The organism is Paenibacillus sp. WC2504, from assembly GCF_052682475.1.
The window spans coordinates 2230245-2287915 of the sequence record NZ_JBQZFH010000001.1; the positions used below are offsets into that span (position 1 = coordinate 2230245).

General features: G+C 45.5%; 51 protein-coding genes (1 of these 51 only partly in view). 38 read left to right on the forward strand and 13 right to left on the reverse strand.

The features are described 5' to 3' along the window. The 10 genes from ACUN27_RS09850 to ACUN27_RS09895 all read left to right on the forward strand — a co-directional run. A protein-coding gene (locus ACUN27_RS09850; protein ID WP_326061801.1) for an amidohydrolase crosses the window boundary here: on the forward strand, positions 1-646 show its 3' portion. It extends 524 nt beyond the left edge of the window; only the last 646 of its 1170 coding nucleotides appear in the window; its start codon lies off the left edge, out of view; its stop codon occupies positions 644-646. Positions 647-665: 19 nt separating this feature from the next. Then, complete coding sequence (gene solA / locus ACUN27_RS09855; RefSeq protein ID WP_315951684.1) at positions 666-1808, forward strand: N-methyl-L-tryptophan oxidase; 1143 nt, start codon at positions 666-668, stop codon at positions 1806-1808. 11 nt (positions 1809-1819) lie between these two features. Next, positions 1820-3160: an LLM class flavin-dependent oxidoreductase gene (locus ACUN27_RS09860; RefSeq protein WP_315951682.1), complete on the forward strand. Its 1341-nt coding sequence runs from the start codon at positions 1820-1822 to the stop codon at positions 3158-3160. Between the two features lie 160 nt (positions 3161-3320). Further along, positions 3321-4286: an oxidoreductase gene (locus ACUN27_RS09865; protein ID WP_445558806.1), complete on the forward strand. Its 966-nt coding sequence runs from the start codon at positions 3321-3323 to the stop codon at positions 4284-4286. Between the two features lie 21 nt (positions 4287-4307). After that, a complete protein-coding gene (locus ACUN27_RS09870) occupies positions 4308-4706 on the forward strand; it encodes a MerR family transcriptional regulator (protein ID WP_445558807.1) in 399 nt (132 codons plus the stop codon). 434 nt (positions 4707-5140) lie between these two features. Further along, positions 5141-7270, forward strand: coding sequence for a pectate lyase family protein (locus ACUN27_RS09875; RefSeq protein WP_445558808.1), 2130 nt, complete (start codon positions 5141-5143; stop codon positions 7268-7270). An 89-nt stretch (positions 7271-7359) separates the two neighbouring features. Beyond that, positions 7360-8559 carry a macrolide family glycosyltransferase gene (locus tag ACUN27_RS09880; RefSeq protein WP_445558809.1) on the forward strand — a complete coding sequence of 400 codons (1200 nt, stop codon included), beginning with the start codon at positions 7360-7362 and terminating at the stop codon, positions 8557-8559. Positions 8560-8690: 131 nt separating this feature from the next. Then, the gene (locus ACUN27_RS09885; protein WP_445558810.1) at positions 8691-9470 is read left to right on the forward strand and encodes an SDR family oxidoreductase; all 780 of its coding nucleotides are present in this window, start codon (positions 8691-8693) and stop codon (positions 9468-9470) included. Between the two features lie 175 nt (positions 9471-9645). Further along, positions 9646-10500: an SDR family oxidoreductase gene (locus ACUN27_RS09890; protein WP_326061806.1), complete on the forward strand. Its 855-nt coding sequence runs from the start codon at positions 9646-9648 to the stop codon at positions 10498-10500. Between the two features lie 111 nt (positions 10501-10611). Then, positions 10612-11214 (forward strand): DUF1003 domain-containing protein, encoded by a 603-nt coding sequence (locus ACUN27_RS09895; RefSeq protein WP_315951675.1) that lies wholly within the window; start codon positions 10612-10614, stop codon positions 11212-11214. Between the two features lie 83 nt (positions 11215-11297). On the opposite strand, the gene ACUN27_RS09900 is transcribed toward ACUN27_RS09895, so the two are convergent. Next, on the reverse strand, positions 11298-11945 hold the full coding sequence (locus ACUN27_RS09900) for a GntR family transcriptional regulator (RefSeq protein WP_326061807.1): 648 nt from the start codon (positions 11943-11945) through the stop codon (positions 11298-11300). Between the two features lie 179 nt (positions 11946-12124). Here ACUN27_RS09900 and ACUN27_RS09905 point away from each other — a divergent pair, with 179 nt between their 5' ends. Both ACUN27_RS09905 and ACUN27_RS09910 read left to right on the forward strand, forming a co-directional pair. Further along, on the forward strand, positions 12125-12466 hold the full coding sequence (locus ACUN27_RS09905; RefSeq protein ID WP_326061808.1) for a cupin domain-containing protein: 342 nt from the start codon (positions 12125-12127) through the stop codon (positions 12464-12466). A gap of 110 nt (positions 12467-12576) precedes the next feature. After that, positions 12577-13380, forward strand: coding sequence for a class I SAM-dependent methyltransferase (locus tag ACUN27_RS09910; RefSeq protein ID WP_326061809.1), 804 nt, complete (start codon positions 12577-12579; stop codon positions 13378-13380). Between the two features lie 77 nt (positions 13381-13457). Here the strand turns inward: ACUN27_RS09910 and ACUN27_RS09915 are convergent, their stop codons facing one another. Both ACUN27_RS09915 and ACUN27_RS09920 read right to left on the reverse strand, forming a co-directional pair. Then, positions 13458-13973 carry a dihydrofolate reductase family protein gene (locus ACUN27_RS09915; RefSeq protein WP_326061810.1) on the reverse strand — a complete coding sequence of 172 codons (516 nt, stop codon included), beginning with the start codon at positions 13971-13973 and terminating at the stop codon, positions 13458-13460. Then, positions 13970-14869, reverse strand: a complete 900-nt coding sequence (locus ACUN27_RS09920; protein WP_315951670.1) for an alpha/beta fold hydrolase — start codon at positions 14867-14869, stop codon at positions 13970-13972. The genes ACUN27_RS09915 and ACUN27_RS09920 overlap by 4 nt, the downstream gene beginning before the upstream one ends. A gap of 262 nt (positions 14870-15131) precedes the next feature. Here ACUN27_RS09920 and ACUN27_RS09925 point away from each other — a divergent pair, with 262 nt between their 5' ends. Continuing rightward, a complete protein-coding gene (locus ACUN27_RS09925; protein ID WP_315951669.1) occupies positions 15132-15467 on the forward strand; it encodes a winged helix-turn-helix transcriptional regulator in 336 nt (111 codons plus the stop codon). On the opposite strand, the gene ACUN27_RS09930 is transcribed toward ACUN27_RS09925, so the two are convergent. Next, positions 15464-15796, reverse strand: a complete 333-nt coding sequence (locus ACUN27_RS09930; protein WP_315951668.1) for a winged helix-turn-helix transcriptional regulator — start codon at positions 15794-15796, stop codon at positions 15464-15466. The genes ACUN27_RS09925 and ACUN27_RS09930 overlap by 4 nt on opposite strands. 119 nt (positions 15797-15915) lie before the next feature. On the opposite strand from ACUN27_RS09930, the gene ACUN27_RS09935 reads away from it, so the two are divergent. Both ACUN27_RS09935 and ACUN27_RS09940 read left to right on the forward strand, forming a co-directional pair. After that, positions 15916-16386, forward strand: coding sequence for a DUF4267 domain-containing protein (locus ACUN27_RS09935; protein ID WP_315951667.1), 471 nt, complete (start codon positions 15916-15918; stop codon positions 16384-16386). Between the two features lie 21 nt (positions 16387-16407). After that, positions 16408-16851: a DUF2269 family protein gene (locus ACUN27_RS09940; RefSeq protein ID WP_315951666.1), complete on the forward strand. Its 444-nt coding sequence runs from the start codon at positions 16408-16410 to the stop codon at positions 16849-16851. Between the two features lie 471 nt (positions 16852-17322). On the opposite strand, the gene ACUN27_RS09945 is transcribed toward ACUN27_RS09940, so the two are convergent. Together ACUN27_RS09945 and ACUN27_RS09950 are read right to left on the reverse strand one after the other, a co-directional pair. Then, complete coding sequence (locus ACUN27_RS09945; protein ID WP_326061811.1) at positions 17323-18123, reverse strand: class I SAM-dependent methyltransferase; 801 nt, start codon at positions 18121-18123, stop codon at positions 17323-17325. Positions 18124-18259: 136 nt separating this feature from the next. Next, a complete protein-coding gene (locus tag ACUN27_RS09950) occupies positions 18260-19105 on the reverse strand; it encodes an alpha/beta fold hydrolase (protein WP_315951664.1) in 846 nt (281 codons plus the stop codon). Between the two features lie 441 nt (positions 19106-19546). Between ACUN27_RS09950 and ACUN27_RS09955 the strand changes: the two genes are divergently transcribed. The 5 genes from ACUN27_RS09955 (at position 19547) to ACUN27_RS09975 (ending at position 24763) form a co-directional block, all read left to right on the forward strand. Next, positions 19547-20071: an alpha-amylase family glycosyl hydrolase gene (locus ACUN27_RS09955; protein ID WP_445558811.1), complete on the forward strand. Its 525-nt coding sequence runs from the start codon at positions 19547-19549 to the stop codon at positions 20069-20071. 165 nt (positions 20072-20236) lie between these two features. Further along, positions 20237-21754, forward strand: coding sequence for an extracellular solute-binding protein (locus ACUN27_RS09960; protein WP_326061813.1), 1518 nt, complete (start codon positions 20237-20239; stop codon positions 21752-21754). Between the two features lie 76 nt (positions 21755-21830). After that, the gene (locus tag ACUN27_RS09965; RefSeq protein WP_315951660.1) at positions 21831-22787 is read left to right on the forward strand and encodes an ABC transporter permease; all 957 of its coding nucleotides are present in this window, start codon (positions 21831-21833) and stop codon (positions 22785-22787) included. A 27-nt stretch (positions 22788-22814) separates the two neighbouring features. Next, positions 22815-23693: a carbohydrate ABC transporter permease gene (locus ACUN27_RS09970; protein WP_315951659.1), complete on the forward strand. Its 879-nt coding sequence runs from the start codon at positions 22815-22817 to the stop codon at positions 23691-23693. A 47-nt stretch (positions 23694-23740) separates the two neighbouring features. Beyond that, positions 23741-24763: a Gfo/Idh/MocA family protein gene (locus ACUN27_RS09975; protein WP_326061815.1), complete on the forward strand. Its 1023-nt coding sequence runs from the start codon at positions 23741-23743 to the stop codon at positions 24761-24763. A gap of 49 nt (positions 24764-24812) precedes the next feature. Here the strand turns inward: ACUN27_RS09975 and ACUN27_RS09980 are convergent, their stop codons facing one another. Genes ACUN27_RS09980 through ACUN27_RS09990 form a run of 3 tightly spaced genes read right to left on the reverse strand, consistent with a single transcriptional unit; the run spans position 24813 to position 27907 of the window. Then, positions 24813-25694: an AraC family transcriptional regulator gene (locus ACUN27_RS09980; RefSeq protein ID WP_315951656.1), complete on the reverse strand. Its 882-nt coding sequence runs from the start codon at positions 25692-25694 to the stop codon at positions 24813-24815. 15 nt (positions 25695-25709) lie between these two features. Next, positions 25710-26396, reverse strand: coding sequence for a response regulator transcription factor (locus ACUN27_RS09985; protein WP_326061816.1), 687 nt, complete (start codon positions 26394-26396; stop codon positions 25710-25712). Positions 26397-26431: 35 nt separating this feature from the next. Beyond that, a complete protein-coding gene (locus ACUN27_RS09990; RefSeq protein ID WP_315951652.1) occupies positions 26432-27907 on the reverse strand; it encodes a sensor histidine kinase in 1476 nt (491 codons plus the stop codon). 130 nt (positions 27908-28037) lie between these two features. Between ACUN27_RS09990 and ACUN27_RS09995 the strand changes: the two genes are divergently transcribed. From ACUN27_RS09995 to ACUN27_RS10025, 7 genes are all read left to right on the forward strand, one after another. Continuing rightward, positions 28038-29357: an ABC transporter substrate-binding protein gene (locus tag ACUN27_RS09995; RefSeq protein WP_326061817.1), complete on the forward strand. Its 1320-nt coding sequence runs from the start codon at positions 28038-28040 to the stop codon at positions 29355-29357. Between the two features lie 188 nt (positions 29358-29545). Then, positions 29546-30319 (forward strand): carbohydrate ABC transporter permease, encoded by a 774-nt coding sequence (locus tag ACUN27_RS10000; protein WP_315951649.1) that lies wholly within the window; start codon positions 29546-29548, stop codon positions 30317-30319. Positions 30320-30353: 34 nt separating this feature from the next. Further along, complete coding sequence (locus ACUN27_RS10005; RefSeq protein WP_326061819.1) at positions 30354-31232, forward strand: carbohydrate ABC transporter permease; 879 nt, start codon at positions 30354-30356, stop codon at positions 31230-31232. A 7-nt stretch (positions 31233-31239) separates the two neighbouring features. Then, positions 31240-32658, forward strand: a complete 1419-nt coding sequence (locus ACUN27_RS10010) for a sulfatase family protein (RefSeq protein WP_445558812.1) — start codon at positions 31240-31242, stop codon at positions 32656-32658. 223 nt (positions 32659-32881) lie between these two features. Next, positions 32882-33919, forward strand: coding sequence for a glycoside hydrolase family 88/105 protein (locus tag ACUN27_RS10015; RefSeq protein WP_315951643.1), 1038 nt, complete (start codon positions 32882-32884; stop codon positions 33917-33919). Between the two features lie 413 nt (positions 33920-34332). Further along, the gene (locus ACUN27_RS10020; protein WP_445558813.1) at positions 34333-35265 is read left to right on the forward strand and encodes a D-2-hydroxyacid dehydrogenase; all 933 of its coding nucleotides are present in this window, start codon (positions 34333-34335) and stop codon (positions 35263-35265) included. 110 nt (positions 35266-35375) lie between these two features. After that, on the forward strand, positions 35376-36332 hold the full coding sequence (locus tag ACUN27_RS10025; protein ID WP_315951640.1) for a bile acid:sodium symporter family protein: 957 nt from the start codon (positions 35376-35378) through the stop codon (positions 36330-36332). Positions 36333-36408: 76 nt separating this feature from the next. Here the strand turns inward: ACUN27_RS10025 and ACUN27_RS10030 are convergent, their stop codons facing one another. Together ACUN27_RS10030 and ACUN27_RS10035 are read right to left on the reverse strand one after the other, a co-directional pair. Further along, positions 36409-36624 carry a hypothetical protein gene (locus tag ACUN27_RS10030; RefSeq protein WP_445558814.1) on the reverse strand — a complete coding sequence of 72 codons (216 nt, stop codon included), beginning with the start codon at positions 36622-36624 and terminating at the stop codon, positions 36409-36411. Then, positions 36596-37312, reverse strand: a complete 717-nt coding sequence (locus ACUN27_RS10035) for a hypothetical protein (RefSeq protein WP_445558815.1) — start codon at positions 37310-37312, stop codon at positions 36596-36598. The genes ACUN27_RS10030 and ACUN27_RS10035 overlap by 29 nt, the downstream gene beginning before the upstream one ends. A gap of 24 nt (positions 37313-37336) precedes the next feature. Between ACUN27_RS10035 and ACUN27_RS10040 the strand changes: the two genes are divergently transcribed. Together ACUN27_RS10040 and ACUN27_RS10045 are read left to right on the forward strand one after the other, a co-directional pair. Then, positions 37337-37846 (forward strand): GrpB family protein, encoded by a 510-nt coding sequence (locus tag ACUN27_RS10040; protein WP_445558816.1) that lies wholly within the window; start codon positions 37337-37339, stop codon positions 37844-37846. 78 nt (positions 37847-37924) lie between these two features. Beyond that, the gene (locus tag ACUN27_RS10045; RefSeq protein WP_445558817.1) at positions 37925-39160 is read left to right on the forward strand and encodes an ATP-binding protein; all 1236 of its coding nucleotides are present in this window, start codon (positions 37925-37927) and stop codon (positions 39158-39160) included. Positions 39161-39167: 7 nt separating this feature from the next. On the opposite strand, the gene ACUN27_RS10050 is transcribed toward ACUN27_RS10045, so the two are convergent. After that, the gene (locus ACUN27_RS10050) at positions 39168-40007 is read right to left on the reverse strand and encodes a helix-turn-helix transcriptional regulator (RefSeq protein WP_445558818.1); all 840 of its coding nucleotides are present in this window, start codon (positions 40005-40007) and stop codon (positions 39168-39170) included. 142 nt (positions 40008-40149) lie between these two features. On the opposite strand from ACUN27_RS10050, the gene ACUN27_RS10055 reads away from it, so the two are divergent. Continuing rightward, positions 40150-41532: an MFS transporter gene (locus ACUN27_RS10055; RefSeq protein ID WP_445558819.1), complete on the forward strand. Its 1383-nt coding sequence runs from the start codon at positions 40150-40152 to the stop codon at positions 41530-41532. A 66-nt stretch (positions 41533-41598) separates the two neighbouring features. On the opposite strand, the gene ACUN27_RS10060 is transcribed toward ACUN27_RS10055, so the two are convergent. Then, positions 41599-43095, reverse strand: a complete 1497-nt coding sequence (locus ACUN27_RS10060) for a GGDEF domain-containing protein (RefSeq protein WP_445558820.1) — start codon at positions 43093-43095, stop codon at positions 41599-41601. 207 nt (positions 43096-43302) lie between these two features. Between ACUN27_RS10060 and ACUN27_RS10065 the strand changes: the two genes are divergently transcribed. The 8 genes from ACUN27_RS10065 (at position 43303) to ACUN27_RS10100 (ending at position 57640) form a co-directional block, all read left to right on the forward strand. Beyond that, positions 43303-45093, forward strand: coding sequence for a sensor histidine kinase (locus ACUN27_RS10065; RefSeq protein ID WP_326061824.1), 1791 nt, complete (start codon positions 43303-43305; stop codon positions 45091-45093). Continuing rightward, a complete protein-coding gene (locus ACUN27_RS10070) occupies positions 45090-46157 on the forward strand; it encodes a response regulator transcription factor (RefSeq protein WP_326061825.1) in 1068 nt (355 codons plus the stop codon). The genes ACUN27_RS10065 and ACUN27_RS10070 overlap by 4 nt, the downstream gene beginning before the upstream one ends. A gap of 124 nt (positions 46158-46281) precedes the next feature. Then, entirely contained in the window at positions 46282-47583 is a 1302-nt protein-coding gene (locus ACUN27_RS10075) for an ABC transporter substrate-binding protein (RefSeq protein ID WP_326061826.1), read from the forward strand. Positions 47584-47728: 145 nt separating this feature from the next. Beyond that, positions 47729-48550 (forward strand): carbohydrate ABC transporter permease, encoded by an 822-nt coding sequence (locus ACUN27_RS10080; RefSeq protein WP_315952231.1) that lies wholly within the window; start codon positions 47729-47731, stop codon positions 48548-48550. After that, complete coding sequence (locus ACUN27_RS10085) at positions 48547-49371, forward strand: carbohydrate ABC transporter permease (protein WP_315951626.1); 825 nt, start codon at positions 48547-48549, stop codon at positions 49369-49371. The genes ACUN27_RS10080 and ACUN27_RS10085 overlap by 4 nt, the downstream gene beginning before the upstream one ends. A 247-nt stretch (positions 49372-49618) precedes the next feature. Then, positions 49619-51625 (forward strand): efflux RND transporter periplasmic adaptor subunit, encoded by a 2007-nt coding sequence (locus ACUN27_RS10090; RefSeq protein WP_315951625.1) that lies wholly within the window; start codon positions 49619-49621, stop codon positions 51623-51625. Next, on the forward strand, positions 51622-54768 hold the full coding sequence (locus ACUN27_RS10095) for an efflux RND transporter permease subunit (protein WP_315951624.1): 3147 nt from the start codon (positions 51622-51624) through the stop codon (positions 54766-54768). Before ACUN27_RS10090 ends, ACUN27_RS10095 begins: the two co-directional genes overlap by 4 nt. A gap of 55 nt (positions 54769-54823) precedes the next feature. After that, on the forward strand, positions 54824-57640 hold the full coding sequence (locus tag ACUN27_RS10100) for an RCC1 domain-containing protein (RefSeq protein ID WP_445558821.1): 2817 nt from the start codon (positions 54824-54826) through the stop codon (positions 57638-57640). Positions 57641-57671 lie beyond the last annotated feature (31 nt).

Here is a 57671-nt window from a genome sequence, read left to right on the forward strand (position 1 = left end):
TATTCGTCCGGGCGCGCTGATGGCAGCGGCAGACGGTTTTCTCGTCGAACTGGAAGGCGTTGGTTCGCATGCGGCCGTGCCAGAAGCTAGCGTAGATCCAGTTGTAGCAGCCGCTTATCTGGTTACGGCGCTCCAGTCGATTGTCAGCCGCAATGTAAGTCCCCTTGAGAGCGCGGTTGTCAGCGTAACGCGACTGCATACGGGGACCGCCTGGAACATCATACCGGAGAAAGCGATTTTGGACGGAACGGTGCGAACGTTCGACGCCGAGGTCCGTACCCGAGTTAAGCAGCGCTTCAGTGATATTGTGACGGGCATCGCTTCGGCTTATGGGGTCAAAGCATCGTTGCGCTGGCTGCAGGGACCGCCGTCCGTGCACAACGATGCGGCGCTTGCCGAAGCGGCTGGCCAGGTGGCTAAGCGGCTTGGCTTTGAGGTCACAACACCAACACCCTCCCCGGCCGGGGAAGATTTTGCTTTTTACCAGCAGGAAGTACCGGGATTTTTTGCCTTTATGGGAACTTCCGGACCTCAGGAATGGCACCATCCTGCTTTTGATATCGATGAACGGGCTTTGACCGTTTCGGCTTTGTTTTTTACCGAATTGGCGGTCGATGAGCTGAGCCGGTTTGCCGCGGAGAGGTAGGCCCTGGAGGAGGTCAGGCATGAAAAATTCGTTTGAAGTGATCGTTGTCGGAGCCGGATCCATGGGCATGAGCGCAGGTTATTATCTGGCTCGGCGGGGTATCCGCACCTTAATGATCGATTCGTATGATCCCCCGCATGAAAATGGAAGCCATCATGGAGAGCCTAGGTTAATTCGCCATGCCTATAGCGGAGGGAAGTCTTATATAAACTTGGCGTTGGACGCCGACCGCTTATGGAGGGAACTGGAAGCAGCCAGCGGGCATAAGCTGCTTGCTCGCTCTGGCGTGCTCAATATGGCCGATCAATTAAGCGGCAAATTCATAACCAGGTTACCTGGCTGCGCAGAGGCAGGCGTTCAAGTGGAAATGCTGGATGCGGCAGAGGTTCATCGGCGTTGGGCAGGCATCACGCTGCCTGAGTCTTATGAAGCGATGTATGAACCGAATGCCGGATATTTGTTCAGCGAGCAGTGTATTGCCGCTTATCGTAAGCTGGCTTTGGCCGAAGGCGCCATGCTGCTGCCTTATAATCCGGTTCAGCATATCCAGGCGGATGGAGCAGGAGTCCGTGTACGTACACGGGCCGGGGAGTTTTCAGCGGATCAATTGATCATAACCGCTGGAGCTTGGTTTAAGCATTTAGAACCTTTCATTACCTTGCCGATTCGTTCTGTTCGTAAAACGGTGGGTTGGTTTCGGACGAATGCCTCTTTTTATGATGCAGGCACTTTTCCGGGATTTACGCTCGAAACGAAAGAGGGAGGGTATTACGGCTTTCCGAACATTAACGGTGCGGGTATCAAAATCGGCCGCCATGACGGAGGATTGCCTTGGTCTCCAGGGGAGCAGGCTGAGCCATTCGGTCATCTTGAGGAGGACGAAGGGGATTTGCGCCGCACTTTATCCGCTTTCCTGCCACAGTCAGAAGGAGAGCTGCTGCAAGGAGCAGTCTGCAAATACGAGCTAACTCCCGATGAGCATTTCATTATTGATCGGCATCCGCTGTATGCCAATGTTTTGCTGGCTGGAGGGTTCTCAGGGCATGGGTTCAAATTTGCCAGTGCAGTCGGTTCGCTGCTCGCCGATCTTGTTCAACAAGTGTCAACCACAGTGGATCTGAGTACTTTTTCACTGTCGCGTTTTAACCACATTAATTCTTAGGAGGAAGAGACATGAGCAAGAAAAAAATAAAATTAGGTGCCATCCTTCATGGTGTTGGAGGAAATATATCGGGATGGAGACACCCGGATGCCATTACAGATGCCAGTGTGAATTTTGACCTCTATAAAAAATGGACGCTGAAAGCGGAAGAAGGCAAGTTTGACTTCGTATTCATTGCAGACGGTTTGTATATTACCGAGAAATCCATCCCTCATTTTCTAAATCGGTTTGAACCTATCACCATTCTGAGCGCTTTGGCCGGAATTAGCTCCAAAATCGGTCTGGTTGGGACATTATCAACCTCCTATAGTGAACCTTTTACAGTTGCCCGGCAATTCGGCTCTCTGGATGTGATTAGCGGCGGCAGAGCAGGATGGAATGTTGTGACTTCCCCCTTGGAAGGTTCTGCTCTCAACTATGGCAAGCGGGAAGACCAGCATCCGGCTCACGCCGAGCGATATCGGATCGCGAATGAATATTTGGAAGTCACAACAGGACTATGGGATTCCTGGGAAGACGATGCTTTTGTGAGAGACAAAGAGAAAGGCGTATTCTTCGATCCAGCGAAGCTGCACACTTTGAACCATAAGGGCGAGTTTTTCTCCGTCAAAGGTCCGCTTAATGTGGCACGCTCCAAGCAAGGGCAGCCTGTTATTTTCCAGGCAGGTGCGTCGGAGGACGGTAAAAATTTCGCCGCTAAAGTAGCGAATGCCATTTTCACGGGTCAGGAGACTTTGGAGGATGCCAAACAGTATTATGCCGATGTAAAAGGACGTGCGAAAGCATTGGGGCGCAATCCCGATGAAATCGTCATTCTTCCGGGCATAGGGCCGATCGTGGGCCGAACTCAGGAAGAAGCGGAGCGTAAGTATCAGGAAATTGCCAATCTCACGTCGATCGACAAAGCGCTTGATTTTCTAGGTCGCTTCTACGAGCATCACGACTTCTCGCAATATCCGCTGGATGAGCCGTTCCCAGAGTTAGGCGATCTTGGCCGCAATAGCTTCCAGAGCGCAACGGACAAAATGAAAGCATGGGCAAAAGCGGAAGGACTAACGCTTCGCCAGGTAGCTCTCCAAGTGGCCACGCCTAAGCCAACCTTCCTGGGAACGCCGGAGGCTATCGCTGATAAGCTGCAGGCATGGTTTGAAGAAGGCGGAGCCGATGGCTTTATTGTAGGCAGCGCCACACCTCAGGGCCTCGAGGACTTCGTTGAACTTGTCGTGCCGATTCTGCAGGAGCGCGGTTTGTTCCGCGAAGAGTATGAAGCGGATACGCTAAGGGGAAACCTAGGGTTACCGATACCGGAAAACCGTTATACGAAACAGAATCAGACCGTTGCGCATAGCTGATTTGAATAGGCAAGGAAAGACCGGGACTCTTAGGAGTTCCGGTTTGTCGTTGTTAGAATGGGGCTGCGGATAGAAATCCGCTTGCGCTGGAGTTTACTCCATGCTTTACAATGCAAGGGTAGTAAAAGAAGAACGAATGAGTTTAGGGAGGAAGATGACCATGGAAAATAACGATCAAGTAACACCTCAAGAACCGATCCATTCCGGGTTTGGTGCGCAATCAACCGCCCGGGAAGTATTGGAAGGATATAATTTAAGCGGGAAGATCGCCATCGTGACCGGCGGGTACTCAGGCGTCGGACTTGAAACAACCCGCGCGCTAGCCGAAGCAGGTGCGACAGTCATTGTTCCTGCACGTACACCAGAGAAAGCCCGCGTTTCCGTTGCCGGCATTCCTCGGGTTGAACTGGCGGAGTTGGATCTGATTGATCCTGCATCAATAGACGCATTTGCTCAACAGTTTCTGGACTCTGGTCGTCCGCTGGATATCCTGATCAATAACGCAGGCATCATGGCTCCTCCGTATGTTCTTGAGAAACGCGGCTATGAATCCCAATTTGCAACCAACCATTTGGGGCACTTTCAGCTGACGCTGCGTCTTTGGCCGGCCTTGAAACAAGCGGGAAGCGCGCGGGTCGTCTCCGTTTCTTCAACCGGGGTTCGCTTCGGAGGCGTTAATTTTGACGATATTCATTTCAAGCAGCAGGAGTACGATAAATGGAAAGCATACGGTCAGTCCAAGTCGGCGAATGCGCTTTTTGCCGTTGCGTTGGACAAGCGGGGGAAGGCGCACGGAGTTCGCGCTTTCTCTGTGCATCCCGGCAGAATTATGACGGATTTGGTTCGTTTTATGTCAGACGAGGAAAAGGTTGCCGCGAATGGGGTATTCAAAACGGCCGAGCAAGGAGCCGCTACGAGTATATGGTGTGCGACTAGTACACAATTGAACGGGAAAGGCGGTGTCTACTGCCTGGATGTCGATATTGCCGAAGTTGTTCCGGCCAACGCTCCGCAAGGGCTGAGCCAAGTGATAGAAGGTGTATTTCCTTGGGCGATCGATCCGGATTTGGCTGAGCGGCTATGGCAGGTTAGTGAAGAGATGACCAACATAAAGTTCAAGGCCTGAACGTAGGGGGCATCCAATTATTTGGAAAGAAGGAGAAGAATGGGGCCGACTTTTTCAATTGCTGATATCTCCGATAGGACCGGACTCAGTTATGATACGATACGTTATTATGAGAAAATTGGATTAATGCCTACAATTAGGCGCAGTAAAACGGGGCAGAGGGAATACGATCAGGAAGATTTGAGCCGAATTATTTTCGTAACGAAGCTAAAAAGAACCAACATGCCGCTGAAAGAAATTGAAAGATACATGACCCTGGCAGCCAATCATGAATATGAGAGCTGCTACCGCATCCTTAAGGAGCATCAACTCAAAATTGAGGCGCACATAAATGAAATGCAAGAAGCTCTGTCTGTCATGAATTTTAAACTGTCACATTATGAGGATCTTATTGAGCATCATTCCAAGCCTCGTGGATAGATTAAATTACTTAGTAGATAACGCCGATTACTCCAGCTATTTTGCGCGTCTGAGCCACTTTTGCTTTACTAACTGGACTTTCTACCGCTAATTTCAGCAAATCCGTCGATTTTCGACCATCAGCAACGATTTGGATGGAGTTTCTCCAGCTATCTCCTTCCTTGCACCGGATTTGCTACGATTAGCGGTGGTTTTTCCATTTTTAAGGGAGCACCTGTGTATCCAGAGTCAGGAAGTATCATTAACGCTGCCAATAATCATTAGCTCAGAAAAACGGGCGATATGATCAAATGATTGTTTCGGAACCGCATTCGAAACTGATAAGCTGTGGTTGTTCCAAAATAATCCAAATAGATTCGGTGATGTGAGGGGGGGTAAAACAACTTGTAAGCGATTTCAGTCTTTTATGACAATAAAACGCGGGAGGAATTCATTTGAGAAAAAGTGTTGCAAAGGTATCGAATTATGTTTTATTGTTTGCTCTTGTGATCTCTTTAATCGGAACTGGACTAGCAACTAAGGTGGTGCAAGCTTCCAGTATTTCAATTACAAGTAGTGGAGGGTGGAATGAGACGTCCTTCGTTGAGTGGTCACCTGTAAGCAATGCCCAAGGGTATAATGTGTTTGTTAAGCCAGCAGCTGCAGCAGATTCACAATATCAACAAATTGATACGCAACTAATCCGTAAGTACGCTGCTTATTGGAGAGCTGATGCGGTAGGGCTTGCAGCTGGAAATTATATCATGAAAGTTGAAGCCGTCTTGTCAGATGGTTCCAAAGAAAGCATTGTTTCAAATGCGATATCCGTAGCTCCGCACGACAGATCTGGTTTTGCTTTTGCAGATAACTCACCGTTTGGTACGGGTTCAGGTGCTTATAATGAGGATGGTACGCTTAAAAATGGTGCTCAAGTTCTTTATGTCACGTCTACAACTGCGAAAACGGTAACCCTTGGTGTGAAAATCAATAGCGCTGGTGATTTGCAAACAGGTGTTGGATTAGGTTCGATTCTGGCGCTAAGGCAAAAAGGCTACGATAAAACACCGCTTGCCATCCGGTTTATTGGAAAAGTTACAGCGGCTGACATGAGTGGTCAACTAAATAGCAGTGGATTTCTTGAAGTAAAAGGGAAAGCAAATTATTCGGAAATGAATATCACATTAGAAGGTATCGGAAAAGATGCCTACGCGTATGGATGGGGAGTGCTGCTTAGGTACGTCGGCAATGTAGAAGTTAGAAACTTAGGCATCATGTTATTCCCTGACGATGGTCTTTCACTTGATACAGGTAATGCCAATGTGTGGCTGCATAATAATGATATTTTCTATGGAACAGCAGGAGGAGACGCCGACCAAGCAAAAGGCGATGGATCCACGGACATTAAAAAAGCATCAACGTATATTACAGTCGCTTATAATCATTACTGGGATTCTGGCAAAGCTGCTCTTGTCGGTTTGAGTGAGTCGTCCGAATTTTTTGTAACCTTCCACCATAACTGGTTTGATCATTCAGACTCTCGCCATCCGCGGATCAGAACGGGAACGGTTCATATTTATAATAACTTTTTTGACGGCGTCTCCAAATATGGTGTCGGCGCTACAACAGGAAGCTCTGCATTTGTAGAATCAAACTATTACAGGCATACCAAAAATCCAATGCTCATTTCCTTACAAGGAACGGATATGCATGATGGGGAAGGCACATTCTCTGGGGAACCTGGAGGTATGATTAAAGCCTACGACAACCTTATCCTTGATCCTGGAAGTATCATTTATGCGAATTCCGATAGTGGAACAGCCCCGGCAAGTGCTACACAATTCGATGCTTACTTAGCGTCAACAAGAAATCAAACCGTTCCAAACACATTCAAAACAGTATCAGGCGGAACCACTTATAATAATTTTGACACTACGATTGATACGGGTGTGATTGCCTCTAACATTGATGCTGTAGGCACTGTTGAGCAAGTTGTTACGACAGAAGCGGGCCGCCTAGGTAGTGGAGATTTTACATGGGAGTTCAATGATTCCGTTGATGACACGTCTTCTGTCCTGAATACATCACTGATGTCTAAAATACAAAGTTACACGACCCAGCTTGTATCTGTAGGTGGTAATTCAACTGGATCAACACCGACGCCAACACCGACACCACCGACGGCAACACCAACGCCAACACCTCCGACATCAACGCCAACACCGACACCGCCGGTACAAACACCACCGCCTACATCGACAATCGTTCATAACTTCACGACAGATGGAAAAACAAGCAGCTTTTTCAATATCCAAGGGAACCTCTCCACTTCAAAGGGAACCGTGGTATACAATGGTTTAACACTAACACAATGTTTAAAAATGGAGTCTGCTACAAGTATTGGGTTCACTTCAACAACAGCTGCAAAATTAACTTTAGTTTTGAATACAGCCGACGGAACCAAGATCAAAATAGACGGAACAAGCTACGCGAGTGCAAATGGCACTGTCAGCGTATCGCTTGCGCCTGGCGCACACACCATTACAAAGGATGACGTTACTAATCTTTATTACATGAAGTTAGAATAGAAATAGATAGCTGCACTCTCGTTCAGGAACTATGATCCCGTCATAGTTCCTTTTTTTTGTGGTAAAATATAGGCTAAGGAGTGATGGAAATGGCGAGAGTATTATTTATTAACGGAGGCTCAGAGGGACATATCAATCCAACTATTGGAGTGGTGCAAGAACTGATTTCACGTGGAGAAGAGGTTGTGTACTTTTGTATCGAGGCTTATCGGGAGCGCCTAGAGAAAACGGGAGCTGTCGTACGTACATTTGACGATCAGAAATTTATAAAAGCTTATATCTCCGGCGGGCGTGACTATTTGCTCGAGAGAATCAACGGTCTTTTGCTTACGGCAGATATAGTGATTCCGAGTGTTCTTGAACAAATTGAAAATGAGCATTTTGATTACATCATCCATGATTCCATGTTTGGTTGTGGCCATTTGCTTGCTCAAATTCTGAAGCTTCCTGCAATCAACTCTTGTACTTCATTTGCACAGACGAAAGGCTCATTTGATAAATTAGTGGAACAAATTTCTGCGAAAATCCCACCAGAAACAAGTAAATCTATCGATGATAAATTTCAAAGTTTAACGGCAAAATTGAGGGAACAATATGCTGTGGAGATCCCTTCACGTTATGAAGTGTTTTGTAATCCTGCGCCTCTTACAATTGTTTATACAACAAGGGAGTTTCAGCCTTATGGCGCAGCGTTTGACCCTACCTACAAATTCGTAGGTCCTTCCATCGCTTCACGGGTGCCGCAAGAGAACTTTGACCTTGCAGCAATCGTGGGGAAAGAACCCATTTACATTTCACTGGGGACTGTTTTTAACCAAGCCATAGATTTCTATAAGCTTTGTTTTGAGGCATTGGGAAACACGGGTCACACGGTTGTTATGTCTATTGGTAACAGGACGCAAATGGCTGATTTAGGGGAGATCCCTCCAAATTTCATCGTGAAAAATTATGTTCCACAAACACAGTTGCTGCCCCATACCAAATTATTTATTACTCATGGTGGAATGAATAGTACCCATGAAGGTCTCTATTACGGGGTTCCGCTAATTGTCATCCCGCAAAGCGCAGATCAGCCGATGGTTGCCGCGCAAGTCGCCAATATCGGAGCCGGCATGCAATTGCAAATGCAAAGCTTGACCGCGAATCAACTGCGGGAAGCTGTGGATCATGTGTTAAGTGAACCTTCTTACAAGATTGCTGTTGCAAATACAAGGGAATCCTTACGACATTCAGGCGGGTATCGGCAAGCTGTTGATGAGATTTTTAAATATAGAAGTCAGAATGAATGATCGAGGAACGTTAGCAAAATATCAAACCGGAGGCTGCTGCGTGCAGCCTTTTGTGCACGGAGCGATTGAAATAGACTATTTAACTTTTTTTAGAATAGGATATTAAAAAATGAAAGGAAGGTCGAGATCGCATGAAAATGAGCGGGAATACGATACTTATCACAGGAGGGACATCCGGCATCGGCTTCGAATTTGCCGAGCAGCTGATGAAGCTGGGGAATACCGTCATTATAACGGGGCGGGATCAAGCGAGGTTGGATGCAGCGAAGAAAAAGCTTCCAACGGTACATACGATACAAAGTGATGCTGGAGATCCTAAGGCGATTGCAGCTTTGTTTGAAACGGTGGTGAAGCAATTTCCTGAGCTTAATGTTCTAATCAACAACGCAGGATTCATGCGCAGGCTTAATCTACATGATCAAGACGTCGATCTGGAGGATATAAACCGTGAGATCGAAACGAATTTAAGCGGTCCGATCCGGATGGTGAAGCAATTTCTTTCACATTTGAAAATGAAAGAGTCGTCTGCGATCCTGAACGTATCGTCGGGCCTCGCCTTCGTCCCGCTGCCAATCTCGCCGGTGTATTGCGCTGCAAAAGCAGGAATTCACTCTTTTACACAGTCGCTGAGAGTTCAGCTCAAAAACACAAGGGTAAAAGTGTTTGAACTTGCGCCTCCTTTGACAGCTACTCCGCTCGTAGACTCGTTCGATCCGGCGGATCTGGCGGGTTCGAAAGCGATGAATGTGTCCGTCATGGTGGGCGCTGCTATTCGGGGCATGGAGCAGGATAACTTTGAAATCCGGCCTGGGCAGAGCAACGCTTTGAAGCTCATGAATCGGATCGCGCCAAAGTTTATATTCAGCCAGCTCAGCAAATCGGCGGACAAGATGCTAAGTGAGATGAACTAAAAGAGAAGTTCATTATCATACAGGGCAAATTGTGTATATAGCCAAGTTGAGAAAAGGACGCGATTGTGTGGCAGTAAAGTTTAATTATAGGAATTAACTCACTTGTTGTTCCATTACGCAAAAGCTATTTTAAGAGTATAGCGTGCAATAAACAATGAGAGAGGAAGATCGATTGATGAAGATTATCGTCACAGGAGCGACAGGTCAGTTGGGCAATCTCGTTATACAACATCTGCTAAAAAAAATACCTGCAAGTCAGGTTATCGCGGTTGTTCGTAATCTCGAAAAAGCGGCTGCACTTGCAGCTCTTGGCATTGAAGTTCGTCTGGCGGACTATAATGTCCCGGAATCCCTTCACAATGCTTTTAGACTGGGGACGAAGCTGCTGTTCATTTCAAGTTCAGAATCCGATGATACGCTGCGCGTCGTTCAACATGCGAATGTCGTCAAAGCAGCCAGAGATCAAAAAATGCAACATATTGCCTATACAAGCTTCGCTTTTGCTGAAGATAATCCATTTGCTCGTGTTCATTTGGCTACTGAGAACGCGATTCATACGACTCGGATTCCTTACACTTTTTTACGGAACGGCGGTTATACGGAATTTTTTATCAACTCGTCCCTTAAAACAGTTATAGAGAATGGTACGATTCTCACTAATACCAATAATAGGAAAGTGAACTCGGTTAGTCGCAGTGACTTGGCTCTGGCAGCAGCAACCGTTCTGATAGAGGAAGGACATGAAAATAAGACATATAATCTCGTATCGAACACTCCGTGGAGTTTTGATGATTTGGCTGAAATACTCTCGGAAATATCCGGCAAAAGCGTGATTCATCAGTCGGTTTCTTATGAAGAGGAGAAAAGCTTGCTTGTTCAGGCCGGGCTGCCGAAATCTGCTGCGGAAACAACCGCTTTTATTTATCGTACCATTGCAGAAGGACAAATGGAGCGAACGACCGATGATCTTCAACAGTTGATTGGGTTCCAAACGCCTATTAAGGAACTCGTTGAAAAAGCTTTGCAGTAGTAGAACCAAATAAATGCGGAAAAAACAACCTCGAATAACAACCCACGATTAGGTTAAAAATAAATTTGGTGGAATCATGCACTAATCGTGTACAAGGATGGAATTCGAGAAATGAACAAAAAGAATATGGAAAACGATGACTTTTTTGATGAGGCTTCTATCATTCAAGGGTTTGATATTGAGCTTAGTGAATCGAATGCGCTGCGTATAGACAGATTGGTTGACGAGTATGAAAAAAGCATCCTGAATCGAGTCGATGAAGAGTATTCGGAAAATACAACGATTTCCGATCGGCTTGCCGATAGCATTGCCAAGTTCGGTGGAAGCTGGACTTTCATCGGTTGCTTTGGTGCATTACTAATCGTCTGGATGATTTGGAATACGCTTCCTTTCATCAAGCCTCTTCACTTTGACGAGCCTCCATTTATCCTGCTGAACTTGTGCTTATCTTTTCTTGCAGCCTTTCAAGCGCCCATCATTATGATGAGTCAGAATCGACAAAGTGCCAGAGATAAACATGAGTCGGTTATCGATTTCGCCATTAATTATAAAGCAGAGCAAGAAATTGATGATATTCAAAAACATCTGCATCGTATGGAGGAAGATGATTTAAATACGTTAGAACAGTTTAATGGCGAGTTGTTGGAGATTAAAAAGCTTCTTGCTTCAATTGAATCTAGACTTTCTAGACTTGATATAAAGAAAGATGAATGAATCTGCAAAAGTAACTAAATTGCAGTGATAGCGAACAATGAAAAAGCGTAAGGGACGCACCATGTCCTTTACGCTTTTTGACGTTATATGCGGCCTAACCGGACCATTCGTTCACGGCTATGGTCATGGGAGGCTTTGACAATGCAGCGAACTTCTGCCCAATCCTTGGCGGCAGTAGCTTCATAGAGCGCTTGGTTCACACGGTTGCCGGAATAGTGGGGTTCATGCGGCGTGATTTTAAAATTAATGGTGGCATAGAGCACGATTTTATCAATATAAAGCTCCATCATCTTGAGCATGGCATTATTGTTCAGAATGCTGATGAAATAGTACGCAAATTGTAAGGTGTATTTGACATAGAGGTAGTAAGCGTCTCGCTCTGTCGCCTCCAATTGCAGATCGAGGCATTCCTTGAGCTTCTTGAGGTCCGGCACCTCGCCGTGGGTTTCAATATGCTCCAAGGCCAGCTGCTGAAACCCATACAGAATCTCCATGATATCCATCGCTTCTTTGAGGGAGGGCTCCTTGACCAGGACGCCGCGCTTCTTCAGAGAAACGACCAGTCCGTCGTGCTCCAGTTGAGTAATGGCGCTGCGCACCGGCGTTCGGCTCATGTTGAGGGAATCGGCCAGTTCATTTTCAGATAAGAGTGTGCCAGGCATGAACTCTCCCAGCATGATTTGTCTATGAATAAAGTCATAGGCGGTTTGAATCAAGGATACGGAAGCCATATGCTTGCTAGTCCTCTCGCACGCTGTTTTGGGGGTAGACCCGCGTGTCTACCATGTATCATATGCGATCAAAAGAAGATTTCGCAAGTAAAGGTTTCTTTACATTGGAGTTTTGAATTTTTATTCATATTTATGTATAATAATTCTCTGTTGAAACAACGGAGAAGGAGCTTATTGAGATGAAAATAAGTAAATATAATGCGGAACATTATATGTGGGGAGATCAATGTGACGGATGGCATTTAGTTAAAAAGAATGAGTTGAGCGTCATTCATGAAAGGATGCCTGCAGATACAGCAGAAGTCAAACATTATCATCAGCAATCCCGTCAATTTTTCTTCGTTCTCTCGGGTATTGCAACCATGGAAATCGAGGGGGAAGAAGTTGTCCTGCATCCGCAAGAAGGAGTCGAAGTTCCTCCCCTAGTCCCTCATCAAATGTTTAATAAATCCAATGAGGACGTTGAATTTTTAGTCATTTCGCAACCAATTAGCAAGGGCGACCGGATAGTCGTCGATTAAGTTAAGTTTAGTTTAAACAATCTTTCAACTTTCCTTTTATTGGGATTACCTGCATACTTAATTTGAATCTTTGCAGAAATGAAATTCCTGATGAAGAGGGGAGTGGGAACGTGAATACCAGCACAAATGTCATCAAAGAGCAATGGAATCAATGGTCGGATACCTGGTATCGAAAGTACAGATCAGATGAAGTCATCGCAAAAATAATGAATTCTCCCGAATCGGCTTTTCCGAGCATGACGTATGCCATGATTCAGGAAGCTATGCCAGATATGAGTGGCAAGCGGGTTTTGGTTCCTTCAAGTGGCGATAATCATGCTGTTTTTGCTTTTCATTTAATGGGTGCAAAAGTGACGTCATGTGATATTTCGGAGAAACAAGTAGAGAATGCTTATGAAATTGCGAAAAATAATAATTGGGAAATTGAATTCATTTGCGACGATACGATGAAATTAGCTGAGATTAGTCATAATGAATATGACTTTGTATACACATCAAACGGAGTTCATATTTGGATAAACGATTTGAAATCCATGTACAAGAACATTCATAGGGTACTTAAGCAAAATGGGACCTACATCATGTTCGATATACATCCGTTTATGCGTCCTTTTGGAATCACGGCGAGTAAGTCGTTAACGGTTGAAAAACCATACGATGTAATTGGCCCTTTTGGAGAGATACCAACATATAAGTGGCGAATGCAAGATATTATGAATGCTATGATATCTTCAAATCTTAACATTAGTCATATAGAGGAAATGTATGCTGATCATGGTTCGTTTTGGGTAGATGATTCAACCGATGATGGGGAACAATTATCAGAACAAGAGCTTGAAGACTACTGCAATTGGCGTAAAAATCCTCTAGCAGCTATTCCTCAATGGCTATCTATTAAAGCAACGAAAGTGTAGTTGATTAACACACGAAAACCGCGTCCTAAAAGGCGCGGTTTTCGTGTTCGTCCTGCTGGAAGGTTACACGATGCATCCTATATAGTATGATCAATCGCATAGTGCACTTGAACGACGCCGCTGCCTAGCGATTTAAAGTTCAATAATTCCACTTCCTTGTATTGGTATTTCTCCGTATCGATTAATAGATTAAGTCCTTTGCCTTCGAGTACCGGTGCGATATTGAATATGAGTTCATCGACAAGCCCTTGACTCAGGAAAGCATTGTGAAGGTCCGCACCTCCCGAAATGAGGGCAGTTGGATAGCCTTTATCCCGCAGGTAGCTTAAGGCGTCGCTTGGGGAGCCAACAACCGTCACACCGGGAATTTCTTTTACGCTCCCCGATACAACGACGATATCCATTTCGGCAAAATCGCCGCCACTGCCGCTTGCCTGCATCCCTTCAAACGTACGTCTTCCGACAATGAAATTTCCTGCTTTTCTAGCATGTGCTGCAAAATCGCCGAGTGCTTCCTCTTTTGGCGGGTGATTCGAACTCGCTTGCGCGTAGTTGCCGTTACCAGTTAATGTTGCCCATAGAATTGTTTTCATTGTATAACCTCCTGTATTTGTTGCGCTGTCCGTTTAAGGACTCTGCGAATGGATGCGGTCACCCGGTCTGGCCGATCTTCCTGCACATAGTGAGAGGCGTCGACTAACGACTCGGTTTCATTCATTTTCAAATAACTCTGCCATCTGGCCATTTCTACAGGTGGAAAACCCGCGCTATCTTTCGTCCCCCACAGAATCTGAGTTGGCAAATGGGATAGAACCGGAAGTTTTTTCTCGATCTCCTCAAGCCAAGGACGTGCCATTCGGATCTGCCTCGGGAATACCCATGTAGGTTTCCGTGATTTTGGCGTTGGGAATGGATCGGTATAGGCCTTTCTCAAGGTATTCGTAACTTTCTCGGTATGATGGATCCCATGTGGAACAATTTTCTTAGCGAAAAAGTTATGCCTTGTCTGCAGCCAATAGCCGATTGGCCATCCCCCCATCGCTAACGAGAATAGCTTCATCGCGGGGAGTGTTGCCGGCCATGCCCATGTATTCATAAGGACAATTCCGCGCAGATTCTCATGGTGTTTGACGGCGTAATTGAACCCGATCGGACCTCCCCAATCTTGCACGACTAGTACGAAGTCTCTGAGATCTAAGCGCCGGATGAATTCGGTGACCGCCTCCGAATGCTCCTGAGGTGTGTAGCCATAGCCGGAAGGAGCCCGTGACATCCCGAGTCCTGGGTAATCCAGTGCAATTAGCCGACATTCACCGCTCAACTCTTTGATGACATTCCGGTAAAGATACGACCAGGTGGGATTTCCGTGTAGAAGAAGAATGACGGGGCCTTGCCCCTCGTCAACGTAATGAATCATGCCATCGCGATACGGCATCCAGTTGTCCTTGAACGGATACTCCGATGTATCTACAACAAATGGTCTTTGCATATGTGCCTCCAATCAGCCTTTTCAGGCAAAGTTTAAATGGTATGGAGTAAATAGCTGAATATTCTGATTATTAAAATGGTACAAAGCCTTGATCCTATCGCTTAATTGCCCTGGTTGCGCGCACCACGCAGGGGTTGAAATCGATATGAAGTAGAAACTTATATTCCTGCTCTTCAATAAGACTACAGTACTGTGGTACATTTGAAAAGTAGTTACAAAAAGGTGCAATAGTTTCACAAAATGAACTATGGAGGAAACGTGCATGTTGGATCGTTCTTGTATCGAAGCGATTGATCCTTTGCTCGAAATCTTGGATGGTAAATGGACACTTCCTCTTTTGTTGGAGTTGTTCGTCGGCACCAGGCGATTCGGAGAGTTGCGGCGAAGGTTGCACCCGATTAGCCCGAAGACATTAACAGATCGACTGAGGGTATTAGAGGAAAAAGGCATTATTACGCGCACGCTATACCCCGGGGTTCCCCTACATGTAGAATATGAGCTAACGGAGCGCGGGTGGGAACTGCAGCCTATTTTTGCAGCTATGTGGGCTTGGGTTCAGGAAAATGACTTAAACGCAAACAAAAAGAACCAGCTTTAAGACGCTGGTTCTTTTTGTTTGCGTTCATTATGTTTTTCTCCCCAAGCACACATGACTTCTGCTACAGGGACCAATGTTCGGCCATATTCACTAAGCGAATATTCTACTTTTGGAGGGACGGTAGGGTATACCGTTCTTTGGATCACGCCTTCGTGTTCTAAATCACGAAGATGTTGTGTGAGCATTTTTTGGGAGACATCCGGAATTAGCTTTTCCAGATCGTTATACCGCCTGGTTGATTCAACTAAATGCCATAAGATCGTCGGTTTCCACTTTCCACCTAAAACATGAATGACCGTCTCGATGGGACACTCGCGTTGATGAATCATTGATATATCACACCCTTACTTTTAAGTATGTGGCGTACTTTAAAGTGCGTTCTTAACAGAATAATAGTCCCGCAGTACAATAAAGTCAATTAAATAAATTGGAAAAAGGAGACAAAAAAATGAGCGCATCGAATTGGGGATTAAAGTCAGTATCGTTTTGGTTAGTGGGGGTTGTTACGCTGTTGATGTTTTTTTTAGGAGTAAAAGGTTTTATCACACCGGAAGCGGCGATTCGAGATTTTGGCCTCCCTCTGCATGACGTTTCTGATAAATATCTTGTTCATATTAAAGCAGATCGTGACCTGTTTATTGGTATCTTCCTGCTAGCCTTAATGGTACTTCGGATGAGAAAAGCAATGCTCGTTGTCATGCTAACTTCTATAGTAATGCCTATTATCGATGCCCTATTGGTGATAACAATTGCCGCAGATAAAACTCCTTCTTGGATCCATATTGTTACAGCCGTATACGGACTTGTCGTAGGTTGGATGTTATATCGAGAAGAGCAGCGTGCCCGGATCGCGAATACGGAAACAATGATAAGTACGAAAACCACAACTATTAAAACAATATCCTCATTAGAAGTTTAAATATAAAGTAGGGGGCCATACATGTATATTTACCTGTTGTTCGTCCATATTATTTCCGCCATAACAGCTATGGCTGCAGTCATCTGCTACCCTTTAATTATGAGCAGCGCCAGAACAACAGGTCAAGCCAAGTTCGCGCTCGCACTGTTGGAGAAGACGGCGATCCTCCCGAAGCTAGGTGGCACATTGCTGCTGCTTACAGGTTTGGCCCTTGGCTTTCTTGAAACCTCTTTGTTTAAAGAGCTGTGGTATTTGCTCTCGATTGTCATCTTCCTAGTCATTCTCGTCATCTTTGCCGGACTCATTCCGGCGGGCATTAAGCAGCAGCTTACACTGCTGCAGAAGACGCAGGGCGATAATTTGCCTGATGCGTACAGGCAAAGTCGCAGGCGATCTGCCTGGTTGGAAGTGATTGCAAATCTTGCTGCATTCATAGTCATTTTGCTAATGGTGTTTAAACCGTAGTGATAAAAAAGAAGAACAGGCTGCTGTCTTTACAGATAAGCGACTTGTTCTTCTTTTTCATTGTAGTGAGCGAAAAGTCAGTAAGGGGAACTAGAGTCCGCTAGGGGAGTTTACAGCCTCCCCCTGTATTTAGCTTGTTTGACGATGAAAACAGCCGTCCTCTAGGTGCCATAGCACCTTATCAAAATGTGCAGCTTGCCCCAGGTGCACCATTTAGTTTTTATTACAAAAGAAGTCCCGAGGAATGGCTAAAGGTCTGCCAATATACAGTATGGACCGAAGTACGTTATAAACGCGATGAGTGCCACCGGGTAATCAGGAACGTGGTATCAAATTGATACCTGGCTTGGACCAAAATGGATTATCAAACCAGCGCTTATGGAGGATGTCCACGCCGAACCGATAGATTATCAACTTAAGTTAACAGGGTCCGAGACAGTCTACTCAGTACCATTACAGAACTTGCACATCCTACATTTTTCTAAAACGAAATATAACCGCAGGCGGGATATCATACCAATCGAACTTATTGTTTGCCTGTTCATCCTTCTCGAAGCTTGGCTCATGCAAACCATCAAGAACAAAACCCGAGCTGAAAAATAAATTCATATAATAGGATAAAGGCCTATGAAATAGGAGATGAGGAACAGGTTGACCTTTTATGCCTATTGTTTGGCTAGGCTCTGGAGTTAAATAGGTTGAGATTTGGATACTATTTCTTGTAACAATCTCCCCGTTACGGTCTTCGGATTCATGTATTTTTCTTGTAGTTGGCGTTTGGAAACACGGATGCGGTATGGAGAATACGAAGATCCCGCTCTTTTTTAATAGCTGTGAAAGCGCCTTTGTTAAACAGGTTATATCCGCAATATCCATTAGAGCCATATTAGCCACAGCACCATCATACTTTTCTATTCCGAGGGTTAGTAATGACTGATAGTTTGTTGCATCAACCACTTGATAATCTATGCGATTTATATAGGTAGTTGACCTTATTTTTGCTCGCTCGATCATGTTAGGACTATAGTCAAAAGCAACAACCTCAGCGCCTAAATCAGCCAACCTTCGTGAGAAGTTTCCATTACCACATGCAATATCCAGCAGGATCTGACCTTCTTTTACTTCAAGAAGTTCTTCCGTCTTTGGTCTGATAATTTCACGATGGAATCGATTGCTATGTTCACCCATGTAATCATCCCAAAACGCCGCAATCTCGTCCCATCTGGACTGAGAATCGTCCGTCATTTCATTCCATTGGCTCAGAATATCCACGTCCCTTCCACTCATGTTATAGGCTTATCCAACACTCATAATACCATATGCTGGTATAAATTTCTGTTACTTCTATACCCCCAATAACAAACAAAGCCCAAGCATGGTACGCCTGGGCTTACATTTGCGTTTCCGATCAGTCACGTCCCGCCTCGTACAGCTTCCGAGCCAGCATGGCAGGCCTTGTGCGCGTATCCGTAAAATGGTCTCCGTCCCCGACGATCAAACGGAACACACCGAGCCGCGAGGACATATGCGGATTCCAGCCGAAGCCTTCTCCTTGTGGCAATACGTTGTCTTGATAGAAATAGACGTAACTTTTGGGCGTAGGCAGTGTATAGAACACTTTGAGATCTAATTTCTCGAAAAGCGGTTTCGCCGGTTCAGGACGGACACTTGTATAGAAATGTTTGGCTTGCTCCAAAGTTGCTGTATTGACGAACAAATCCCGAAACAGCGGAAATGGAAGCAGAATGGTGTCGTCCTTCGATCCGGCTCTGAGCTGCTCGAAACCCTGCCTCGTTGGAGGCGGCAACTCATCCGCTAGCGACCCGCCGTCTTTCAGAACAAATGCGTCCCAGAAGACGAGGCGTTTGATGCGATCTGGTATTTGTTCAGCAACCTTCTGGATGACAGTGCCACCGAAGCTGTGTCCTACGAGAACGATGTCGCGCAAGTTCAGCCTCATTATATAATCGACGACAGACTTCGTGATCATCGCATGCGTGACATTTTTGTTCGGATCTGTGCCGTGACCCGCGTATTCCGGCGCATGGACGGTATGCCCCTGACTGCGCAGTACGGCAGCAACGCCGTCCCAGAAATGAGCGTCGGCCCAGGATCCATGCACAAGCACGAAGGAAAGCCGCTGCTCAGGCAGACGACTGACTCCGTCAGATTCAACGGCGCTACGCCACGAGAGCCACTCGCCTTCCACATAAGGGGAATAATATGGCCAGTGGGGAACAAATCGGTAATACATGTACAAACATCCTCTCAGAATGACATATATCAGCTTATGCCCAACAAGTTTGGGTGGTGTCTAAGACAGTTTCGTGTGAGTGACAGTTCTGTGACTGTGAGGAAACCCAAACGAAGGATTATACAAGACTTTGTAAGCCCAAAATACTCTAGGTCAAAGTTTTGGGAGCTATGGAATCTTTGGTGGAGTTCCGCAGTGCAGTTAAACCCATAAATCCTAACGCCAACATTCTGGGCGAATATTTGGGGGAACGCGTCATCTTGGACGGCGGCTGGTGATCAGTGGGACGGAGCGACGAATTTCGATGGCTTCACACAGCCGGTATCGGAATGGATTACAGGTAAAGACTATAGCAATAATGCAGCATCGATACCGACATCTTAATTTGACAGTTGGCTGCTAGGCACTCGGGCGAATTATCCGTCGAACGTCCAACAGGTGATGAGCAATCATTTGGGCAATCATGACATTACGCGATTCGGAACGAGGGCGGGAGGAGACATTTGGAAAACATATCTCACTCTATTTTTCCAGATGACCTATGTTGGAACACCAACCATCTATTATGGGGATGAATATGGCATGCAGGGCGGTGCGGATCCCGACAACCGTCGCCCATTTGATTGGGCGCAAGGAACTACCTCTAACAGCGCTGTTTCTCTGACGCAGCAATTAATTAGTATTCGTAATCAATATCCTGCACTAAGGATGGGGTCGTTTATGACACTGCAGGCAGATGATGCCTCTGACATTTATTCATATGGCCGATTTGATAATACAAACCGAATTGCTGTTGTTTTAAACAATGATACGGCCCGGAAATCCGTTACGGTTCCTGTGTCGAAGCTGAGTGTTGTGGACGGAAGCATCAAGACTGATCGAATGACAGGAACGGCATACATGGTTCAAAATGGTTCAGTGACCGTTTCTGTGAATGGGCATTACGGGGCTATTTTAACCCAATAGAGAACTTCCGGTTACATGAAAAATGACAGTTTTGTGTGATTTTACACCAGTTCTGTTCCTAGAATCTATGCTGACTATCACGTACAATTGACTTTGTAGGAGCAAAGATTGAGAGACGTGAAAGCGTTATCTTTAAAAAGATGATGAATCTAGGGGGTTAACCATTTGGTCAAAAACAGATTGCGTAAGGTAAACACGCTTGCAGCGACAGCTGTTCTAACAGCTTCATTAATTGGCTGTTCTTCCGCTTCAACCACGAATTCATCTTCTGGAGATTCGAAAGCTGCTGCACCGATGGATTTAAGTGTGATGTTTTACACATCGGCTAATATCCAGATTACACATGACGATAATGAGGCTATCAAGTTTTTGGAGAAAAAGTTTAACGTTAAGCTGACGATTATGGACACGCCGATTAATGATTACACAACCAAGCAAAACACGATTGTGGCTTCTGGCAGTATACCGGATGTGATGGTCTGGAATGCATTTCCCGATGCGGCTTTAAGCGGCTATTTGAAGCAAGGAGCTTTCATGCAATTAGATAAATATATTGATAAAGCGCCTAATTTGAAAAAATACCCGCAAATGATCTGGGACAATGTGAAAGTAGACGGACATTTCTATATGATTCCGAGGGTGAGGCCGATTGTGCGCACAGGCGTCCTTATTCGGAAGGATTGGCTGGATAAACTTAATTTACCCATTCCCAAAACAACGGAAGATTTTGCTAAAGTCGCAATCGCCTTCACCAAAAATGATCCTGATGGCGATGGCAATGCAGATACGTATGGGATTGCCACAGATCCCAAATTATCGAATTTGAACCCATTGTTTGGTGCATTCGGAACAGGAAACGGCTGGTTGAAACAGGCAGACGGGACCCTTGTCAATTCATTTATTACCCCAGGAATGAATCAGTCGCTTCAATATTTACGGGATTTATATGCACAGGGAGCCTTAAGCAAAGATTTCCCGGTTCAACAAGGAAACACTCGAAAAGAGATTCAAAGCGGAAAAGCAGGGATTATGCTAGAGAGCTATATCATTGACTACGCTCAGGACATTGCTGCGTTGAAAAAAGTGGATCCAAAAGCGGAGCTTATTTATATCGATCCTCCTGTAGGGCCAACTGGAGCCAGTGGATACTTTGCTGGTAGCGGCAACGCTGCTGGATGGGTCATACCTGCAACCGCAAAACCAGAGAAAGTAGAAAAAATACTAGAGATTATGAACTGGGAAGCAAGTGATGAAGGGTATCATTTCAATAAATACGGGATAGATGGTATCCATAACACGAAGAATGCGGACGGTACGTTCACTACGAACGAGAAATACATTAAAGATGATCTTAAAGAATTGATCATGGTTTCACCCTATGACATCTACAGCTATTCCGATACGGGAGCACCGCTCGATGTCCAAAAAGTTCAGCGTGATGCGCTCGATAAAAATAAGGACAAGGGAATTGCCTTAACGCTTCCATCCTACATATCTCCTACTCAAATTCAGAAGAACGAAGAAATAAACAATAAGCTTAGATATGATTACTTTACAAGAATTATTACAGGGCAGCTGCCGGCCAATGCATTCGATGAGTTTGTTACGAAATGGAAATCCGGTGGAGGCGATCAAATCACGAAGGAAACCAACGAGTTCTATAAATCTCAGGGAACGAAATAAAGGAAGCCGCATTCGTTCAGTTCACTTGTCGTACAGGGTGCGGCAAGTGAACTAGTATCATTGGGGGATGACATGTATGAACCAATTTTCAGGGCAGTCCAGCTTAACCCAGCCGATAACGAAGAAGGCAACGAAACGGAAATTTGTTGCTTTTATACAAGATTGGGATCTTTATTTGCTTGCCCTTCCTGGGATCGTTTATTTTCTTTTATTTAAATATCTGCCCATGTGGGGAATTTTGATTTCCTTTCAGGATTTCAGTCCCTTTTTGGGGTTTTGGAAAAGTGAGTGGGTTGGGCTTAAGCATTTCCAGGAGCTTTTTGCTTATGATCATTTTTGGAATTTAATGAGAAACACGTTGTTAATTAGTTTCTATCAGCTGATCTTTTTCTTTCCCGTTCCGATCATTTTTGCCCTAATGCTGCATGAAATAAGCAAAACATTTTTTAAAAAGTTAATCCAGACGATCATTTATCTCCCGCATTTTATTTCTTGGGTCGTCATTGCCTCAATTACGTTTGTCTTGTTGTCAGGCGGGGGAGTCGTTAACCATATCATTGAAGCAATGGGTGGAAAAACGGTCAATTTCTTGTCGGAACCGGCCATTTTTAGAACACTGATTGTATTACAAGATATTTGGAAAGAAGCGGGTTGGGGAACCATCATCTATTTGGCTGCACTCGCAGGTGTCGATCCGCAATTGTATGAAGCTGCGGTCATGGATGGAGCGAACCGATGGAAACAGTTATGGCATGTTACGCTGCCAACGATTCGCAGTACGATTATTATTTTGTTTCTACTGCGACTGGGACATATTATGGATGTCGGATTTGAGCAAATTTTCCTCATGCTAAACAGTTTGGTGCGAAATGTAGGAGATGTTTTCGAAACGTTTGTCTATCAAAAGGGACTGGTTGAGGGGCAATTAAGCTTTTCTACGGCGGTTGGACTCTTTAAATCAATCATCAGTCTCATTGTTGTTGCGGTTGCGAATTGGTTGGTTAAAAAGGCCGGCGAAGATGGCATCTACTGAACAGGGAATGAGAAGGAGGATTACAGCATGATTCGAAATAGAGGGGTAGGCAGTCGGATTTTCGATGGTGCAAACTATCTATCATTGTTCTTAGTAGCGGTAATAACCTTTATTCCCTTCTATTATGTCATTGTCGCATCCCTATCACCGATCAAGCAGGTGCTTACGGAAAGCATTATTTTATGGCCGGAGAAGTTTACTCTTACGTCCTACCACATGATTCTTACCACCCCGTCGTTTGTAAGAGCGCTACTCTTTACCCTATTTATTACTGTAGTTGGAACAGCCATCAATATGTTGTTTACCTCAACGCTGGGTTATTCCTTGTCAAAAAAACGATTTCGTGCGCGTCGGGCTATTTTGATGCTCATTGTGTTTTCGATGATGTTTAGCGGTGGACTTATCCCGACCTATCTCGTTGTTAAACAGTTGGGGATGATCAACAGTCTTTGGGCTTTAATGCTGCCTGGTGCTATTTCAGCTTTTAATCTGATTGTATTGAAAAATTTTTTCGCGAGTATCCCGCAAGCGTTAGAAGACTCAGCAAGGATTGACGGTTGCAGCAACTTTGGCATTTTTATGCGAATCGCGTTACCGCTGTCTTTGCCTGCACTTGCTTCCTTTACGCTATTTTATGCCGTTGGGAATTGGAATCAGTTTTTTGCAGCCATCATGTATATGAATAATTCGCGTTATTGGACGCTGCAGGTCGTATTAAGGCAGCTTGTCATCATTGGAGACTCCACAGGATACGGACAAGTCATCGATGATGCCAATAAAACGGCGTTTCCGGAAACATTGAAATATGCGGCTATTGTGGTCGCCACACTCCCCATTTTGTTGGTATACCCATTCTTGCAAAAATATTTTGTTAAAGGGGTATTAATGGGTTCGGTTAAAGAATAGAAAGAACAGAAAAGATCAGCTTGGTAGGATCTACAGGAGGGAAATTTATGTTTAAGTTAGGTTTGATGGGTTGTGGGGTTGTTGCGAATTACGGACATATTCCCTCAATAATGAATTCGTCTAAATTTGAATTAGCTGCTATCTATGAACCTGTTGCTGCTCGAAAAGAAGAGCTTCAGAAGAAACATCAGGTTGAAGTTTTTAGTGATGTAGAGCTGTTTTTTCAATCCGGAATTGATGCCGTAGTGATTACATCGCCAGCACCTTCTCATTATCAAAATGTTCGCGACGCTGCACGTTATGGCAAGCATGTCTTATGCGAGAAACCATTGGCTATGGATGACGAAGAGGCTGCAGAGATGATCGCTTTGATGGAAAAAGCGGGATTAATGCTGTTTACAGCCTTTGACTACCGGTTTAGCCCCGTTTCTCAGATGATCAAAACCATCGTTGAAAATAAGAGCATCGGTGACGTTCGCTCACTGAGGTTAAGCTATATTTGGAATAATCATGGAAAATATATAAATTATGACGGAATTCCTTCACAGTTAAACCTAAGACGTGCAAACCGAATGATCGAAGGCGGACCTATGGTTGACTGCGGTGTGCATCAGATTGACCTTGCAAGATGGTGGTTGAATTCGGATGTACAGCTTCAGCATTCGGAAGGAGCCTGGGTGGACGAATATGAAGCTCCAGACCATATGTACCTTCATATGAAGCATGCTAACGAGGTACATACGATGTTGGAAATCAGCTATTCTTACTGTTTTACGGCTAAAGAACCGGTGTCTCACTTTATTTATGAACTGATCGGGACGGACGGAGTTATTCGTTATGATCGCGAAGCCAAAATATTTGAAATGCGCAATGCATCTGGCACGACCCGGTTTCCTTATACGTCTGAAAAGAATTTCAAGGGGATGTACGAGGCCTTTGCTTTATCGCTTGAGACCGGTCAAACGGGAGATATGCCGACCGGACTGGACGGGCTAATTGCAACCCGTATCGCTCGCAGAGCAACTAATGAACTGATCCAAAAACGCGCGATGCTGCAAACAAGCGAGTAGTTAAATATAAAAAAGTGCCCTTCCGACTGCGGAAGAGCACTTTTTTACGTTAAACGAACGATACAGGTTTTTGTATTCGCTTTTTTCGGAATTCGGAAGGCGTGTACTCGTTATAGCGTTTGAAAATACGAATGAACATGTTGACGTTCGGGAAACCCGATTGAACCCCAACATCGGCAATATTTAACGATTCGGTAAGCAGCAGATGCTCAGCTGTTTTAATTCGTCTTAAATGAAGATAATCGACAAAGGACATACCGATACACTGTTGGAAATATTTGATGAAATAATGATACTCCAAATGCACAAGATGTAGTACATCCTGAATTCGAATCGGGTTTTGATAATTTAATTCAATATAATCCAATACGGGCTTGAGACGCTGCCAATCTGCAGGTGATATGGGAGGAGAAGAGGGAGCATGACGAATGAGCAGGGAAAGCAGCTGTTTGAAGGCGCCACTTATCGCCAGTTCGTAGCCGGCCTCCATCTGGCTTGCTTCTCGGTATACTTGGACTAACAGGTGAAACATCGTTTCTTTGACAGATGGGTTGTTAGCCAGCACCTCATTAATACGATCCAGCGGTTCCGATAATTCCAGCAAAATAGGTGAGAAGTCCTTGGTATACTGATCTAATTGTGCTAGGATGTCCAATTGCAGTACAATTTGCTTAACTAACTTCTGTCTTCGGGTACGGTGCAACCGAGATGATCCTATAATTAAGAGATCCTGATCTTGTAATTGATAAATCGTGTCGACTGTTTCAACTTGCATGGAGCCTTCAAATAAGAGAATGATTTCTATTTCTTTATGATAATGCCAGATATTCCAAGGTAACGAAGGCAGTGGCTCTAAAGTAATGTCCCATATTTTGTAACGCAGCAAGGGATGATGGTAATTAACGTGTTCATTTTTTGCGTTTTCTTCCACATTTGTCCCTCCAGCTTAGAGCTTCTTCAGAACCTCGAAAATTCGCAAATCATTGATGGTTTGGATAACCATTGCGGAATCAGGCATTTGAAATTTCTTCAGAATTGAATTTATTTGTTTCTTAATGGTTTCATATTCAACAAATCGCTCTTCGGCAATTTGTTTCCTTTTCTTGCCTTCGCATAGTAAGCGGAGGACCTGCAGTTCGCTTGGCGTAAGCTCTGAAATGATCTGAATAATATTCAGCAGGCTGTTCTCTGCTCGCTTCACGCGTGCAAATTCTTCACGAATTTTCTCGGCAATCATCGGGCGGATTGGGGATGCGTTCATGTAGGCGGCGCGTATGGCTTCCATAATTTCGACGTCAGTAGCGGTTTTTAACAAATAGTCCGTAATGCCTGTCTGAAAGGCGGCAAAGATGAAGTTTTCGTCCTTGTGAACGGTGAGCACGATGATTTTCATCTGGGGATATTTGTCGTGAATGATTTTCGCCGCTTGAATACCCGCGAATTGGGATTCCATCTCGATGTCCATGAGAATCACTTCCGGTTGATGCAGCGCTGCTTGAATAACGGCATCGTGCCCCGAGGAAACACGCGCGACACAAGCAAAATCATCATGTCCGGCGAATGTCCTTTCCAGCCTTCGGAGGTGAGCTTCCATGTCATCAGCGATGAGAATACGGATAGGTTGATGTGTCATTGTACAGGATCTCCTTTCGTCAGCTGTCCGTTCTTTTAGATAATCGGCAAGTAGACCGTAAAGGTCGTACCGACGTCTTTCTTGCTCTCTACGACAATCTTACCATCGTGGCCTATGATGATCTTGTGGCAATAGGACAAGCCGATTCCCCAATTATTAACCGATGCTTTGGTAGTGAAAAAAGGATCGAAAATCGCCTCCAAATGCTCCTCGGCGACACCGGGGCCGTTATCGGTAATTCGAATAAGTGCCCAACCGTTCTGCTGGCTCCGTTCGACCACAATGCGGCCGTCATCCCGAAATAGTAGTGATTCACTGGCATTGAGAAGCAGGTTGTAAATGGCTTCAGTCAAGTGATTGAGGTCGATATAACAATTAGCGGGCAGCGAACCCGGCGAATAATCGACTTGGCAGCGGCTGGCCTGTTCGTTTAAGCGGGCAATCGCCTGCTGAACCGGAAGATCGATAGACATCGGTTGGAGATTCAGACTTATATTTTTTAATTTATCAGCGGCATCGTTAATGCTGGCGAGCGCTGATTGCGACGATCGTAAGATGAGGTCAAGGCTATATATGGATTCGCTGTCCGCCTGATGGCGTTCTTTCAGATAGGCAGCCTCGGACTGAATGCCGATCAAATGATTTTTGAGGGCATGTGTAAAAGCGCGCGTACCAAGCGTTGCCGTGTCGATGCTTTTATTAATTTGAATATCGCGGTTTTTGCGGTAATTTTCAATGGAATTAAACTTGTACACCAGGTAAATCATCAAAAACAAGATTAAATAGATGGCAAATGGAAACACAGGCAGAAGGATCGACTGATAGCCAAGAGGAGGCTGCAGATAGTTGAAATAACCTTTCAAATACGTTTCTTTAACCAATACTTTCGGAGCCCAGGAAAAAATAAACAGATGGATCACGACAAGCGGAATAAAGAGCAAGACATGATATAAGGTTAAATTTTTGATAAATTTAATTTTCGGATAATTCAAATAATAGTTGATCAATAGGCCAAAAGCAACAAAAAGTATGAGGAAGCGAAGGCTCTTTATAACCATTTCAATCACACTAAAGAAGGTTAAGCTATCAATCTGATTGCTTAGAGCGATATGAAGAGAAGGATCAAAGTAGGCGGTCTCGATGATGAAAAAGAGCAAGATACCTCCATAACCGATCCTTTGTTTCCATATGCTTAAGCTGCGGGTGAAGGCAATGGCGAAGCCAAGCAGCGAGCAGTAGAATAGCCCAACGCCGATATTCAGCATGCGAATAAGCCAATCGGGATTGAATTTGGTCAAAACCAAATAATTCCAGGTACCGGGACTGAAATCAAAAAAGGTATGAATCACATTGAAATAGTAATTAAATTTACTCAGATACAACGTAAAGGCTACAAAAGAGAGCACCCAGCCGATGATGATGCCGTACATGAAGCGGGTTGACGCATGATTTAGCTTTTTGTACGTGAACAATATGGTGAAAATGAGCAGTACAAGAGTAACGAACAGCATAGAATCACTTCCTTCTCTTCAGGCAAAAGGGGGGGAATAAAACATTCATCTGTCGGCCTGATTGGTGTCTACGTATAATTCAAAATAAGAAAGCGCACACAAATCATATCAAAAAAAGGGTGGGTGTCAAATGAAAAAAAGTTTAAAGCTTGCTGTGACAGGCTCTTTGCTGTTGGGATTGCTGGCTGGATGCGGGTCCGCCGGGCAAACGGCAGGAGATAAAAGCGCGGCATCCCCAGACGCTAAAGCGGCTCAAGTGAGTTTGAAAGCAACGGTACTTCAGGATGATTTGGAAACGTTTAAAACCGCTTACGAAGAATTTAGTAAAGAGAACCCGACGATCCAAGTGCAATTTGAAACGATTCCACAAGCACAGTACTACGAAAAGCTCCGCATGCAGCTGTCTTCTGGGGATAATATCGATTTGTTCGGCGGCAACATGGATGTGTTTCTGGACACAGGCATTTTGGAGCCGTTAGACGATTATGTCAAAAAGGCGAACGTGGATGTTTCTGGATATGGTCCGCTGTATGATGCGTTAAAAGTTAACGATAAAGTTTTCGGACTTCCTTACCGGAAATCCAACTGGATGTTGTTCTACAACAAAACATTGTTCGATCAAGCCGGCGTTGCCTATCCGAAAGCGGATATGACATGGGATGAATTCCGTGAACTGGCGAAGAAGATGACCAAAGGGGAAGGCGCCAATAAAACGTACGGGGCATTCTTGCATCCATGGGCACAAACGTGGTATATGCAAGGCGTTCAAACCGGCGCTTCGATCATCGATAAAGACTTATCGGCGTTCAAGAAAGGCCTTCAATTCCGTTTGGATATGGAAAAAGACGGCTCGATGATGGGGTGGGCCGAACAGATTACGACAAATGCACATTACAACGCCGCTTTCCAGAAGGGCAATGTGGCAATGAATCTGATCGGGGACTGGCATGTGGCACAGCTTAGACAAGCGGAAGCCGAGAAGAAAATCAGCTTTGATTGGGACGTTGTTCCCGTTCCGCATCCGGAAGGCGTAGCAGCCAATACGAGCTTGGCGACTCCGGTGTCCTTGATGGTGAACAAGAATTCCAAGCACAAAGAAGAAGCGTTCAAAGTGCTTCAGTTCATGACCGGCGTGAAAGGTGCGAAGCAGTTTGCGGCGAAAGGCTTTCTCACAGGATATATAAACGATGAAATCCGCAAGACGTATATTGGTGACGGCAGCTTGAAGCCTAAAAACATCCATTATTTCGTGGAACAAAAAGAATATCCGGAATATCCGCTGCTGCCTGGTGTGAAAAACATTTTGGTGAACAGCGTTTACAAGCAAGAAGGCGAAATGGCTTTAACTGGTGCTCAGACCGTCGATCAAGCGATTCAAAAGATCGGCCAGCGCGTTGCCTCCGAATGGGCCGATAAATATGCCAAGGATTACAAAGCAGGCAAAAAGTAAGGGACAGAACAGAAACGGCCGAGCTTCGCTCCATGTAGTGAAGCTCGACTGCTTTGATAGGGGTGAAGCATATGAAGGGTTCGAGCAAAGCATTACGGCGTAATCGATTGACAGGGTATACATTTCTGCTTCCCAATATACTTGGATTTTTGATTTTTATTTGCTTACCAGTGTGTGCTTCCTTCCTCATGAGTTTTACGGAGTGGAACGGGTTTGGTGAAATTGAATTTGCGGGATTATCGAATTATACGCGTTTATGGAGCGATGAAACGTTCCGGATCTCCCTGCTCAATAGTTTACTTATGACAGCCGTTTCCGTACCGGTGACGCTGATTCTTGCGATTTTGGCAGCAGTCGCCCTCAATAAAGGCTTGAGAGGCGTTAAAATATTTCGAACGGCAATTTTTCTACCGCATATTACGGCAACCATTGCCGTAGCTGTCGTGTGGCAGCTGCTTTATAACCCGACCATGGGGCCGATTAACGGCTTTCTCAGAAGCCTTGGGATGGACAATCCGCCAACTTGGCTTGCATCGACACATTGGGCGCTCCTCTCGGTCATTATCGTCAGCATCTGGCATTCGATAGGTTACTATATGGTGCTCTATTTAGCCGGCTTGCAGGGAATTCCTAAGGATCTCTATGAAGCAGCGGAAATTGATGGCGCAGGCAAAGTCTCACAGTTCCGCAATATAACATTGCCGATGCTGTCGCCGGTCATTTTCTTTACCATTATTATGGGCATTATCAATTCGTTCAAAGTATTTGATCTGGTCTTTGTCTTGACCAAAGGAGGCCCTGGCCGTTCAACGCACATGCTGGTTTACGACATTTATTATACGGCCTTCCAGCGCTTTGAATATGGCTATGCCTCTGCCATGGCTTATGTGCTGTTCGCGATTATTCTAGTCATTACATTGATTCAATTTAGAGGGCAAAAACGTTGGGTGAACTACTCCTAACGAGTTTAACGGGTTAGAGAAGGGAGAAGCCAACATGAATACACGAATAGAATCAAGTCGGTCTATGGTGACGTTACCGAGGCGCACCCAACTTGGCGCATGGATTAGAAAAGCGGTTTTATATGTGGTCGTGACCGTTGTCGCCTTGTCCATGGTTGTTCCTTTCCTCTGGATGCTTTCCGCATCGGTGAAGTCGGAGGCGGAAATATTCAGCTTCCCGATTCAGTGGATACCGAGTCATTTTTACTGGTCGAATTACAGCAAGGTGTGGACGCAGCTTCCTTTTTTCACCTATTACTTGAATACGATCAAAATCGCCGTGCTAACTACACTGCTGCAAATTATTACATGCTCTACGGCTGCTTATGCGTTCGCCAAAGTGAAATTTCCGGAGCGGGATAAACTGTTTTTCCTGTATGTGGCAACGATGATGGTACCTTACCAAGTCATGATGATCCCACAGTTTATGTTAATGAAGAAAATCGGGTTAATCGATTCGCATTGGGCATTGATTTTGTTGGGGGCTTTTAGTCCATTTGGCGTATTCTTGTTCAGACAGTTTTTTATGTCTATTCCAGAAGAACTTTCGGAAGCTGCCAGAATTGACGGCTTAAGTGAGTTTGGCATCTATGCAAGGGTCATCCTGCCACTCATTCGGCCGGCGATTGCCAGTTTGACGATCTTTACCTTCATGCACGCATGGAATGATTTCCTCGGTCCTTTGATCTACTTGAATTCGGATAACTTATTTACGCTCCAACTTGGCATGCAGCATTTCCAATCTGAGCATGCTACGGAGTATGGCCCGTTAATGGCAGCAGCGGTTTGCGCCATTATTCCGACTATCATCATTTACTTTATGGCCCAAGACCATTTCGTCGAAGGGATTTCCGCAGGCGCGGTTAAAGGGTGAGTCTAACATGAAGCCAAATATCATTTATATTTTTGCTGATCAATGGCGGAAGCAGGCTGTCGGTTTTGTGGGGGAAGATCCTGTCATCACGCCCAATATCGACCGATTCGCGCAGGAGAGCCTAGTGTTTAACCATGCGCTCTCTTGTACACCGCTTTGTTCTCCGCACCGGGCGGCGCTCATGACAGGCAGATATCCGCAATCGACAGGTGTCTATACGAACTGTAAGATCGGAGCGGAAATTATGCTAAGCGCGGACGAAGTTTGTGTGGGAGATGTGTTGAAGGCAGCTGGGTATCAAACAGGTTATATTGGCAAATGGCATCTGGATTTACCTGAGCAAAACCGGTGTCCAGAGCCTGAATCCGGAGCGCGTGAATGGGATGCGTACACACCGCCGGGGTCGAAACGGCACGGCTTTGATTTCTGGTATTCCTACGGCGCATACGATCATCATCTGAAGCCGCATTATTGGAAAGACACGCCGGAGATGATTCAAGTCGACCAGTGGTCATTGGAGCATGAAACGGATGTTGCGTTAGACTTTATTCGGGCAAAAGGGAAAGAAACCGAAAAGGATGATCGACCGTTTGCTTTATTTGTCTCTTGGAATCCGCCTCATAGCCCCTTTGAACTTGTGCCGGATCGCTACAAGGAAATCTATCGTGGTCGAGAGTTGAGCTTGCGACCGAACGTAAGTTCGGATCATCTTGCAGCGCATACCGGTGAGCCCTTTGAAAGCGGGGATGAGGCGCTGAATCGGTATACCCGCGATTACTTCGCAGCGGTGTCTGGCATGGATGAACAATTCGGCCGAATTTGGCGGGAAGTCGAGCAGCTCGGGATGGCGGAAAACACGTTGATCGTACTTTCGTCGGATCACGGTGAGCTCATGGGCTCGCATGGTTTAATGGCGAAGCATTCTTGGCATGAGGAATCCATCGCGATTCCTTGTCTAATGAGTTGGAGAGGCATGATTGAGCAGGGTAGCACGAATTTGCTTTTTAACAGTGTGGATATTATGCCTACGCTGCTCGGTCTTGCCGGCATTCCCGTACCTGCTGCTGTAGAAGGTATGGATCTGTCCGGCGATATCCTAGGTACGAAACAAACCGACATATCCTCGGCCTTCCTTTCCGCCTTTCCTGGAAGAAAGGATGCGATGGAGCTCTTCGCCGCTTCTGGCTTGGACAACCGCCGATATGGTTGGCGGGGTATCCGTACAAGCTTGTACACCTATGTCGTACATAGAGGATATGTACCTGGAGTAGAAGTGCAACGCTTCTTCTATGATCATGAGAAGGATCCTTATCAGCTGAATCCTGTTGTGCTGTATGAGCGGCCGCAGACGGAACTTTTGATATCGCTGGAAAAAGAGCTGCAAAGTTGGTTAGATCGGACAATGGATAAGTTTGATCTGGGTTGATAGATGTTTGCAGAAAGTTAAAAAGAGTGCACAGAGTATAAAATGTGCGCTCTTTTTTTGTTGTTTCTTTCATTATCTAAATGTAATCGCAAGATATGCGAGATTTGTATATTTTTTAGTTAAAAATGCGGAGAATGCCCTCGAAAATTATGCTATTTTTATAGGTATATGTGCGTTAAGGCTATAAATTTCTTCAGGCAGAATAGATGGAGGTATCGATCCTATGCGGAAATTTGAATGCAATGAAAACGAAGTAAAAGAACTCATAGACCGGGTAGTCCGCAGAACGATGAATATGGATTTCACATGGAACTGGTCTTGTGGAGTAGCTTATTATGGAATCTGCAAAGCATGGGAAGTAACGGGGAATCAGGAGTACATCGATTTTCTGGTGAAATGGGTGGACGAGTACCTGGAGCTCGGGTTGCCGCCGATGATGGTTAATGCTTGTGCGATGGGGCATACCATGCTGACCTTGTATGAAGCTACGGACGACTCCAAGTACCTTGACCTGGCACTCTTGAAAGCCGAATATCTGCGAAAGGATGCCATCCGATTCGGTTCGGGTGTTTTCCAACATACGGTATCCTCCAAAAATGATTTTCCAGAGCAGGCATGGGCGGATACGTTATTCATGGCGGCGTATTTCCTACTGCGGCTTGGATTCAAAATAGACAATAAAGCTTACATTGAAGATGCGCTGAATCAATTTTACTGGCATGAAGAATACCTGCAGGACACGAAGACGAATTTGTTCTACCACGCATGGGATAATGTGAGACAAGATCATTTGTCCGCTATTTACTGGGGTAGAGCCAATGCATGGGCTGCTTATACGATGGCGCAAGCGTACAAAATGCTGAATCCCTTCATGCCCATGTGGATGCAGATCGGAGGGGCCCTTGGCGATCAATTAAGCGCTCTGGTCAGGCTGCAGTCAGAGAATGGGCTGTGGCGCACGGTATTGACTGATGAAACCTCTTACGAGGAAACATCAGCCTCAGCCGGTATTGCTGCTGCACTCACCACGTATGCACACCCGCTGCATCAAAATTATATGGCCAAAGCTTATGAGGGCATTCTGGCAAACATTGATGAAGACGGTTCCGTACGGAATGTATCGGCAGGCACGGCCGTGATGTACTCCGTAGATGATTACAAAGTAATCTCCAAGAAAAGAGTACAAGGATGGGGGCAAGGATTGACCTTGGCCTACCTGGTTGCTCTGCTTCAAAATAGGGAAGTTGTTAGCAAAATTTAAGAGTCAGCGGCAGTCTGGGGCCTGATCTTCTCCCGTGACTGCCGCTTTTATTTATCAGAATTGTTGCAATCGCTTGAGCGGTTCCTCCCTGGCCAGCGATGGGAACTACAGGGCGCTATTTCATCGAAATAAGCTATTTTTCGCACGGAAGGGAACTGTGGGCCGCTATTTGTCCGTTTTTTTAAAGAAAATGGGATTAGCGGTCAAATATGGCCCTGCAGTTCCGCTTGAACGCGGACACGGGCTGAACGTGCTAGAATAGCGGCCTGTAGTTCCTCAAGGATGCAGCGTTAACCAACTTAACGCTAGGACGAGGTTCCCCTCCTCCGTCAAGTATTTTAGTAACGCTGAATTGCCGTGGTATAATAAGTTGCTATTGTATAGTTTTACGGATTCTATAGGAGGCGTGGCAGGTGGATATAAAAAAAATCTTGGTGACCGGGCGGATGTTTAAAGAGCTGGAGAAGTTAGCTTTGCTGGACACTAAGCGGGAGTATTTGTTTCTTCCAGAGGCGGAAGTGCGCCCGAATCACTTCGAATGGGCCGATGGTTATGTGGCTTTTAAACCGACGGAATCGTTTCATTTCGGTAAGCTTCGGTGGGTTCATGCGCTTGGAGCTGGCGTTGATGCCTTTTTACATAATCGTGAGTGGAAAGAGGATGTATTATTAACCAGAACCGTCGGCAGCTTTGGGCTTAAAATAGGGCAGTATTGCTTAAGTTATATGCTTGCCGATGTGCAGCATCATCAAAAATTTCAACAAAATCAAACAGAAAGACATTGGCAGCCTTCACAGCAGTTGCTTCTACAGCAGCTTAGCATCGTTGTTTTCGGTACCGGAACAATTGGTATGGAAATTGCGAAGATGCTTAAAACTTTCGGGGTAACCGTTTATGGTATATCACGCAGCGGAGCATCGAACCCTCATTTTGATAAGGTGGTTCCGATTAACGAAGGGAACTCGTTGTTAGCCGAGGCCGACTGGGTGATTAACACGCTTCCTTTGACTCCAACGACGGATAAATTATTTGGAAAGCATTTGTTCGCTTGCCTGCAAGGTGCTAGCTTTATTAATGTTGGCCGGGGAGCCTCCGTAGATGAAACCGCACTGCTTGAAGCAGTAGACCAAGGCCAGGTGCGCCGAGCTGTTCTTGACGTGTTTCGAGAGGAGCCGCTGCCTGCAGAATCACCATTGTGGTCCCATCCGAACGTGACCATTACCCCGCATATTTCCGCCGTTACAGGGGTGGATGAAGCGATGGATGGTTTGCTTGCCGTACTGGAAGACATGGACAGTGGACAAGAACGAATTTGCCATTCGGTGGACGTAAGCCGAGGATATTAGCGCATTTAATTACGAGGACATAGATAAAAAAGGTGGATTTTTTATTCATTTTCACGTACAATGACCTAACTCTAGCTTGTTACATTACATCATAAGTGAGGTTAGGTTGAATGAGTACAATTGCAAAAGTAAGCCGGTTCGTAGGAGGAACTTTTTCTCTATGGGTTATCCTATTTGCTTGTCTGGGATTTTTTTGGCCTGAGGTATTTACGCCGCTGAAGGGCTACATTTCCATTTTTCTTGGTGTCGTCATGTTCGGGATGGGACTTACGCTGTCCTCTGCTGATTTCCGTGAAGTATTTCGTCGTCCGCTAGAAGTGTTGATTGGTGTTGTCGGTCATTATATTATTATGCCGCTGCTCGCCTATGTGCTGGCTATTGTGTTGAACTTGCCGCCGGAGATAGCTGTTGGTGTCATTCTCGTCGGCTGCTGCCCAAGCGGCACATCCTCCAATGTGATGGCGCTGCTTGCAAAAGGCGACGTTGCACTTGGTGTGTCCATTGCTTCCGTTTCCACACTCATCGCACCGCTGGCTACACCAGCTTTAATCAGCTTGCTTGCGGGACGCTGGATGCCGATCGATGGTGGAGCGCTCATTAAGGACATTTTGACAGTTGTTATTTTGCCTATTATTCTAGGTGTTGTCGTAAAAAGTCTGTTCAGAAAACAAGCTGAAGCGAGTGTACAGGCACTCCCGCTCGTATCCACACTGGCAATTGTCATCATTGTGGCCATCGTAGTTGGTGGCAGCAAAGCAAAAATTATCGAAAGCGGTTTGCTAATTTTTGCGGTTGTCATTTTGCATAACGGCCTCGGGTATTTATTAGGTTACTTGTTCGCTAAGCTGTTCCGGATGAATTCAAGCAAGCGTAAAGCCATTTTATTTGAAACTGGCATGCAGAACTCCGGTCTTGGGGCGGCGCTAGCCTCGGCTCATTTTAGCCCGATCGCAGCCGTTCCTAGTGCAATATTTAGTGTGTGGCATAACATTTCCGGTTCTCTGCTGGCTACATGGTTTGCGCGCCGTGCTGAGAAAGAGGCATTGAAGGCAAACCAAGCCGAATGATAGTTTATTTATACTCGCGAATGAAAAAAGACCAATTTGCAGGCCCTTGATGGGCCTGTATTGGTCTACATACGAATTAACTCCTAAACTCAACTTGTTGTGGTTTATCAATAAATTTGCTGAAGTGATCGAGTCCCCACATCCAAACCGTTCCATCTCTCTTGATAATGGACTCCGTCGGCGAAAAGTAATTATTAATATTAACGGAAGCAGCATCTTCAATGTCATCTAATTTAAATAAATTCTTCCAAATGGTTTGAGGCTCAATACCAAGAGCTTCCCATTTCTCCACAAAATAGCCCTTGCCCCAACTGATATGGTGCTGCAGGAGTGAGAGCTACATTGACGAAGTCTCTACTTTTTGAGAAATCCGTTGTTCTCCCCCAGTTCCACACGGTACCATCTTTCTTTATGGCAAAATGGTTGTTTTTAAGTTGGACAATGTCTTTTAGATTTTCGAGTTGCACAGGCTTAGAATAGCGGATCGTGTCATATAAGGGTGTGCTCGAACCCCATGGGCTATATTCATCGATGTTCCAAACCGTTCCATCCTCTTTTAAAAATGTTATTTCATTGTAGTAAGTAGAAACTAACACGTCTTTAACATGGTCGATACCTTCAACAAGAACCGGCTCTGCTTTCAATGGCATAGTCAGATCATATTTTACGGTTTCAATGATCCATACTTTTCCGTCTCGATCAATAGCTAAAACGAGAGTGCCAACCTCATCAACTTTTACGATATTTTCTAAGTGAGGGATTCTCTCTCCCAATGTTGCAGAGATATGCTCCTTGTAATTGGGTTGCTCAGCTTCTGATGTTCGTTCTATGGCCCATACAGTACCATCATTTTTTAAGACAACTCTCGAAGCAATGCTTTTAACATTTGTAATACTTGTTGCTTTAACCATGGGATTAGGAAAAAAACCATCTTTTACGGAAATGGCATGAAGAGCCAGACATATAAATGAGTTAATCATTCAAAGTGAAAGGTAGGTATTCCCATGGCCGAGGAAGTTATAATTACAGAATATACGCCTGAATGGGCTGCAGAGTTTGAGAGGGAGAAGGCGAAGATACAGCAATCTCTGCAACATAAGGCTGTCTATATCGAACATATAGGCAGCACCTCAGTGGTCGGATTACCCTCAAAGCCAATAGTGGACATTGCGGTTGGCGTGCATCATCTTGAGGAAGCAGACTTATTCATTGGACCTTTGAATACATTGGGTTACAAATATGTTCCCAAAATGGAGTTTCCCACTCGCCGATTTTTTCGTAAAGGAGAATGGCGGAAAGGAACGCATCACCTGCACGTTTATGAAATTACCAGTAATGAATGGGAAAGTAACCTTTTATTCCGCAATTATCTCAGAAGTCACCAAGAGAAAGTAGGCGAATATGCCACACTTAAGAAGCATCTTGCATCCATATATTCTGAAGATCGAGTGACATATACGAAAATGAAAGCACCTTTCATTCAATCGGTTATAGAACTGGCGAGGAAATCATGAAGAAATGTCATTTGGCTATTTGCTAAGTGGCTTTTTTCAGGCATAATCAAAATTGAATAACTATGTATGGGAGGGCTTATGTTAGATTACATACTCTTAAACTTTCTATTTATTCTGGTAGGTGCCCTTTCATACTTTGCTTTTGGATTATACAAGAATAAACACTTCAAATTAATTATCGGAGTGTTTTCTGGTGTATCCGTCGTATTTTGCATGTCTTTTCCTTTCACCGTTTTTCCAGGATATATCTATGATTTGAGAATCATTCCATTTCTGGTAGCGCTGATTTACGGGGGGTATGGCGCAGGAGGGCTCGTAGCCGTTACGTTACTTCTCTATCGCCTTTATCTTGGGGGCAGCGGGTTTATCGTAACCACGTTATCTTACATTCCCATCTTCATTCTTGTTCTTGTCTTTCTAAAGCTTCGAAAAGAAGGAAAACAAAATGTCTTATTTGGCATGTTGTTCTCCTTATTGTCAGCTTTGATTGTATCTGTATGGAGCTCCATTCAACTGCAACATGATATCGATCATCATGAGATCTTCTTTGTATATTATTGTGTCATTCTAACGGTTTGTTCATGGATCACTTTCTTTTTCATTGAAACGATGCGGGACAACATCCATATGCGGGATGAAATCTACCGGTCTGAGAAACTTAGTGTGTTGGGCGAGCTTGCCGCAACCATCGCTCATGAAATTCGAAATCCCATTACCGTATCCAAAGGTTTTCTTCAACTATTAAAATCCCGCTCTCAGAATGAAACAGATCTTAAGTATTCTCTCCTTGCATTAGAAGAAATTGATCGAGCGGAAGCTATCATTTCCGAATATCTCATGTACGCCAAGCCTCAGGCTGAAAAAGTAGAAAAAATTGATGTTAAAGCCCATTTGAGTAACGTAATAAGCATGACGGAACCCTATGTTACGTCAAAAGGGCATATCGTAGATAGCCAGTTGGAGGATTTGCATGTTTATGGAGATTCCAAAAAATTAACGCAAGTCATGATCAATTTAATTAAAAATGCCGCTGAAGCGATTGAGAAAAACGGTAAAATAACGATTCATGCTTTTTCCCAAAATAACTACGCTGTTATTGAAGTTATGGATACGGGAATCGGCATGAATGAAGAACAGCTTCAGCGATTAGGGAATCCCTTCTATTCGACGAAGGCGAAAGGAACGGGGCTCGGACTTATGGTCAGCTACCGAATCATTGAAGCTTTGGGTGGAACGATTCGCGTTCAGAGTAAACAGGGGATGGGCACGAAATTCAGCGTTCTCATTCCTTTGGAGGCAGAGGCAAAACAATAAGATGAACTTATTCCGATAGAAGCTTGTTAAGCTTGAGAGTCGTATCACTATCGAGTGTCGGTACATTGATTGTCACTGTAAGGTGCGGCGAATCCGTTACATGGAAAGAAAGTTGATCAAAGATCAGTAATCCGGCTGCCGGATGATGATTGATTTTCTTTCCTTCGGGCCCATTCAGAACATCATGCTGTGGCCACCATGCCCTGAATTCCGCACTGATCTGATTCAAATCCCCAATAAGCTCCATCCACCAAGGTTCACCAGCAAACTTGCCATAGTTGGCTCGAAAATGAGCCAAACGGTGCCGGGCATGCGTTTCCCAGTTGTCTTGAAGCATTTCACGCACGTATGGCGAAGTGAACGTTCGCCATACCGAATTGCGCTCGCGCATCGACATGGCACGATAATCCCCATAAATCAGATTTGCTGCTCTGTTCCAAGCAACAATATTCAGGCGCTGATCGGTCACATAAGCAGGACTCGTCCCTTGTAGGTCAAGGAAAAGCTGAAGCGTCGGACTAATCGTAGTTTCAACGGGCGTCAAATCGGCAGGCAGTTGCTGTAAAGCCAGCAGAAATAAATGCTTGCGTTCACTCGAATCCAGCTGGAGAGCCCGAGCAATATTGTCTAGCACTTGAGCTGACACTTGAATATTTCGCGCTTGTTCCAGCCATGTGTACCAATCCACGCTAACGCCGGAGAGCTGCGTCACTTCCCCGCGTCTAAGACCGGGTGTGCGCCTTCGCCCTCCATGCGGCAGGCCCACTTGCTCGGGCGAGAGGCGTGCGCGACGAGTTTTAAGAAACTGCGCCAATTCTTCAAGGCGCGTATGGTTTGATTGCTCCATATATCGGCGTCCACTCCTCGTATCTGACTCCTATCGTAGGAGCTCATCTCCTAGGATAAACCATCATCTTATTCTATTATATAATCCATTATACACTTTCTATTGAGATGAATTTCATATCGCAATGGAAGGGGACTTAAATTTGGAAAAAGCAATACAAATACAACACAACCTTACAGGGAAGCTAGCTAAAACGCTGCTGCTTCTTGGACTTTCACTTGGATACTTTATGGTACTCCTGGACATAACGGTGGTGAGCGTCGCGCTGCCTGCGATCCGCACCGAGTTAGGCGGGGGAATATCCGGTCTGCAATGGGTGGTCAACGCATACACAATTGTGTTTGCCGGTTTACTGCTATCCATGGGTTCGTTAGCGGATAAACTTGGTGCTAAACGGGTCTATGCCGGTGGGCTGGCCCTTTTTCTCGGGGCTTCGGTCCTAGCCGCATTTGTTTCGTCGCTGGGAATGCTGATCGGCTTACGCGCGATACTCGGCATTGGAGGAGCAGCGCTGATGCCAGCCTCGCTCAGCCTGTTGGTCCATGCCTACCCAGAGGCGGCCGAACGTGCCAGGGCGATTGGCATATGGGCAGCGGTGACTGGGGCAGCGATGGCGGCTGGACCTGTGATCGGCGGACTCTTGGTAGACTCGTTCGGTTGGCGAAGCATTTTTCTGCTTAATGTGCCGCTTGCAGTCATTAGCCTAATCTTGACGTTTCTGCTCGTCAGGGAAACAGACCGTAGAGCGCAGAGAAGCTTTGACATGGGGGGCCAAATGACGGCCATAGTCGCCATAGCAGCCTTATCGTTCGGATTGATGGAGGGGGACACCTATGGATGGCAGTCTCCGACGATTATCGTGGCATTTGGCGTGGCCCTGTTAAGTGTTATTCTATTTTTAATTTTTGAAGTCAAGGGCGAATCACCATTACTTCCTTTGTCGTTATTTAAACATGCGACAGTATCGGCGGGTATGATAGCGGGGATGGCTATTAACATCGGCCTGTCGGGTATTTTATTTATACTGCCGGTATTTTTTCAACAAGTGCGCGGATTATCGGCTCACATCACGGGACTCTTGCTTCTTCCCATGATGATTCCGCTTGCTTTTAACCCGATTCTGACGGGGCGAATAGTTGGTAAAATCGGAGCACGGATACCGATGACTGTCGGTTTTAGCCTTGGTGCTGTGGGTACACTGCTTCAGGTGTGGACGGAAGTGAACACTAGCTATGTGATTACGATGATTGGATTGCTGTTCATCGGTTTCGGAGTGTCCTTTACGATTCCCTCGCTGATGGCGGCTGTAATCTCTTCGGTCTCGAAGGAACAGACCGGTGCGGTTTCTGGCGCTCTTAACGCAAGCCGTCAGATCGGCGCCACGCTAGGGGTCGCCATTCTCGGTTCGGTCCTGAGTAGCAGCGCTTCGTTTATTGACGGTATGCATCTGTCGTTCATCGTGACAACCGTTATCTTGTTTGGCGGCAGTGCCTTGTCGATCTTATTTATCGATAGAAAAAAATAAACAGCGGCAGCCAAGGACGAGATGTTCAGTCCAAGGCTGCCGCCGTTTGTTGTCTCAGGCCATCGCTTAGGTGGATATCCCACTTTTCCTCGCCCGTTTCATGGTATACATAGCCTCATCCGCATTCTTCATTAGTGTAGTGATATCGGTGGCATCTCGAGGATATTGACTGACTCCGGCGCTAAATGAAATCGGAATTTCAATCCCTTTATACGTAAAAGGGGTCTTCTGCAAGAGAGACAACCGATGGTCGACTATACGGTCTAATTCACTATTTTCATCCATGGAGGAAATAATCCAAACGAATTCGTCTCCCCCAATCCGTCCTATTTTATCATCAGGTTGGGAGCAGTTTTCCAATCTATATGCAATATGCTTTAGATAAAGATCACCAACAAAATGCCCGTATCGATCGTTAATTGGTTTGAAATTATCCAGGTCAATTAAGATAAGAGCAAAACGTTCACGGCGCTCTATCTTTTCTAATAGCAGTTCATGGAGGGCAGCCCGATTATATAAATCCGTAAGTGAATCATGGTGCGCTAAATATTTGTAATTTTGTTCAGATTTCAATAATTTACGTTCCGCAACCTTGAGAGAAGTAACATCCGTCAGGTGCATCACAAATAGCTTCTCGTCGGTTTCTTCGATCATTTCAAGGCCCATAATTAAATCCAAATCGCCTTTCTTCGGATTATGCAGTTGAGCCTCCCACTGGACTTCATTCTCTTGCTGAACCAGAGCCAACATGTCGACTACGGGCATGTTATTTTCAAACTGGAAATAGCTCATGATATGATGAACAGGAATCCCTTCCAACCATTGTTTAGCTCGGGGATTCATTTCTTTAACGGCCCCTTTTTGGTCCAGAAGCAGAATGGCAGTCGGCGCAGACTTGAAAAGAATATGGAAAAGCTTGCGGTAATCAGGCATAATGTCATATTTACCAACCAAATGACGGAGGGTAACAGCCCATAGCAAATAGCCGATAAAAAATAGGATCATGGCATTCCGTGAGGTTAGTACCTTCGATTGTAAAAGGAATATAACAAGGACAAACCAGGCAAACAGCAAAAATAAGCTGAGAAGCAGGGAGCGCAGAACCTGTCGGTGTTTTACTTCTTTGACACGATACCATGAAACGGCGAGGATGATCACCGAAAGAAGGATATATCCTGCAATAAAGAGAACGGTAATAAGTAGAAACTGTGGATCAAGCGGACTTCGTCCATCCGTCACTGCAGCGTTATATAATACGCGATGATCTTTGGTGATTAAAAACCCAAGCCACAATGTATACGGGGCTGCGTAAATGAATGGCAATAATCGCTTGAAAGCCGAAGTTGCAGGGTTTCCGATGAGTACGCTGAGATGGACCAAGCAGCAGATGACCAACAGAAGCATCGGGCTATTCCCATACAGAACTATCTGCATCTGATACTGAGGCAGCAAAGATGTTTTGATGTACTCTCCTAAAAAATAAAACTGAAAAGCCAGCATGAGGAGAGCGGCAATTCGGTTCAACATGCTCTTTATATTTCGATGTATTAAGGTTACTGCCATGTAGAAAAAGAAAAAACTAGGGAGCAAAATCGTTAAGAAGTCCATGAAAAGTTCGTTCATTATAAAATGTACCTTCTCGTGATCGTATAGTGGAGTGTTCACTCTCACAGTAGCATGAATTTTACTTGCTACGCAATAACAAAACAGGAGGAAAATACAAGGTGATTTGACGAGCATTTTTAACTATCAATAAAAAGGGGATCGACTATGGAAATTAGAAATATGACTCGGCGTCTTCAGTTTCCTTTTCAAATGAGTATGAGATACAAGCTTATGATTTTAATGGTCATTATCGCTGTGCTGCCGTTAACCTTAGTGACGATTTTCGCTGCAAAGACCACCAAGCACTCACTAAGTCTGGAAATCATACGTTCTAACGAGTCAAGAATGGACTGGGCTGCCAAATATTTCGATGAAAAATTCGGCCAATTGCATTCAGTGGCGTATTCCCTTCTGATGGATAATAACTTATTTCCGAATACGAATGGTGAAACGATAAGCGCTGGTACCGGTCTGGATACAGGAAAACCGTATATAGATGAGAAACTCAGATCTCTATATGTGGCCAACAACACGAATATTGCCTCGATCTCTCTTTATCTGAATGCCAAACAGCGCCTGTATATCGTGGATAAAGATGCCGTTCGATCAACAGATCAGAAAGTGAATCCCGCTTTGGAAGGGGGAGAATCAGCCAACAACCATCAGACCGTCAATAAGATTGTGAAATCTGCACACAATAATTTCAAATTGATACGCAGCATGAATCGGTTTGAAGACCACGAAATACTCGGCGGCGTGTTCATTGAAGCCAGATGGAATATGATGGATAATGTCATTAACATGATCCATTCTGAGCCCAACAGCGAAGTGCTTGTATTGGATGCGCAGGGAAACATGATGTACAACCCTTACCCCGTACAAACGATGATGGATCAGGAGGTACTGGAAAAGGCGATACACGGTCCAATGGAACCAGGTTTTATTGAATCCAAGCAAGGGATTCTGTTTTATCAGCCTGTTGTGTCGGCCAACTTATGGATTGTGAAATTTATCCCGATTAGCTATGTAAATGAAGGCGCTTCCACAACGCTGAGTTTTAGTTTTTATACAGCTATGGTCTCTACACTGTTGGCGATTATTCTTTCCGTATTGATTGCTTATTTCACGACGAAGCCGATCATTCGATTAACGAGGTCGATGAAGGCTGTAGAGCATTTAAATTTCAACGTGGGTGTTGACAAGGTGCGAAGCGATGAAATCGGTACGCTGGAGAGACGGTTTAATTCCATGCTGCTGAAAATTAAAGAGCTGGTTCAAATTGAGTATAAAAGCAAAATTGAGAAGAGGACCGCACAGCTAAAAGCGATGCAGGCACAGATTAACCCTCATTTCCTGTATAATGCGCTGCAATCCATAGGTGGGGTTGCCCTCTCCCGAAATGCACCGGAAATTTATGAGTATGTCAGAGCGCTTAGCGAGTTATTTCGATATACGATCAAAATGAAATCGGATCTGGTCACCGTGGCTGATGAAATCGAGCATGTTACAAACTATTTGCAAATTCAGAAATTGCGTTTTCAAGACATGATTCTTATTCAAATGGATATCGAAGATGACTGTGGGAATTACGAGCTTCCCAAATTTATTCTTCAGCCAATCGTAGAAAATTGTTTCGTCCATGGTTTGGAAGGAAAGATGGGCCAATGGATCATCACGATTAGAGTCGAGAAGATGATGGATGACATTGAAATTAGTATTGAAGATAACGGACTAGGCATAGATGAGGCGCGTTTGGAGGAAATTCGGCGACATTTAAGTCGCCCTGGGGAGGATTCAGTGATTGGGGAAAGCATGGGAATGAACAATGTGAATTCACGGATTAAGCTTATTTTCGGTCAAGAGTATGGGATGTTTGTTACAAGCTCGAAAGGTGCCGGAACGACGGTCAAAGTCGTTATCCCCGCCATTGTTAAAGGAGAGGAGCCTCTACAATGAAAGCTGTCATTATTGATGATGAGTTCTGGGTCCGCAACAGTATAAGGCATTTGGCTGATTGGGAGAGACTAGGCATCTCTCAGGTTGAGGAAGCCGAAGATGGGCTTAGCGGCCTAGCGATCATTGCGAAGATTCATCCTGAAATCGTCATAACGGATATGAAAATGCGAGGCATGGACGGAGCTCAGCTATTGCAAAAAATAAGTGAAGACTATCCGTTTATACGCAAAATTGTCATTAGCGGATTTGATGATTTTACCTATACGAAACAGGCGATTTTATCCAAGGTGGATGAATATCTGATCAAGCCGATCAATCCGGAAGAGCTGAATAGAGCTTTGGAGAAAGCGGTACGAGAGCTGGGCGTAACACGGGGGATTCATGCGGCTAAGCCGCTGGACAAACAGTTATTAAAGGTCATTACCGAGATGAAGCACACGGTCTCCAGGCATTTTCAAGAGATGAACACAGAGGCGATCAAAAAAAGTTTTAAGCAGTTGAAGCAAGTGTTGAGCGATCAAGAAAGCCTGCAGCCTGGACTGAATAATTCACTCTACAAGCAATTCATGCTGCTATTGGAGGAGCAATGCGCCTTGTCAGGAAGCGAATTAACGCCTGATGCTCAAGCAAGTGCCAGCCATTTTTTCGTCACGGATGATACGAAGGTAGTAGAGTGGATCGAGGTGTTGACCACCACGTATGTCGGGATCTTGGAAGCGCTTATTCACCAAAGAAAAAACAAGAATCGTATTAATATCGAGGAGATTCGGAAGTATCTCGATCTTTCCTATGCCGAGCAAGTGAGTCTTGGAACTATTGCCAGCACATTTTTTGTCAGTAAAGAGCATCTGTCCCGCACGTTCAAACAAGAAGTCGGTGTTACCGTCATGGATTACTTGATTGCCAAGAGGATGGAGAAAGCGCTTGACCTTCTTCAGGACGCCTCCGTATCCATCAAAAGCGCCGCAGAAGCAGTCGGCTATTCCGATCTCACTTATTTTCACCGCATATTCAAAAAAATGACAGGAATGACACCATCTCAGATTAGACAGGATGATGAATGAACTTAAGTCAGTCGAGTGATATCAATATTATCCAATCCGAGATGCTTTTTCTGTCCAATGAATGGTGGCGCTTTCTTAAGTATACTAGGTTCGTAAGCGTTACCATAACAAAGGGGGCGACAAAATGAAGAAAGCATTTGTAATGATAGTTGCTATGGCTCTACTAGGAAGCACGGTAGCTTGTTCTTCGGGTCAAAGCACACCAAGTGCGGGAGAAAGCAGCAATTCCAAAAGCGAGGGTGCGGCTAAAAAGGTTGAATTGAAAGTATTCCTTGGCGGCTTGGACCGTTTTCGCGATCAATTTGAGAAGTACTTCGCTGAATTTGCTAAAAAAGAAAAGAAAGAGAAAAATATCGAGGTTACGATCAACACCGAGTATCCGGGCTCCGATAATTCAACACAAATCTTGAAAACGCGTCTAGCCACTGGCGACGTACCGGATATTTTCAGTCTGCATGCCGTGAATGACATTCCGGACTACTACAAAGCCGGTTATTTGGACGATTTAACGAAACAACCGCTTTCCCCTAAGCTGATTGATGGCATTAAATCACTTGTGACGATTGATAACAAAGTTGTAGCGGTGCCTATGGAAAGCTTGGCATGGGGGTATCTTTACAACAAAAAAATCTTCAAAGATCTAGGGATCAAACCGCCGTCTACTTTGACAGAAATGAAGGCTGTTGTTCAAAAGCTGAATGACAATAAAATCAAGCCGTTTATGCTCAGTTACAAAGAAAGCTGGATCCCTCAGTTGTTCTTGCCTCTGACCATTGGCGGATTAGGCAACTCCAGCCACAAAGATTTTGTTGATAAAATGAACAAAAACCAAGGAAGCTTTGCAGATGTGAAAGAGATGTTCGGGATCATCGATCTTGTTAACAGCAACGGCACCGATCGTGTATTCGAAGTAGGCAACGATGACGGGGCTGCTGATTTCGCTGCCGGCAAAGCCGCTATGTGGGTGCAAGGTCCATGGGATGCAGACAGTCTATTGAAGGCTAATGATAAGTTCGAATTCGGGGTTGCTCCTCTTCCTATTAATGATGATCCTGCTGCAACACTAATCAACGTATCCGTGTCAACTTCCTTAGCGATGGCTTCACAAGGCAAGAATAAAGAAGTTTCGGCGGATCTGCTGAACTTCATTTTGGATGATCAAGCGTCAAACGACTTGTATCAAGGATTGAAGTTCAATCCAGTGTCCAAAAACCACACGTTCAAACCGTATCCTTGGGTCGAGGACGCTTCCGTTTTTGTAAACAAAGGGCAGTCGTATAAAGATCCGCAGATTCCAGCAGCCGTGAAGGATGAGTCGGGCAAAGCGCTTCAAGCTTATTTTAACAAGAAAATGTCCGCAGATGATGTCATTAAGGATCTGGATAAAACCTGGAAAGATGCGAATGCCATAGCCAACAAAAAATAAAGATTGGAAGACATGTTGTGCTCTGCCCTGGTCTTGGAAAGATCAAGGCAGAGCACGAGATTTTCCTAAGGAGTGAGCCCACGTGCTGAAACGCCTTGCCAAAGACCATACATCGTTGATCTTGTTCGTGCTGCCCGCTTTTATCATGTATGTGATATTTCTGGTTATTCCGATGCTCCAAGGCTCGTATTACAGCTTTACAAATTGGGATGGCTTGAACAAACATTACAGCTTCATTGGGATAGAGAACTTTATTGAAGCTATTCGCGATGATGTGAATTTTCGATCGTCGATTGTATTCACGGCCAAATATGTCTTGTTTGCTGTCGTTTTTCAGAACGCCATCGCGCTGCTGCTTGCGCTAATGATAGAGTCTCAAAGCAAAGGAAAAGGGTGGCTTAGAACGATCTTTTTCATGCCAAGCATGTTAAGTATTATCATTAGCACGTTCATGTGGGTATTCGTGTTTACAAAGGTCATGCCCGCATTGTCCAAGTATGCCGTTTTGAAATTTCTCGATATTTCCTGGTTAGGCGACCCCAACGTCTCGTTTTTCACGATCATGCTCGTTTCTGTTTGGGGCGGTATTGGAACTTTAATGATTATTTACATGTCGGCCATTCAAGGCATTCCCATGCATCTCAAAGAAGCGGCTATTATTGACGGCGCCAAGCCTTATCATATGCTGCGCTATATTACTCTGCCGTTGATTGCGCATGCGCTCACGATCTGCATCTTTTTAACCTTGAACAACTCCTTTAAAGTGTATGACCTAATCTATGCTTTGACAGGCGGAGGACCTGCCCGGGCAACGCAAGTTATCTCTATGAATATTCTGGAAGAGGCTTATCAGCGCAATTTCCGATACGGATATGCGAGCGCGAAAGCAATTATTCTCTTCCTGATCATACTTGTCATTACGCTTATTCAAGTGTCGGTGATGAAGAAGCGGGAGGTAGAGGCATGAACAAGCGGCAGTATTCGGGGCTGTCTCTATTGGTACTAGGCATCTTGGCTGTTTTTTTTCTTTTTCCGATCTACATGGCCATATTGAATTCTTTCAAAACGCAGGGAGAGATGTACAGCTCCGTTCTAGGCTTACCCGTCAAGCTCCACATTGAGAACTATGTGCAAGCTTTTAGCAAAGCGAACATGCTTAAGAGCGGCTGGAATACGATTGTTGTCACTGTAACTGGCATCGTGGTCATTGTGTTATGCAGCTCTTTGGCAGGCTACAAGCTTTCCCGAACGCCTGGAAAGTTGAGCAACGTGATTTTCATGCTGTTCGTATCCTCGATGCTGATTCCTTTTCAGACCATTATGGTTACTTTAACGAAGATGGCAAAATCGCTAGGACTTCAGGGTTCGCCATTTGGTTTGGGCATTGTTTGTGCCGGACTTGGCGTCAGTATGGCCGTGTTTCTGTATCACGGTTTTGTGAAAGGCATTCCACGAGAGCTCGATGAGTCTGCGAAAATGGATGGATGCAGCGAAATAAAAACCTTTTTCATGATCATTTTACCGCTGCTGCTGCCGATTACATTCACGATTGGTATTCTCAATCTGTTGTGGTTGTGGAACGATTTCCTCTTGCCGGTGCTCATGCTGACCGATTTCCGCCAATATACGTTAGTTTTGACAATCAATATGTTCTTCGGCAAGTACAGCCGGGAGTGGTCACTGATTCTGGCCTCTCTGATTTTGTCATCGATTCCGATTGTCGTCATATTCGCCTTGTTCCAACGTTGGATTATCCAAGGGATTACGGACGGAGCTGTAAAAGGCTGACGAAACGGCAAGAATTATGCATAGGAGTATTGCGAAAATAGTCGAAACGAGTCGAATGATTTTCGGGGAACTGCCCATATTGGGTGGTTTTTTCGTTTTTTCAGGCCTATTATCCTACGGGAATCGCGTGTTTTTCCTTGTTTTTACATATTCTTCACATTTTAATCACACTTCTATCATCAATGTCAAATATGGTGAAAGAGAGTATTTGCCCAAATGAAAAGAATCAGACGGAGGTTTCCATCCCATGAGGAAGTACAGTTCACTCAAGAGTACCACAATCATCGCAGTCGTTACCGCGATAACCGTCACCATAGCGGGTTGCAGCACGCCAGCAAGCACCGCTAAACCAGGGGCAAACGGACGAACGGGAACACGTCAGATGACCGTAGAAACACAAGTTGTTAAATTGTCAGACATCGGTGGCGGGCAAGTCTTTACAGGCTCGATCACGCCGGCTTTCACTACGAATCTTTCTTCCAAAGTGAATGGCCGCATTACTTCTCTTGATGTGAATATCGGGGATAAAGTGACGGTCGGACAGGCCTTAGCGCACATTGATACCACCACGCTTCAGCAATCTGTCGAGCAGAGCAAAAGCGACTATGCTTTGAGTCAGGTGCAGTACAACAAAGTGGTGAATGATCAGGCCAACAGTCTGGCTTTAGCTCAGAAAACGCTGGCCGTTCAGCAAGCCGCTTACGAGAAAACCATTAATGATCAGAAAAATGCTGTAGCGCTGGCGCAAACGCAATTAAATAATGCGATTACGACTCAGCAAAATTCGATTGAAACCGCAAAACAAGGGGTTTCTACTGCACAGGTAGGATTCAGTAAAGCACAAGCTGATGCCGCTACCGCAGTAACTGTCGCACAGACGAACTTGAATTCACAATTAGACAGCTTATTAACAACACAAAATAATAATATAGATACTTCTCAATTAAGCGTGCAGCAAGCTGTTGCTGCTTACAATGCAGCTCTTCAGTCCGGTAAGGACGTAGACAGTGCATTCGCTAAGCTGCAAACGACACAGCTTGCCCTGCAGCAGGCGCAGCAGGCGCAATATAAAGATACACAGTCGGCGCAGCAATCGTTGACGAGCTTACAAAATGCGCTGTTGACGGCACAAAGCTCGCAAGCGGTGCAAGTTGCGCAGGAGTCCTTAAATTCAGCGCTATTATCACTTGCTAATACACAAGCGACAGCTGCAGCTCAGCTTGATCTCAGCCGTACTCAGCTGGCACAAACACAATCGTCGCAGGATATTTCCAAAAACAGTGCGGAGGCTGCGCTCGAACAATCTAAACAGCAGCTGAAATCTGCCCAGTCTACGGATTCCTTGGAGGTAAGTGCTGCTCAGCTGCAACAAGCTCAAACTAGGTTGAGCATTTTAAGCGAACAGCTTCAAGATGGTGTATTGACGAGCCCCGTTGCAGGGATCGTAAGCGCGATTCTGGTTCCAGTAGGACAGAATGCAGGGCAATCTGCCGTCATGTCGATTTCTACGGTAGATCCATTGTTAGCAACCGTAAACGTATCTGAGGCATCTATTGGCAAAATCAAGTCCGGCTCACCTATGTCGGTTAAAATTCCTACGTTGAATAAAACGTTTGATGGAACCGTGTATACGATTCATCCAACCATGGATGCTACGTCCAAATCTTTCTTGGTCGACATCAAAATTAAAGATGATAACCATGAAGTATTGCCTGGGATGTTTGCGGAATCGTCACTCAAAAGCGAAGGTAAACAATCCATTGTTGTCCCTGCAGACGCCGTGCTCAGCCAACCAAGCGGTAATGCGGTATACATTGTGAAAGACGGGAAAGCGTCGAAGGTGCTTGTAAAAGTAGGCGTAATGACCAGTTCGTCCTTCGAAATTACTAGCGGGCTGAAAGTTGGAGATGAGCTTGTCGTTAAAGGACAAGAGCTGCTTTCCGATAACGTTCCGGTTCAGATTAATCAACCAGGACAAGAAAATGGAGCAGGCAAAGGCCAGGGGCAAGCCGGTCAAGGTCAAGGCAAAAGCGGAGCCCAAGGGCAAGGTGGTCAAGGCCAGGGACAAGGTCAAGGCCAAAATAGAACTGGCGGCCAAGGTGGTCAAGGCGGTCAAGGTCAAGGCCAAGGCCGAAGCGGGGGCCAAGGGCAAAACGGACAAGGTACCCCAGGTAAGGGAGCTGACCCATCAGGGGCTAAGCCAACCGGCAACGGCGCTGATGCAGCAGCTCCGAAAGCGGGGGCTGGACAGTGAAATTAGCTAATTTCTCCGTTCATCGTCCTGTCACCATCTTGATGATCATGATTTCACTCGTGATCGTAGGTTCGATCGCAATTCCGCTTCTCCCCGTGGATCTGTACCCGAACCTGGAAATTCCATCGGCAACGGTATCGGTTTCTTGGAGCGGCGCATCACCAGGACAGATCGAGCAACAAATTACGAAGCCGATTGAGAATGCGATGGCTACCGTCACAGGAGTCACGAGTATATCCTCCAGCTCTCGTACGGGATCAAGTAACGTTACCCTGCAATTTAATTACGGAACGAATATTGATCAGGCAACCCTGACCATGAGGGATAAATTGGATCGTGTCCGAAGGCAGCTTCCTACGGATGCGGATGCCCCCGTCGTTTCACGTGTTGATCCGAACAGTACGCCGATTATGACGTTAGCCTTGTATGGTAAAACAGATCTGGTCACACTGCGCGACATTGCTGACAATATTGTGAGTCCTGATGTTCAGCGATCCGATGGCGTTGCATCGGTTGGGGTTACCGGCGGACGTGTCAGACAAATACAAATTCTTGTCGAACCAAGTAGATTACAGCAATACAATATCTCTTTCAGTACGTTGGTTTCCGCTCTCGGTAATGATAACTCTTCCACTGACGCCGGACTTGTGAATAAAGGCAGTCAGCTGGTGCCTTTGCATATTGATGGAGAATTTAAGTCAACGGCTGATATCGGAAAAGTACAGGTTCAGCTAGGACGTGGACAAACGATCGCGCTAAGCGAACTTGGTACCATTATTGACACTTATCAAGATGTTACGCTTGAAGCGCGCAAAGACGGAGAAGTCAGCGTTTCCCTTTCTGTTCTTAAGCAATCGGATGGCAACACGGTTTCCGTGTCCACCAACATTCAGAACTCGCTTCAAGAGATTCAATCCAAGCTTCCGGAAGGCATGCATATCGCGGTATTGAATGATTCTGCCAAGTTTATTCGCGATTCCTTACGTACCGTTGTTGAGCATACGCTGCTTGGAGGCGTGTTCTCGGTCATCATCTTGTTGTTCTTCTTGCGAAGTGTAAGGGCGACACTCATTATCGGTGTCGTTATCCCGATTTCAATCATAAGCACATTCAGTATGATGTATTTCGGTCATCAGACGATTAACACCATCACGCTCGGAGGCTTGGCGCTTGGTCTTGGTTCACTCGTAGACTTCGCGGTCGTTGTCTTGGAAAGTATTTTCCGTAAACGCCATGAAGGCTTGTCTCCTGAGGAAGCCGCCAAAGTGGGAACAGCTGAGGTAGGCACAGCGGTTATGGCTTCAGCATTGGCCCAAATTGCGGTTTTTGCGCCGACGGCTTTCATTAGTGGCTTGGTTAAACAATTTTTCTGGCCGATGGCGCTGGTTGTTTGTTTCTCTCATATAGCCGCATGGTTTGCAGCTGTAACGCTGGTGCCAATGCTAGCTGCGAAAATTTTGCGTCGCAAAGTCGATGAAGAGCTGCCAACCGGTAGAAGCTTAAATCCTTTCGTTTGGTTCGGCAGAGCCATGGAGATGCTCACGAGGGTGTACGGAAGGCTGCTGCGGTGGTCGATGCTTCATCGTTGGGTGATTATCTCCATTACAGTTCTGTTATTCGCTGCGAGCGTGTACTCGGTTCGTTTTGTGGGTAGTGAATTAACGCCAAAAACAGATCAAGGGCAAGTGAATCTAAATATTAATCTGCCGCAAGGGACAGATTTCGCTGTGACGAATCAAGTAGCTACTACGCTGGAGACGAGATTGAAGGACGTGCCGGAAATTGATACCGTCTTTACCTCTGTCGGATCTGCCGGTGGCGGAGCCTTTCAATCAGCGTCAACGAATACGGGAAGCATTCAGATCCGATTAAAACCGCTCAGTGAAAGAAAGAAAACGACCGATCAAGTCGCTGAACAAATCCGGACGCTCACTACTGGCTTTGCAGGTGCACAAATTGGTGTAAGTGTTCCATCAGGGGTACGTCTGCCAGGGCTTGGCGGTGGGGGTAACTTTGGCGGCGGTGACATTCAAGTTGATTTATCCGGACCGGATTTAGCCGTCTTGCAAAAGCTGGGTGACCTCGTCGCACAGGAAATCACTTCCGTAGATGGTACGCGCAATGTGCAAAATACGTTAGATCGTTCAATCCCACAGTTTAATTTAACTATCGATCGTGATGCAGCGGCGCATTACGGCGTTTCGTTAAGAGACGTGATGACCGCATTGCGTACAGCTTATCAAGGAAGTGTGGCTACACAGTTTAAAACCGCTAGCTCGCAAATTTCCGTTCTAGTGAAATATCCGAATGAATTCACGAATAAGTTGGAGAATTTCAACAATGTGACGATCAATACGGCAAGCGGTACGATTGTCCCTGTTAGTCTCATTGCCAAAGTTGAACCAGGTACAGGACCTGCCCAAATTCGCAGACAAGATCAGAACCGTGTGGCGTCGGTGCAAGCTTCCGTATTTGGCGCTTCTGTCGGAGAGGTATCGGCGCTCGTCAAAGCGAAAATTGATGCGATTCAACCACCTGACGGTTACCAAGTTAAAATGGGCGGCCAGCAGACAAGTCAGAATGATTCTTTTAAAAGCTTATACTTAGTTCTTATTCTATCCGTTGCTTTGGTGTACATGGTTATGGCTAGCCAATTTGAATCGTTATATGGTCCATTTATCATCATGTTCTCCTTACCGCCAACGTTTATTGGCGGCATACTGGGACTTCTCGTCACACATCGAACGATTAATATGAACTCTATCATTGGAATGATCATGCTAATAGGGATTGTCGTTAATAATGCCATCGTATTAATCGATTATACAAACCAATTGCGTGCCAAAGGGATGCCGCTGTTCGATGCTTTAATTGAAGCGGGTAAAGTGCGGTTGCGGCCGATTCTAATGACTACGGCGACAACTGTTCTTGCGATGCTGCCCCTTGTTATCGGCTTCGGGGAAGGCGCGGAGACACAAGCTTCCATGGCAACCGTTGTAGCTTTTGGTTTGACTTTATCCACTTTAGTCACACTTGTATTGGTTCCTGTTGTTTACACATTGCTGGATGGTTGGAAAAATGGCATTACAAAAAGATTTAAACGCAAACCAACCATTACCCAGGAGCCAGGGACGATTGCTTAGTGATAGAGATCTACGAAGATAGCTTTCTTGATGGAAAGCTTTAAGGAGAAGGAACATGAAAACAGTGAAACGTAACGTTACTTTCTGGCTGCTAGGTTTTCTGCTTTTTAGTTCCTTTACAGCTTTCTCGGTATTTCCCGGGAAAGTTTTTGGGGAAACTAACAGCCCTAGTGCCGCCACAGCAGACATAAACTCTGCCTCGATTCAGCAAATTCGGGGCGGGAAAGGTTTTACGGTAGTTTTGAAGAAAGACGGCACCGTTTGGACATGGGGAAATAACCTTCGCGGTAAGTTGGGGGGAGGACTGAGCAATCGTAATCAAGCGACACCAATCAGCGGATTATCGGGTATCACGGCAATTGCGGTTGGTTCGGCTCACTCCTTGGCACTCAAATCCGATGGTACCGTGTGGTCTTGGGGGGAGAACACATTTGGCCAGTTAGGCGACGGATCTACGATCGATCGGTCTGCACCTGTCCAGGTGGCTAATCTCACTCATGTTACAGCAATTTCCGCCGGTAATTTCCACTCGGTTGCCATCAAGGACGATGGTACTGCTTGGAGCTGGGGAGATAATACGTACGGTCAACTCGGAGACGGTACGAATACAACCCAAAATAAACCCGTTCAAGTCATCGGCAACATCGCATCCGTTAAAGCAATAGCGAGCGGTGCTTACCATACTTTAGCGCTTGATCAAGACGGCGTTGTATGGGCTTGGGGCGATAATTTCTTTGGCGAGCTTGGTTATGGCTTTGATCAGAACCGTTTGAGTACGCCGATTATGGCTACAAGCGCCAACTGGCATATTACTCAGATAGCTGCCGGATTCGACTACTCATTAGCTCTTAAAGATGACGGTACCGTGTTAACTTGGGGACTGATCGATTCGGACCCAAGCACGATGTATAGCGCTATTACGACGAATACGCAGGATGCGCATAAGTTCCCCGTACTTATTACCGGGTTGGATCATGTGACTCAAATCATGGCTGGAAGTTCGCATGCAGTGGCATTAAAAGATGATGGCAGCGTTTATACGTGGGGGAATAACACCTCTGGTCAATTAGGCGTAGGAACCGGATTTGATGGGAAAACATGGAGTCAGTCGTTTCCCAACCATGTCAATGATCTGCCCGAGACAGCCAGCTTAGGGGTAGGCTCCAATGACACTTTTGCGATCGATAAAGAGGGTAAGCTTTGGGCATGGGGGAACAACAGTTACAGCCAACTTGGCGACAATACCCTGAACAACCAAGTCGCTCCGGTTCAAACAAAAGTGAACGAATGGTTGAGTCCTCCCGTGCTTAAGCCCGGCGAAGGAACGGTTATCATAAAAGCACCTAAAAATCAGCCCCTTACGGCGAGCGAAAGTAACACATTTATTATCAAAAATAATCAACTGTACGGTTGGGGCAGTAATACGTTCGGTCAATTGGGAGACGGAACGCATACCTCCGCCATTGCTCCGAAAGCCTTGAGTTTGGATGGGATTGCTGCCATTGAAGGCGGTGATACGCACATGGTTGTCGTTAAGCAGGACGAGACCCTATGGACATGGGGGCAAAATTTCTTCGGTCAATTGGGCGATGGAACAACGACGCCAAGCACGGTGCCAGTTCAAGTAAGAGGCTTGAATGGTGTGGTAGCCGCGACGGCAGGAAGTAATCATACTTTGGCCTTGCTTAATAATGGTTCGGTTTGGAGTTTTGGCGACAATACCTATGGGCAATTAGGCCATGATACAACGGCAGCGTCGAATCAAATTATCCAACTATCCAACATTGTTGCTATCGCTTCAGGCGCCAATTTTAACTTAGCCCTTGAAAATACCGGTAAAATATGGGCATGGGGAGATAACACGAGTGGACAGCTAGGAGATGGGACGCTTGCCAGTAGGCAGCAGCCTGCACAGATTTATGATCTAGCTGGTGTTATTGCGATATCGGCCGGCAAGAACTTTGCGCTTGCTCTAAAGGATGACGGCACCGTCTGGGCTTGGGGCTACAATGCCTTCGGGCAGTTAGGCAACGGAACAATCGTTAATCAATCAAAGCCAGTTCAAGTGACGACATTGCCTTCCATGAAGTCCATACATGCAGGCTCTTATCACAGTCTAGCGATTGCAAATGACGGGAGTGTTTGGGCTTGGGGCCAAAATCTTTTTGGACAAATCGGCGATGGTACGAAGTCCAATCAGAATAAACCGGTACAAATCAAGGAGATTGCCAAAGCCGATGACGCTGCAGCAGGCGGGACTCATAGCGTAGTGAAAGGAACGGATGGCACCATTTGGACATGGGGCGGCAATTACACAGGCCAACTGGGCAGCAATTCCTTAGCCAATCGCAATCAGCCGGCGGTTGTTACTGGGCTAAACGCTTCGTTTAATGACCTGGAAGGTCACTGGGCGAAGGAAAACATCCTTCAAGCAGCGGAAAAAGGTATTGTAAATGGCTATAGCGACGGCAGTTTTCTTCCTGATCGTGTCATTACAAGAGGTGAATTTCTGAAGCTTGCCGTTACGGCTATGCATCTGCCTATTGCTTCAGAAAGTACAGGCGGAGCCTGGTATCAACCTTACGTCGACGCTGTACAAAAGGCGGGCATTCTGCAAGCGGGGGATCTGCAGCAAGGCTGGGATCTTCCGATTACCCGTCAGGAGATTGCAACAGTTGCCCTTCGTGTGATCACTCCGGATTTGCAAAAAGTAAATACCGTCATGGATCCGAGCTTTGTGATGAGCGAAGCTGTGAGCAAAGGAATTATACAAGGTTTAAGCGACGGAAGTTTGGCGCCGAATGAGGCAACGACACGAGCGCAAGCGGTTGTCGTCGTCGAGCGTGTCGGAAACATTTTGCAAGGCAAGTAATCCTAGACAGATAGCTAGATAGGAACATATA

What these genes read in the sequence shown, in the direction of transcription:
- ACUN27_RS09915 (WP_326061810.1), bottom strand. Translation starts at nt 13,973, where the DNA reads ATGAAAACAATTCTATGGGCAACATTAACTGGTAACGGCAACTACGCG.
- ACUN27_RS09860 (WP_315951682.1), top strand. Translation starts at nt 1,820, where the DNA reads ATGAGCAAGAAAAAAATAAAATTAGGTGCCATCCTTCATGGTGTTGGA.
- ACUN27_RS09955 (WP_445558811.1), top strand. Translation starts at nt 19,547, where the DNA reads ATGAGCAATCATTTGGGCAATCATGACATTACGCGATTCGGAACGAGG.
- ACUN27_RS10045 (WP_445558817.1), top strand. Translation starts at nt 37,925, where the DNA reads ATGTTAGATTACATACTCTTAAACTTTCTATTTATTCTGGTAGGTGCC.
- ACUN27_RS10090 (WP_315951625.1), top strand. Translation starts at nt 49,619, where the DNA reads ATGAGGAAGTACAGTTCACTCAAGAGTACCACAATCATCGCAGTCGTT.
- ACUN27_RS10100 (WP_445558821.1), top strand. Translation starts at nt 54,824, where the DNA reads ATGAAAACAGTGAAACGTAACGTTACTTTCTGGCTGCTAGGTTTTCTG.
- ACUN27_RS10075 (WP_326061826.1), top strand. Translation starts at nt 46,282, where the DNA reads ATGAAGAAAGCATTTGTAATGATAGTTGCTATGGCTCTACTAGGAAGC.
- ACUN27_RS10000 (WP_315951649.1), top strand. Translation starts at nt 29,546, where the DNA reads ATGAGTTTTACGGAGTGGAACGGGTTTGGTGAAATTGAATTTGCGGGA.
- ACUN27_RS09975 (WP_326061815.1), top strand. Translation starts at nt 23,741, where the DNA reads ATGTTTAAGTTAGGTTTGATGGGTTGTGGGGTTGTTGCGAATTACGGA.
- ACUN27_RS09885 (WP_445558810.1), top strand. Translation starts at nt 8,691, where the DNA reads ATGAAAATGAGCGGGAATACGATACTTATCACAGGAGGGACATCCGGC.
- ACUN27_RS09985 (WP_326061816.1), bottom strand. Translation starts at nt 26,396, where the DNA reads ATGACACATCAACCTATCCGTATTCTCATCGCTGATGACATGGAAGCT.
- ACUN27_RS09905 (WP_326061808.1), top strand. Translation starts at nt 12,125, where the DNA reads ATGAAAATAAGTAAATATAATGCGGAACATTATATGTGGGGAGATCAA.
- ACUN27_RS09880 (WP_445558809.1), top strand. Translation starts at nt 7,360, where the DNA reads ATGGCGAGAGTATTATTTATTAACGGAGGCTCAGAGGGACATATCAAT.
- ACUN27_RS10070 (WP_326061825.1), top strand. Translation starts at nt 45,090, where the DNA reads ATGAAAGCTGTCATTATTGATGATGAGTTCTGGGTCCGCAACAGTATA.
- ACUN27_RS10065 (WP_326061824.1), top strand. Translation starts at nt 43,303, where the DNA reads ATGGAAATTAGAAATATGACTCGGCGTCTTCAGTTTCCTTTTCAAATG.
- ACUN27_RS10010 (WP_445558812.1), top strand. Translation starts at nt 31,240, where the DNA reads ATGAAGCCAAATATCATTTATATTTTTGCTGATCAATGGCGGAAGCAG.
- ACUN27_RS10005 (WP_326061819.1), top strand. Translation starts at nt 30,354, where the DNA reads ATGAATACACGAATAGAATCAAGTCGGTCTATGGTGACGTTACCGAGG.
- ACUN27_RS09990 (WP_315951652.1), bottom strand. Translation starts at nt 27,907, where the DNA reads ATGCTGTTCGTTACTCTTGTACTGCTCATTTTCACCATATTGTTCACG.
- ACUN27_RS09950 (WP_315951664.1), bottom strand. Translation starts at nt 19,105, where the DNA reads ATGTATTACCGATTTGTTCCCCACTGGCCATATTATTCCCCTTATGTG.
- ACUN27_RS10025 (WP_315951640.1), top strand. Translation starts at nt 35,376, where the DNA reads ATGAGTACAATTGCAAAAGTAAGCCGGTTCGTAGGAGGAACTTTTTCT.
- ACUN27_RS10035 (WP_445558815.1), bottom strand. Translation starts at nt 37,312, where the DNA reads ATGATTAACTCATTTATATGTCTGGCTCTTCATGCCATTTCCGTAAAA.
- ACUN27_RS10060 (WP_445558820.1), bottom strand. Translation starts at nt 43,095, where the DNA reads ATGGCAGTAACCTTAATACATCGAAATATAAAGAGCATGTTGAACCGA.
- ACUN27_RS09920 (WP_315951670.1), bottom strand. Translation starts at nt 14,869, where the DNA reads ATGCAAAGACCATTTGTTGTAGATACATCGGAGTATCCGTTCAAGGAC.
- ACUN27_RS09995 (WP_326061817.1), top strand. Translation starts at nt 28,038, where the DNA reads ATGAAAAAAAGTTTAAAGCTTGCTGTGACAGGCTCTTTGCTGTTGGGA.
- ACUN27_RS09930 (WP_315951668.1), bottom strand. Translation starts at nt 15,796, where the DNA reads ATGATTCATCAACGCGAGTGTCCCATCGAGACGGTCATTCATGTTTTA.
- ACUN27_RS09970 (WP_315951659.1), top strand. Translation starts at nt 22,815, where the DNA reads ATGATTCGAAATAGAGGGGTAGGCAGTCGGATTTTCGATGGTGCAAAC.
- ACUN27_RS09895 (WP_315951675.1), top strand. Translation starts at nt 10,612, where the DNA reads ATGAACAAAAAGAATATGGAAAACGATGACTTTTTTGATGAGGCTTCT.
- ACUN27_RS09900 (WP_326061807.1), bottom strand. Translation starts at nt 11,945, where the DNA reads ATGGCTTCCGTATCCTTGATTCAAACCGCCTATGACTTTATTCATAGA.
- ACUN27_RS09935 (WP_315951667.1), top strand. Translation starts at nt 15,916, where the DNA reads ATGAGCGCATCGAATTGGGGATTAAAGTCAGTATCGTTTTGGTTAGTG.
- ACUN27_RS10085 (WP_315951626.1), top strand. Translation starts at nt 48,547, where the DNA reads ATGAACAAGCGGCAGTATTCGGGGCTGTCTCTATTGGTACTAGGCATC.
- ACUN27_RS09965 (WP_315951660.1), top strand. Translation starts at nt 21,831, where the DNA reads ATGAACCAATTTTCAGGGCAGTCCAGCTTAACCCAGCCGATAACGAAG.
- ACUN27_RS10080 (WP_315952231.1), top strand. Translation starts at nt 47,729, where the DNA reads ATGTATGTGATATTTCTGGTTATTCCGATGCTCCAAGGCTCGTATTAC.
- ACUN27_RS09925 (WP_315951669.1), top strand. Translation starts at nt 15,132, where the DNA reads ATGTTGGATCGTTCTTGTATCGAAGCGATTGATCCTTTGCTCGAAATC.
- solA (WP_315951684.1), top strand. Translation starts at nt 666, where the DNA reads ATGAAAAATTCGTTTGAAGTGATCGTTGTCGGAGCCGGATCCATGGGC.
- ACUN27_RS10040 (WP_445558816.1), top strand. Translation starts at nt 37,337, where the DNA reads ATGGCCGAGGAAGTTATAATTACAGAATATACGCCTGAATGGGCTGCA.
- ACUN27_RS10050 (WP_445558818.1), bottom strand. Translation starts at nt 40,007, where the DNA reads ATGGAGCAATCAAACCATACGCGCCTTGAAGAATTGGCGCAGTTTCTT.
- ACUN27_RS09890 (WP_326061806.1), top strand. Translation starts at nt 9,646, where the DNA reads ATGAAGATTATCGTCACAGGAGCGACAGGTCAGTTGGGCAATCTCGTT.
- ACUN27_RS10015 (WP_315951643.1), top strand. Translation starts at nt 32,882, where the DNA reads ATGCGGAAATTTGAATGCAATGAAAACGAAGTAAAAGAACTCATAGAC.
- ACUN27_RS09865 (WP_445558806.1), top strand. Translation starts at nt 3,321, where the DNA reads ATGGAAAATAACGATCAAGTAACACCTCAAGAACCGATCCATTCCGGG.
- ACUN27_RS09940 (WP_315951666.1), top strand. Translation starts at nt 16,408, where the DNA reads ATGTATATTTACCTGTTGTTCGTCCATATTATTTCCGCCATAACAGCT.